At 62.4% G+C, this 56,678-nt stretch carries 51 protein-coding genes, 1 tRNA gene and 1 pseudogene (1 of these 53 running past the window's edge); 25 read left to right on the top strand and 28 right to left on the bottom strand.

The genetic code is table 11. From position 1 onward, the window contains the following. Positions 1-27 precede the first annotated feature (27 nt). Positions 28-1,464, bottom strand: a complete 1,437-nt coding sequence (locus EOA16_RS00005) for a glutamine synthetase family protein (RefSeq protein ID WP_027035719.1) — start codon at positions 1,462-1,464, stop codon at positions 28-30. A gap of 144 nt (positions 1,465-1,608) precedes the next feature. Between EOA16_RS00005 and EOA16_RS00010 the strand changes: the two genes are divergently transcribed. Beyond that, positions 1,609-2,322, top strand: a complete 714-nt coding sequence (locus EOA16_RS00010; protein WP_127254687.1) for an HAD family hydrolase — start codon at positions 1,609-1,611, stop codon at positions 2,320-2,322. A gap of 67 nt (positions 2,323-2,389) precedes the next feature. Here the strand turns inward: EOA16_RS00010 and EOA16_RS00015 are convergent, their stop codons facing one another. The 3 genes from EOA16_RS00015 to aceA form a co-directional block, all read right to left on the bottom strand. Then, positions 2,390-2,797, bottom strand: coding sequence for a response regulator (locus EOA16_RS00015; protein WP_245455831.1), 408 nt, complete (start codon positions 2,795-2,797; stop codon positions 2,390-2,392). Positions 2,798-3,071: 274 nt separating this feature from the next. Then, positions 3,072-3,314 (bottom strand): hypothetical protein, encoded by a 243-nt coding sequence (locus tag EOA16_RS00020; protein WP_127254689.1) that lies wholly within the window; start codon positions 3,312-3,314, stop codon positions 3,072-3,074. Between the two features lie 59 nt (positions 3,315-3,373). After that, positions 3,374-4,663, bottom strand: coding sequence for an isocitrate lyase (gene aceA / locus EOA16_RS00025; RefSeq protein WP_127254690.1), 1,290 nt, complete (start codon positions 4,661-4,663; stop codon positions 3,374-3,376). Positions 4,664-4,889: 226 nt separating this feature from the next. On the opposite strand from aceA, the gene EOA16_RS00030 reads away from it, so the two are divergent. The 6 genes from EOA16_RS00030 to EOA16_RS00055 all read left to right on the top strand — a co-directional run bounded on the left by EOA16_RS00030 (position 4,890) and on the right by EOA16_RS00055 (position 11,904). Then, on the top strand, positions 4,890-6,332 hold the full coding sequence (locus EOA16_RS00030) for an XRE family transcriptional regulator (protein WP_127254691.1): 1,443 nt from the start codon (positions 4,890-4,892) through the stop codon (positions 6,330-6,332). A 150-nt stretch (positions 6,333-6,482) separates the two neighbouring features. Next, on the top strand, positions 6,483-7,436 hold the full coding sequence (locus tag EOA16_RS00035; RefSeq protein ID WP_127254692.1) for a DMT family transporter: 954 nt from the start codon (positions 6,483-6,485) through the stop codon (positions 7,434-7,436). Positions 7,437-7,776: 340 nt separating this feature from the next. Continuing rightward, positions 7,777-8,874, top strand: a complete 1,098-nt coding sequence (locus EOA16_RS00040; protein WP_127254693.1) for a polyamine ABC transporter substrate-binding protein — start codon at positions 7,777-7,779, stop codon at positions 8,872-8,874. Between the two features lie 84 nt (positions 8,875-8,958). Next, on the top strand, positions 8,959-10,098 hold the full coding sequence (locus tag EOA16_RS00045) for an ABC transporter ATP-binding protein (RefSeq protein ID WP_013530249.1): 1,140 nt from the start codon (positions 8,959-8,961) through the stop codon (positions 10,096-10,098). Between the two features lie 8 nt (positions 10,099-10,106). Beyond that, complete coding sequence (locus tag EOA16_RS00050) at positions 10,107-11,081, top strand: ABC transporter permease subunit (RefSeq protein WP_127254694.1); 975 nt, start codon at positions 10,107-10,109, stop codon at positions 11,079-11,081. A 4-nt stretch (positions 11,082-11,085) separates the two neighbouring features. Then, on the top strand, positions 11,086-11,904 hold the full coding sequence (locus EOA16_RS00055) for an ABC transporter permease subunit (RefSeq protein ID WP_127254695.1): 819 nt from the start codon (positions 11,086-11,088) through the stop codon (positions 11,902-11,904). Between the two features lie 23 nt (positions 11,905-11,927). Here the strand turns inward: EOA16_RS00055 and EOA16_RS00060 are convergent, their stop codons facing one another. Continuing rightward, positions 11,928-13,781 (bottom strand): AsmA family protein, encoded by a 1,854-nt coding sequence (locus EOA16_RS00060; RefSeq protein WP_127254696.1) that lies wholly within the window; start codon positions 13,779-13,781, stop codon positions 11,928-11,930. 236 nt (positions 13,782-14,017) lie between these two features. Here EOA16_RS00060 and EOA16_RS00065 point away from each other — a divergent pair, with 236 nt between their 5' ends. Continuing rightward, the gene (locus EOA16_RS00065) at positions 14,018-15,976 is read left to right on the top strand and encodes an acetoacetate--CoA ligase (protein ID WP_127254697.1); all 1,959 of its coding nucleotides are present in this window, start codon (positions 14,018-14,020) and stop codon (positions 15,974-15,976) included. 327 nt (positions 15,977-16,303) lie between these two features. Here the strand turns inward: EOA16_RS00065 and EOA16_RS00070 are convergent, their stop codons facing one another. Continuing rightward, a complete protein-coding gene (locus tag EOA16_RS00070) occupies positions 16,304-20,080 on the bottom strand; it encodes a PAS domain S-box protein (RefSeq protein ID WP_127255288.1) in 3,777 nt (1,258 codons plus the stop codon). A 248-nt stretch (positions 20,081-20,328) separates the two neighbouring features. Here EOA16_RS00070 and EOA16_RS00075 point away from each other — a divergent pair, with 248 nt between their 5' ends. The 4 genes and pseudogenes from EOA16_RS00075 to EOA16_RS00090 all read left to right on the top strand — a co-directional run bounded on the left by EOA16_RS00075 (position 20,329) and on the right by EOA16_RS00090 (position 23,013). Beyond that, positions 20,329-20,787: a phasin gene (locus EOA16_RS00075; RefSeq protein ID WP_127254698.1), complete on the top strand. Its 459-nt coding sequence runs from the start codon at positions 20,329-20,331 to the stop codon at positions 20,785-20,787. A gap of 370 nt (positions 20,788-21,157) precedes the next feature. Further along, a tRNA-His gene (locus tag EOA16_RS00080) sits at positions 21,158-21,234 on the top strand. A 16-nt stretch (positions 21,235-21,250) separates the two neighbouring features. Then, complete coding sequence (locus EOA16_RS00085) at positions 21,251-21,433, top strand: hypothetical protein (RefSeq protein ID WP_127254699.1); 183 nt, start codon at positions 21,251-21,253, stop codon at positions 21,431-21,433. A 234-nt stretch (positions 21,434-21,667) separates the two neighbouring features. Then, positions 21,668-23,013, top strand: a pseudogene (locus tag EOA16_RS00090) (FAD-binding oxidoreductase). 57 nt (positions 23,014-23,070) lie between these two features. On the opposite strand, the gene EOA16_RS00095 reads toward EOA16_RS00090, so the two are convergent. The 6 genes from EOA16_RS00095 to EOA16_RS00120 all read right to left on the bottom strand — a co-directional run bounded on the left by EOA16_RS00095 (position 23,071) and on the right by EOA16_RS00120 (position 29,496). Then, entirely contained in the window at positions 23,071-24,339 is a 1,269-nt protein-coding gene (locus EOA16_RS00095; protein ID WP_127254700.1) for a D-tagatose-bisphosphate aldolase, class II, non-catalytic subunit, read from the bottom strand. Then, a complete protein-coding gene (locus tag EOA16_RS00100; RefSeq protein ID WP_127254701.1) occupies positions 24,339-25,325 on the bottom strand; it encodes a sugar kinase in 987 nt (328 codons plus the stop codon). Before EOA16_RS00100 ends, EOA16_RS00095 begins: the two co-directional genes overlap by 1 nt. Positions 25,326-25,486: 161 nt before the next feature. Further along, positions 25,487-26,116 (bottom strand): HAD family phosphatase, encoded by a 630-nt coding sequence (locus tag EOA16_RS00105; RefSeq protein ID WP_127255290.1) that lies wholly within the window; start codon positions 26,114-26,116, stop codon positions 25,487-25,489. Next, entirely contained in the window at positions 26,116-27,636 is a 1,521-nt protein-coding gene (locus EOA16_RS00110) for an FGGY-family carbohydrate kinase (protein WP_127254702.1), read from the bottom strand. Before EOA16_RS00110 ends, EOA16_RS00105 begins: the two co-directional genes overlap by 1 nt. Positions 27,637-27,796: 160 nt before the next feature. Beyond that, positions 27,797-28,597, bottom strand: a complete 801-nt coding sequence (locus tag EOA16_RS00115; protein ID WP_127254703.1) for a BtpA/SgcQ family protein — start codon at positions 28,595-28,597, stop codon at positions 27,797-27,799. Positions 28,598-28,635: 38 nt separating this feature from the next. Next, the gene (locus EOA16_RS00120; RefSeq protein ID WP_127254704.1) at positions 28,636-29,496 is read right to left on the bottom strand and encodes a DeoR/GlpR family DNA-binding transcription regulator; all 861 of its coding nucleotides are present in this window, start codon (positions 29,494-29,496) and stop codon (positions 28,636-28,638) included. Positions 29,497-29,660: 164 nt separating this feature from the next. Between EOA16_RS00120 and EOA16_RS00125 the strand changes: the two genes are divergently transcribed. From EOA16_RS00125 to EOA16_RS00150, 6 genes are all read left to right on the top strand, one after another. Then, on the top strand, positions 29,661-30,461 hold the full coding sequence (locus tag EOA16_RS00125) for an SDR family NAD(P)-dependent oxidoreductase (RefSeq protein ID WP_127255291.1): 801 nt from the start codon (positions 29,661-29,663) through the stop codon (positions 30,459-30,461). Between the two features lie 174 nt (positions 30,462-30,635). Next, entirely contained in the window at positions 30,636-31,811 is a 1,176-nt protein-coding gene (locus tag EOA16_RS00130) for an ATP-binding cassette domain-containing protein (RefSeq protein WP_127254705.1), read from the top strand. Further along, complete coding sequence (locus EOA16_RS00135) at positions 31,808-32,638, top strand: carbohydrate ABC transporter permease (RefSeq protein ID WP_127254706.1); 831 nt, start codon at positions 31,808-31,810, stop codon at positions 32,636-32,638. The genes EOA16_RS00130 and EOA16_RS00135 overlap by 4 nt, the downstream gene beginning before the upstream one ends. Positions 32,639-32,733: 95 nt before the next feature. Then, entirely contained in the window at positions 32,734-34,029 is a 1,296-nt protein-coding gene (locus EOA16_RS00140; protein WP_127254707.1) for a sugar ABC transporter substrate-binding protein, read from the top strand. Between the two features lie 103 nt (positions 34,030-34,132). Continuing rightward, positions 34,133-35,047 (top strand): sugar ABC transporter permease, encoded by a 915-nt coding sequence (locus EOA16_RS00145; RefSeq protein ID WP_127254708.1) that lies wholly within the window; start codon positions 34,133-34,135, stop codon positions 35,045-35,047. 60 nt (positions 35,048-35,107) lie between these two features. Next, positions 35,108-35,641 carry a hypothetical protein gene (locus tag EOA16_RS00150; RefSeq protein ID WP_127254709.1) on the top strand — a complete coding sequence of 178 codons (534 nt, stop codon included), beginning with the start codon at positions 35,108-35,110 and terminating at the stop codon, positions 35,639-35,641. Between the two features lie 37 nt (positions 35,642-35,678). Here the strand turns inward: EOA16_RS00150 and EOA16_RS00155 are convergent, their stop codons facing one another. The 10 genes from EOA16_RS00155 to EOA16_RS00200 form a co-directional block, all read right to left on the bottom strand. Then, positions 35,679-36,251 carry a hypothetical protein gene (locus tag EOA16_RS00155; protein WP_245455803.1) on the bottom strand — a complete coding sequence of 191 codons (573 nt, stop codon included), beginning with the start codon at positions 36,249-36,251 and terminating at the stop codon, positions 35,679-35,681. Between the two features lie 20 nt (positions 36,252-36,271). Beyond that, on the bottom strand, positions 36,272-36,862 hold the full coding sequence (locus tag EOA16_RS00160) for a L,D-transpeptidase (protein WP_127254711.1): 591 nt from the start codon (positions 36,860-36,862) through the stop codon (positions 36,272-36,274). After that, a complete protein-coding gene (locus EOA16_RS00165) occupies positions 36,846-38,009 on the bottom strand; it encodes an AAA family ATPase (protein ID WP_127254712.1) in 1,164 nt (387 codons plus the stop codon). Before EOA16_RS00165 ends, EOA16_RS00160 begins: the two co-directional genes overlap by 17 nt. Further along, complete coding sequence (locus EOA16_RS00170; RefSeq protein ID WP_127254713.1) at positions 38,006-38,629, bottom strand: TadE/TadG family type IV pilus assembly protein; 624 nt, start codon at positions 38,627-38,629, stop codon at positions 38,006-38,008. Before EOA16_RS00170 ends, EOA16_RS00165 begins: the two co-directional genes overlap by 4 nt. After that, positions 38,623-39,117 (bottom strand): TadE/TadG family type IV pilus assembly protein, encoded by a 495-nt coding sequence (locus EOA16_RS00175; RefSeq protein ID WP_127254714.1) that lies wholly within the window; start codon positions 39,115-39,117, stop codon positions 38,623-38,625. Before EOA16_RS00175 ends, EOA16_RS00170 begins: the two co-directional genes overlap by 7 nt. Positions 39,118-39,124: 7 nt before the next feature. Then, the gene (locus tag EOA16_RS00180; RefSeq protein WP_164754048.1) at positions 39,125-40,648 is read right to left on the bottom strand and encodes a pilus assembly protein TadG-related protein; all 1,524 of its coding nucleotides are present in this window, start codon (positions 40,646-40,648) and stop codon (positions 39,125-39,127) included. A gap of 69 nt (positions 40,649-40,717) precedes the next feature. Further along, the gene (locus tag EOA16_RS00185; protein ID WP_127254716.1) at positions 40,718-41,008 is read right to left on the bottom strand and encodes a hypothetical protein; all 291 of its coding nucleotides are present in this window, start codon (positions 41,006-41,008) and stop codon (positions 40,718-40,720) included. Further along, the gene (locus tag EOA16_RS00190; RefSeq protein WP_127254717.1) at positions 40,995-42,437 is read right to left on the bottom strand and encodes a type II and III secretion system protein family protein; all 1,443 of its coding nucleotides are present in this window, start codon (positions 42,435-42,437) and stop codon (positions 40,995-40,997) included. The genes EOA16_RS00185 and EOA16_RS00190 overlap by 14 nt, the downstream gene beginning before the upstream one ends. 54 nt (positions 42,438-42,491) lie before the next feature. Beyond that, a complete protein-coding gene (gene cpaB / locus EOA16_RS00195; protein ID WP_127254718.1) occupies positions 42,492-43,532 on the bottom strand; it encodes a Flp pilus assembly protein CpaB in 1,041 nt (346 codons plus the stop codon). A 92-nt stretch (positions 43,533-43,624) separates the two neighbouring features. Then, positions 43,625-43,843 (bottom strand): Flp family type IVb pilin, encoded by a 219-nt coding sequence (locus EOA16_RS00200; protein WP_127254719.1) that lies wholly within the window; start codon positions 43,841-43,843, stop codon positions 43,625-43,627. Between the two features lie 531 nt (positions 43,844-44,374). Here EOA16_RS00200 and EOA16_RS00205 point away from each other — a divergent pair. The 5 genes from EOA16_RS00205 to EOA16_RS00225 are packed head-to-tail and all read left to right on the top strand — an operon-like array spanning position 44,375 to position 48,839. Beyond that, on the top strand, positions 44,375-45,763 hold the full coding sequence (locus tag EOA16_RS00205; protein WP_127254720.1) for a CpaF family protein: 1,389 nt from the start codon (positions 44,375-44,377) through the stop codon (positions 45,761-45,763). After that, on the top strand, positions 45,763-46,734 hold the full coding sequence (locus EOA16_RS00210; protein WP_127254721.1) for a type II secretion system F family protein: 972 nt from the start codon (positions 45,763-45,765) through the stop codon (positions 46,732-46,734). The genes EOA16_RS00205 and EOA16_RS00210 overlap by 1 nt, the downstream gene beginning before the upstream one ends. A 19-nt stretch (positions 46,735-46,753) precedes the next feature. Next, a complete protein-coding gene (locus EOA16_RS00215) occupies positions 46,754-47,704 on the top strand; it encodes a type II secretion system F family protein (protein WP_127254722.1) in 951 nt (316 codons plus the stop codon). A gap of 54 nt (positions 47,705-47,758) precedes the next feature. Then, positions 47,759-48,298: a tetratricopeptide repeat protein gene (locus EOA16_RS00220; protein ID WP_127254723.1), complete on the top strand. Its 540-nt coding sequence runs from the start codon at positions 47,759-47,761 to the stop codon at positions 48,296-48,298. Between the two features lies 1 nt (position 48,299). Next, a complete protein-coding gene (locus EOA16_RS00225) occupies positions 48,300-48,839 on the top strand; it encodes a prepilin peptidase (protein ID WP_127254724.1) in 540 nt (179 codons plus the stop codon). Between the two features lie 211 nt (positions 48,840-49,050). Here the strand turns inward: EOA16_RS00225 and EOA16_RS00230 are convergent, their stop codons facing one another. The 6 genes from EOA16_RS00230 to EOA16_RS00255 all read right to left on the bottom strand — a co-directional run bounded on the left by EOA16_RS00230 (position 49,051) and on the right by EOA16_RS00255 (position 55,701). After that, a complete protein-coding gene (locus tag EOA16_RS00230; protein WP_164754049.1) occupies positions 49,051-49,998 on the bottom strand; it encodes a nucleoside hydrolase in 948 nt (315 codons plus the stop codon). After that, positions 49,995-51,008, bottom strand: a complete 1,014-nt coding sequence (locus tag EOA16_RS00235) for a nucleoside hydrolase (protein ID WP_127254725.1) — start codon at positions 51,006-51,008, stop codon at positions 49,995-49,997. Before EOA16_RS00235 ends, EOA16_RS00230 begins: the two co-directional genes overlap by 4 nt. An 11-nt stretch (positions 51,009-51,019) precedes the next feature. Next, the gene (locus tag EOA16_RS00240; protein WP_127254726.1) at positions 51,020-52,006 is read right to left on the bottom strand and encodes an ABC transporter permease; all 987 of its coding nucleotides are present in this window, start codon (positions 52,004-52,006) and stop codon (positions 51,020-51,022) included. Then, on the bottom strand, positions 51,994-53,034 hold the full coding sequence (locus tag EOA16_RS00245; RefSeq protein ID WP_127254727.1) for an ABC transporter permease: 1,041 nt from the start codon (positions 53,032-53,034) through the stop codon (positions 51,994-51,996). Before EOA16_RS00245 ends, EOA16_RS00240 begins: the two co-directional genes overlap by 13 nt. Beyond that, positions 53,031-54,605 (bottom strand): ABC transporter ATP-binding protein, encoded by a 1,575-nt coding sequence (locus tag EOA16_RS00250; RefSeq protein ID WP_164754051.1) that lies wholly within the window; start codon positions 54,603-54,605, stop codon positions 53,031-53,033. The genes EOA16_RS00245 and EOA16_RS00250 overlap by 4 nt, the downstream gene beginning before the upstream one ends. Before the next feature lie 91 nt (positions 54,606-54,696). Continuing rightward, on the bottom strand, positions 54,697-55,701 hold the full coding sequence (locus tag EOA16_RS00255; RefSeq protein ID WP_127254728.1) for a BMP family ABC transporter substrate-binding protein: 1,005 nt from the start codon (positions 55,699-55,701) through the stop codon (positions 54,697-54,699). 253 nt (positions 55,702-55,954) lie between these two features. Between EOA16_RS00255 and EOA16_RS00260 the strand changes: the two genes are divergently transcribed. Then, positions 55,955-56,539 (top strand): amino acid synthesis family protein, encoded by a 585-nt coding sequence (locus EOA16_RS00260; RefSeq protein WP_023809103.1) that lies wholly within the window; start codon positions 55,955-55,957, stop codon positions 56,537-56,539. Then, a protein-coding gene (locus EOA16_RS00265) for an amino acid synthesis family protein (protein ID WP_127254729.1) crosses the window boundary here: on the top strand, positions 56,536-56,678 show its 5' end (the start). The gene runs 442 nt beyond the window's last position; only the first 143 of its 585 coding nucleotides appear in the window; the start codon lies at positions 56,536-56,538; its stop codon lies off the right edge, out of view. The genes EOA16_RS00260 and EOA16_RS00265 overlap by 4 nt, the downstream gene beginning before the upstream one ends.

Below are 56,678 nucleotides of genomic sequence, written 5' to 3' on the forward strand. Positions count from 1 at the left end.
CCCCTACTCCCCTACTCCCCTACTCCCCTAAACGTTCAGCAGCAGATACTCCCGCTCCCACGGACTGATCACTTCCATGAAGGTCTCGAATTCTGCCCGCTTGATCGCCGCATAGGTCGCGGCGAAGGACTTGCCCAGATGCGCGCAGAGTTCCTCGTCGCCCTCGAACAGATCGACGGCTTCGAGCAGGCCACGCGGCAGGTCGATCTCGTCGGCGTTGGCTGTGGTCAGCACGGGAGGCTCGGCTTTGATCTTGTTGGTGATGCCGATCAGCCCGCAGGCAAGCGATGCCGCCAGCGCCAGATAGGGGTTGGCATCGGAGGACGGGATGCGGTTTTCGACGCGCCGTGCCGCCGGGTCCGAGCGTGGCACACGAAACGCCGTGGTACGGTTGTCATAGCCCCATTTGTTGTTGACCGGCGCCGATGCCGCCTGTGTCAGCCGGCGGTAGGAATTGACATAGGGCGCGAACATCACCAGCGCGTTCGGCACATGCTTCTGCATGCCGCCGATGAAGTGGAAAAAATCGTCGGTTTCCGAGCCGTCGGCGGCCGAAAAGATGTTCTGTCCAGTCTTCTTGTCGATGATCGACTGATGGATATGCATGGCGGAGCCAGGCTGCCCCTGGATCGGCTTGGCCATGAAGGTGGCATAAATCTCGTGCTTCAGCGCCGCCTCGCGAATGGTGCGCTTGAACATGAACACCTGGTCGGCCAGTTCGATCGGGTCGCCATGGCGCAGATTGATCTCCAGCTGCCCTGCTCCCTCCTCGTGGATCAGCGTGTCGATCTCCAGGCCCTGGCTTTCGGAGAAATGGTAGATGTCGTCGATCAGTTCGTCGAATTCGTTGACGCCGGCGATCGAATAGCCGGCGCCGCCGCCGATCGCGCGTCCCGAACGGCCGACAGGCGGCGTCAGCGGATAGTCCGGGTCGGGATTCTTGCGCACCAGGTAGAACTCGATCTCGGGCGCCACCACCGGCTTCAGGCCGAGCTTGTCATAGGCAGCCACCACACGCTTCAGCACATTGCGCGGCGTGAACTCGACCGAGCGTCCGTCCTGGTGGACGAGATCGCAGATGACCGCGGCCGTCGGGTCTTCTTCCCATGGCACCACCGTCAGCGTCGACAGGTCCGGCATCAGTTTGAGGTCGCCGTCGTCTTCCGGGTAATGGAAGCCGTTGCCATCTTCGGGGTAGCCACCGGAAATCGTCGTCATGAAGACTGCCGACGGCAGCGCCAGCGAGGTGTTGGAGGTGAATTTCTTCGACGGCATCATCTTGCCACGCGCGACGCCTGCCTGATCGGGCGTGATGCACTCGATGTCCTCGATTCCGCGCCATTCCAGCCAGGCGCTGACTTCCTTCCAGTTCTTGACGCCCCTTTGGTTTTTCACGAAGGCAGGCGTGCGGGCACGTCCTCCGCGGCTCGACGGACGGACTTCCTTTTTTGCAGGCGGCATCATTCACCAGATTGGGTTGCGGATTGTGGAGTATAGCCGTGCGCCTCTGTGGAAGGGAAGGGGAGCCGCGTCGGGCATTGGTTGACGCGGTTGAAAATCGCGCCAATCGGCTTAGTTTTCCCATCCCAATGCCAATCGAGACGTTCAATGCGGCACGACGGTAAACTGACGACGATCGGCTTCGACGCCGACGACACGCTTTGGCAGAACGAGCAGTTCTTCCGCCTGACGGAGAAGCGCTTTGCCGCCATGCTCGCCGATCATGGCGAAGCGGAGAACATCTCGGCACGATTGCTGGAGGCCGAAAGGCGCAATCTCGCCGTCTATGGCTTCGGCATCAAGGGATTTACCCTGTCGATGATCGAGACGGCGATCGAGGTCACGCAAGGCCGCGTACCGGCCTCGGTCATATCAGAGATTCTCGATGCCGGCCGCGAGATGCTGAGCCATCCGATCGAGGCCTTGCCGCACGCGCGCGAGACTGTTGAAAAGCTTGCCGGCGCATTCCGCCTTGTGCTGATCACCAAGGGCGACCTGTTCGACCAGGAGCGCAAGCTGGCTGGCTCTGGCCTGGGCGATCTGTTCGATGCGATCGAGATCGTCAGCGACAAGAATGCCGCCACCTATAGCAGGCTCTTCAACCGCCACGGCGATGGTCCGGCGAAAAGCATGATGGTCGGCAACTCGCTGAAGTCGGATGTGGTGCCGGCCATCGAGGCCGGCGGCTGGGGTGTCCATGTGCCGCACGAACTGACCTGGGTGCTGGAGCATGTCGAGGCGCCGGTAACCGAATCGAGGTTCCGCCAGATATCCGATCTCGGACAACTGCCCGGACTGATCGAAAGCATCATCGATCCGTGATTGCCGGGCCTTACCTGGTTTGCTCAATTCCGGACGGAAAACCGTTACACGCTTTCCCGCAATTGCCTTAGCGGCCGATGAGGCGATCGATCACCGGTTGCAACCGTTCGGGCGTGATCGGCTTGGCGACCACCACGTCGATGATGCCAGACAGGCCCAGACTTTCTGTCGTGCCATTCTTGGTTGAAAGCAGGATTACCGGTGGCTGCGATTGGCCCGAGGCCCGCCGCAATGCGGCGATGCTGGACATCAGGCTGTCGCAGTCCTTGTTGTCTACGCCGCCGTCAAGGACAACCGCGCCGGGAATGAGCGACCGCAAGATCCTTGCCGCCGTGTCGGGAGATTCCGAAATCGGCTTGAGCCCGGATCGCTCGACGATCTTTGAGATCACCACGCGATTGATTGGCGATTTGCCGACGACAAGCACCTGCGACGGATCACGGATCGCCTCGGTGGTTGAGTCGTGGGTCACCAGATTCGGATGTCTTGGAATCTCGCCTTCGCGATTCACCGGGCACACAAGTCGGCCAAGAAGCTCGCCCCTATTTCAATGCAGAGTTGAATCCGGAGCGCAATTGGCGTGAGATCGGAGCCTATGTCAAGTTGAAATAAAAGTGCCCGAAATCATCGCCGGGAGCAGTGAATTTCAAGCAACGCTACTGTACTCAACTGTCCACACGTGCTTGATGAAAAGAAAATTCACCTGCGCAGAGGCTGCGCAGGTGAAGGATCGGTTGCATGGATTTCAGTCAGCCGTGGCTATGCTGCGTGACGATCACCGGGATCAGCAGATCGCCCCAGTTGCCGTCGCCGCCGTGATGTCGTGCCGAGCGCACGAGCTCCACCGAGACGCCCGCCTCGACCGCCTTCATCACCGACTGGTTCAGGCGATGCAGGTCGTTGGCGAGCATGCGGATCGTCGCTTGCTGGTCGACGCTCATCGTCGTGGACTGTTCTTCGGCGCGTTCCTTGACACGGCTTATCGATGCCATTGGTCTTCTCCTTGTGTTCCAAGCCCTGTTGGGCGTTTCCTCTGTATTTCTGTGATCCGCTATTCCGCGGCCGGTTTGAACTGCGCGTGCTCGGTCGATTCATGCATGGCGGTGGTCGACGACTGGCCGCCGGTGATCGCCATCGACACGGCGTCGAAATAGCCGGTGCCGACCTCGCGCTGGTGCTTGGTTGCGGTGTAGCCATTGGCCTCCGCCGCGAACTCCGCCTCCTGCAACTCGGAATAAGCCGCCATCTGCCGTGCCTTGTAGCCGCGAGCCAGTTCGAACATGCCGTAGTTGAGCTGGTGGAAGCCGGCGAGCGTGATGAACTGGAACTTGTAGCCCATCGCGCCAAGCTCCTTCTGGAACCTGGCGATCGTCGCGTCGTCGAGGTTCTTCTTCCAGTTGAACGATGGCGAGCAGTTGTAAGCGAGCAGCTTGTCGGGGTGATGCTTGCGCACGCCCTCGGCAAATTTCCTGGCCTGCGCCAGATCGGGCTTCGAGGTCTCGCACCAGATCAGATCCGCGTAAGGCGCATAGGCGATGGCGCGGGCGATGCAGGGCTCGATGCCGTTCCTGACGTTGTAGAAACCTTCCACCGTGCGCCCGGCGCCGTAGTCGACGAAGGGCTGGTCGCGTTCGTCGATGTCGGAGGTGAGCAGCTTGGCGGCTTCCGCATCGGTGCGCGCGACGACCAGGGTCGGCGTGCCCATCACGTCCGCCGCTAGGCGCGCGGCGTTGAGGTTGCGGATGTGCGCTGCGGTCGGGATCAGCACCTTGCCGCCGAGATGGCCGCATTTCTTTTCCGACGCCAACTGGTCCTCATAGTGGACGCCGGCAGCGCCCGCCTCGATGAAGGCCTTCATGATCTCGAAGGCGTTGAGCGGTCCGCCGAAGCCGGCTTCCGCGTCGGCGACGATTGGCGCGAACCAGGTCTCGACCGAAAGCCCGTTGCCTTCCGACGTTTCGATCTGGTCGGCGCGCTGCAGCGTGCGGTTGATGCGCTTGACCAGTTCGGGCGCCGCATTGGCCGGATAGAGCGACTGGTCCGGATACATCGCGCCAGCCGTGTTGGCGTCGGCGGCAACCTGCCAGCCCGACAGATAGATCGCCTTCAGTCCGGCGCGCACCTGTTGCATCGCCTGGTTGCCGGACATGGCGCCGAGCGCGTTGACGAAATCCTCCTCGTGGATGAGCTTCCACAGCCGGTTGGCGCCCATTTCGGCAAGGCTCTGGCGGATCTGCACCGATCCGCGCAGACGCTTCACATCCGCCGCGGAATAGGGCCGTTCGATACCGTCGAAGCGACCTTCCGGGGCCGATGGGACGAGGTTGTAAAAATCAGTCATTGGTCACTCCGAGGACTTGCTGAGCTGTATCAAGGCGTCAATCATTGGGGGTAGTTGTGTATGACTAGATTTACATTTCTGCGCGGAATCAGCCACAAAAAACTAGGAAACTGACGGAATATAAGAGAAAACCTGTGTTGCGTTTGACAGAAGTGCGTTGTAAACTTGTCATTATTGTAAAAGGCCAAGCCCAAAAAATCGTGTAAATTCCTGTCAAGGACAGTCGATGGCTGACCAGAAGATCTTCGCCGGGCCGCGCATCCGCCGTATCCGCAACGCCAAGGGGCTGACCCAGACGGCGATGGCCGAGGGCCTTGGCATTTCGCCGTCCTATCTCAACCTGATCGAGCGCAACCAGCGGCCGCTGACGGTGCAGCTGATCCTCAAGCTGGCGTCCGTCTACAAGGTCGACCCGCACGAACTGCAGGGCGAGGCGAGGGGGTCTGTCGCCGCCTTGAAGGAGGTGTTCACCGATCCACTGCTGGTCGGCGAACTGCCGGGCGATCAGGAGCTGATCGAGCTTGCCGAGGCAGCGCCCAACGCGTCCGCGGCGGTGATAAAGCTGTTCCGCGCCTATCGCGAGCAGGCCGAGCGCCTGTCCGATCTCAACGAACTCCTGGCGCGCGAAGGTAGGGCAACGGCGCTTTCCGGTGCCCGCCTGCCGATAGACGAGGTGCACGAGATTTTCGAGCGCCGGCCGAACCATTTTGCGGCCCTCGAGGAAGAGGCCGCGGCATTCACCGCGGTGCTCGATCCCGGCGACGACCTGTTCGGCGCGCTGAAGGCCTGGCTGAAGCGCGAATACGGCATCGTGGTCAAGGTGCTGCCGGTCGCCACCATGCCGAACTGGCGCCGCCGTTACGATCGCCACTCGCAGCGCCTGTTCCTGTCCGAACGCCTGTCGCCATTCGACCAGTTGCGCGAAGTGGCGATGGAGGCGTGCCTGATCCGCATGACGGTCGCGGTCGCCGGCGAGATCCAGGCGCTCAAGCTGAGCACCGACGAGGCGCGCCGCCTGGCCCGCTTCGAACTTGGCCGTTATGCGGCGCATGCGCTGATGATGCCCTATCAGGCCTTTCACGCGGCTGCCGTGCGCGCCCGCTATGACATCGATGTCCTGCGTTCGCGCTTCGGGGTCTCCTTCGAACAGGCGGCCAACCGGCTGACCATGCTGCAGCGGCAGGGTGCCTCGGGCGTGCCGTTCTTCATGATGGAGGTCGACAATGCCGGCAACCGCTTCCGCAAGACCGGCAGCCAGGGCTTTCCTCAAAGCCGCTTTGGCGGCGGCTGTCCCAAACTGCCCGTGCATGTCGCCTTCACCCAGCCCGGCCAGGTCTTTGTCGAGGCAGTGGAGATGCCCGACGGCGCCGAGTTCCTGTGCATCGCCCGCACGCTGGAAGGGCCGCAAGGCGCATTCTCGGAACGCCCGCGCCGCACCGCCCTGCTGCTCGGTTGCGACATCGGCTTTCGTGACGAGATCGTCTATGGAGCGGCATTGCCCGGTGCGGCAATCACCGCAAAGGCCGGCAGTGTAGCGGCGACGCCGGTCGGGCCTGCCTGCCGGCTTTGTGAACGCGTCGGTTGCCTGGCGCGTGCCGAACCGCCGGTGACGCGTCCGCTCGGCCTCGACGAGATGGTGACGGGCTTGAGCGCCTTCGATTTTCAGTGACGCCAAGTTCCTCTGAATGGGGCAAGGGTGCCACAATTGTCGCCGGCCGCTGGCTCAGTTCCGGCCTGCGCCTTTGCGTTACGCGAACAGAGCATCTTTTTGTCGTCCCTTGCGCATCGTCCCGTCCACAAAAGCCCGACAGTCGCGCTCATGACCGACACCGCATCATCGCCGATCATTGTTTCATCGACCGTCCCGCAACGGGAGGAGCGGATCGGCTTCCTGCTGGTGTTCCTGTCGGCGCTGATGTGGAGTTTCGGCGGCACCATCGCCCGCTTCATCACTGTCGATGACAGCTGGACGGTCATTTTCTGGCGCTCCGTCTGGGCCGCCGCCTTCCTGGTCTGCTTCATGGTCTGGCGTGACGGCTGGCATGGCACGCTGAAGCTGTTCCGCGACATGGGTCTGCCCGGCCTTGCCGTCGGGATCTGCTTTGCCACCGCATCGACCGCCTTCGTTGTGGCGCTGGCCTACACCACCGTCGCCAACATCCTTTTGATGCAGGCAGGCGTGCCGTTGCTGGCGGCGCTGTTTGCCTGGGCGTTGTTCCGCGAAAGGGTAGGTGTCGCCACCTGGGTGGCAATCGCGGCCGTCATCACCGGCGTCGCTATCATGGTGTCGGAATCGCTTGATGGCGCCGTCTCGCCCATAGGCGATGGGCTGGCGCTGTTGATCGCGGTCATGTTCTCGATCGCCACCGTCATCACCCGGCGGTTTTCCGGCGTGCGCATGACGCCGGCGACGTGCCTCGGCACCATGCTCGCGGCCGGCTTTGCCGCCTCGCAGGCATCGACCTTCACCGTGTCGGCCAGTGACATGGGCTTTCTGTTTGCCTTTGGCGTGGTCAATCTCGGCCTCGGCCTCGCCTTCTTCGCCACCGGCGCGCGACTGATCCCGGCGGCGATCGCGGCGCTGCTCGGCACGTTCGAGCCGATCCTCGGCCCGATATGGGTCTGGCTCATCCATTCCGAGGTGCCGTCGGGGCGCACCATCATCGGTGGCGCGGTTGTGGTCACGGCGCTGCTCGTCCATATCGGGCTCGAATTCAAGCGCCAGGCACGGCCCGAACGCGCAGGGGTCACCGGGGTGCCGTCGCCTAATTGAAGCGGCCCCCAGCTTTGCCATTGACAACGTCGCTGCAGCACGGGCAGGCTGGGAATACGGCAACAACAAGACAGGCGTATCTTGCCAAGTCTCCCAGCCGGTCCGATCGAGACCGGACCATATGGTCGTATCTCTGCCCGCGCCACGGCGAAAGCCTATGACGGTATTGGCACGCCTCCCAGGCCGCCTCAGGGGCATCGAGCCATCTCATCGAACCGCCTGCATGGTCTCGGCAGTTCGCGCTTGTCGCCCCTTGGAAAGCTCAATAGTCTGAAGAAAATGCCGGTCGCGCTGATATCGCGACGAGCCGGTGAAGGAACACTCATCAAAGGAGAATAGCATGATCCGCAAAGCGCTTTGGCTTTCGGCAACCTCGGCATTCCTGACATTTTTCACCGTCGGCGGTCACGCCGAGGATCGTGTCGTCAACGTCTTCAATTGGTCGGACTACATCGACAGTTCGATCATCGACGATTTCACCAAGGAAACCGGCATCAAGGTCGTCTATGACACCTTCGATTCCAACGAAATCCTTGAGACCAAGCTGCTTGCCGGCGGCAGCGGCTATGACGTCGTCGTGCCCAGCGGCAATTTCCTTGCGCGCCAGATCCAGGCCGGCGTGTTCCAGAAGCTCGACAAGTCGAAGCTGCCCAACATTTCCAACATGTGGGACACGGTTTCGGAGCGCACCGCCAAGTACGACCCCGGCAACGAATACTCGGTCAACTACATGTGGGGCACGGTTGGCATCGGCTACAACATCAAGAAGGTGCAGGCGGCACTCGGCACCGACAAGATCGACAGCTGGGATGTCTTCTTCAATCCCGACAGCCTGGCCAAATTGAAGGACTGCGGCGTCTACGTGCTGGACTCGCCGGCCGACATCATTCCGGCCGCACTGAAATATCTCGGCCTCGATCCGAACAGCACATCGCCAGACGATATCGCCAAGGCCGAGGAGACCTTGCTCAAGGTCCGGCCCTACATCAGGAAGTTCCATTCCTCCGAATACATCAACGCGCTAGCCAACGGCGATATCTGCCTGGCCGTCGGCTGGTCGGGTGACGTGTTCCAGGCCCGCAACCGCGCCGTCGAGGCCAAGCAGGGCGTCGAAATCGGCTATTCCGTGCCGAAGGAGGGCGCCCAGATGTGGTTCGACCAGATGGCGATCCCTGCCGACGCGCCGCATGTCGCGGAGGCGCTCGAGTTCATCAACTACATGATGAAGCCGGAAGTTATCGCCAAGTCGTCGAACTACGTGCTCTACGCAAACGGCAACAAGGCTTCGCAGCAATTCGTCGACAAGGCGCTGTTGGATGATCCTTCAGTTTATCCCGATGCCGAGACCATAAAGAAGCTCTACACCGTCTCGCCATACGATCCCAAGACCCAGCGCGTCATCACGCGCACCTGGACCAAGATCGTCACTGGCCAGTAAGCAATCCGACACGGTCCCGGCAGCCACCTGCCGGGACCGTTTTTACCTGGGGCAAGAAGCAAGAAAATCAGGACGGAGTGGGACATGAAATCGCTTGGCAGCATCCGCAGGGATTTTGCACCGTGGAACGACCCGAACGCCAAGCCGTACATCCAGTTCGACAACGTCACCAAGAAGTTCGGTGACTTCACCGCCGTCAACAATCTGTCTCTGACCATCTTCGAGCGCGAGTTCTTCGCGCTGCTCGGCGCTTCCGGTTGCGGAAAGTCGACGCTGCTCAGGATGCTCGCCGGCTTCGAGGAGCCGACAGCCGGCCGCATTCTGCTCGATGGCCAGGATCTGCGCGGCATCCCGCCCTATCGGCGGCCTGTCAACATGATGTTCCAGTCCTATGCGCTGTTCCCGCATATGACGGTCGAGAACAACATCGCCTTCGGCCTCAAGCAGGACGGCATGCCGAAGCCCGAAATCGCATCGCGCGTTGCCGAGATGCTGAAGCTGGTCAAACTCGAGCAATTCGCCAAGCGCAAGCCGCATCAACTGTCCGGCGGCCAGCGCCAGCGCGTCGCGCTCGCCCGTTCGGTCGCCAAACGGCCGAAAGTGCTGCTGCTCGACGAGCCGCTCGGCGCATTGGACAAGAAGCTGCGCGAAGAGACGCAGTTCGAATTGATGGACCTCCAGCAGAACCTCGGCCTCACCTTCGTCGTCGTCACCCACGACCAGGAAGAGGCGATGACCATGGCCGATCGCATCGCCATCATCGATAAGGGCGAGGTGATGCAGGTGGCAACGCCGGCCGAAGTCTACGAGGCGCCGGGGTCGCGCTTCGTCGCCGGTTTCGTCGGCAATGTGAACATGTTCGAGGGCAAGATCGCGCGTGGCGAGGCCGGCAGCGCCAGCATCGATGCCGGCAACGGCATCACCATCCGCACCGACAATGCCGGCACCGCCGGCGCCGGGACGGCCGTCACCTTCGCCATCAGGCCGGAAAAGATCAAAGTGTCGTCGAAGAAGCCGGCAGAGGCGGTCAACGCCATAGAGGGCGAGGTCTACGACATCGCCTATCTCGGCGACATGACCGTCTATCATGTCAGGCTGGACGACGGCCAGGTGGTGCGCGCCAGCACCATGAACGCGGCCCGCATCACCGAGGATCCGTTGAGCTGGAACGACCGCGCCTGGGTTTCCTTCCGGCCCGACGCCGGCGTCGTGCTGACGCGGTAGAGGGCGACATGTCGAGCGCCGCCGTCACCACCGCATCAGCCTCTCCGGCATCCGATGCCGGCAAATCCATCCTTGCCAGGCTGGGTGCTGCCTTCGTTGGCCGACTGGTCATCATCATCCCGTATGTCTGGCTGCTGTTCTTCTTCCTCATTCCGTTCGTCATCGTCTTCAAAATCTCGCTGTCGCAAACGGCGATCGCCATTCCGCCCTATACGCCGGCGCTCGATTTCAGCGGCGGCATTTCCGGGTTTCTGGCTCAACTGAAGCAACTCAGCCTCGACAATTACACCTGGCTGACGCAGGACGCGCTCTACTTCAACGCCTATGTGACCAGCGTCATCATCGCCGCGGTCTCGACGGTCCTGACACTGCTCGTCGGCTATCCCATCGCCTACGGCATGGCGCGCGCGCCGGCGACGATCCGCCCAACCTTGCTGATGCTGGTGATCCTGCCGTTCTGGACCTCGTTCCTGATCCGCGTCTACGCCTGGATCGGCATTCTCAAGCCCGAAGGGCTGCTCAATCAGCTGCTGCTCGCCACCGGTGTCATCCACCAGCCGCTGATCATCCTCAACACCTATACGGCGATTTTCATCGGCATCGTCTATTCCTACCTGCCGTTCATGGTGTTGCCGCTCTATTCCGCTCTCGAGAAGATGGACTATTCGCTGATCGAGGCGGCCAAGGATCTCGGCTGCCCGCCGACAAGTGCTTTCTGGAAAATCACCTTCCCGCTGTCGCTGCCCGGCGTCATCGCCGGGTGCCTGCTGGTGTTCATTCCGGCTGTCGGCGAATTCGTCATTCCCGACCTGCTCGGTGGATCGCAGACGCTGATGATCGGCAAGACTTTGTGGAACGAGTTCTTCGCCAATCGCGACTGGCCGGTATCGTCGGCCGTTGCCGTCATCCTGCTGTTGCTGCTGATCGTGCCGATCATGCTCTTTCAGCGGGCTCAGGCCCGCGCTCAGGAAATGGACAGGTGACCTCATGAACGCCACCTGGAGCCGCTTCAACATCACCTCGATCGTGCTCGGCTTTGCATTTCTCTATCTGCCGATCGTGCTGCTCATCGTCTTCTCGTTCAACGAATCGAAACTGGTCACGGTCTGGGGCGGTTTCTCGACCAAATGGTACGTCTCGCTGTTCCACAACCAGGGCCTCATGGACGCGACCTGGGTGACGGCGCGTGTTGGCCTGATCTCGGCCACGGTTGCGACGGTGCTGGGCACCCTGGCGGCACTCACCTTGACCCGCTACACGCGCTTCAAGGGCAGGGTGCTGTTCTCCGGCATGGTCTTTGCGCCGCTGGTCATGCCGGAAGTCATCACCGGCCTGTCGCTGCTGCTGCTCTTCGTCGCGGTAGGCCTCGACCGCGGCTTCCTCACCGTGACGCTCGCCCACATCACGCTGACCATGTGCTTCGTCGCCGTGGTCGTGCAGTCGCGCCTCATCACCTTCGACCGTTCGCTGGAAGAAGCCGCGATGGATCTGGGCGCAACGCCGGTGAAGACCTTCTTCCAGATCACATTGCCGGTCATCATGCCGGCGATCGTCTCCGGCTGGATGCTGGCTTTCACGCTTTCGCTCGACGATCTTGTCATCGCCAGCTTCACCTCCGGGCCGGGCGCGACGACGTTGCCGATGAAGATCTACAGCCAGGTCCGCCTCGGCGTGACGCCGGAGATCAACGCTGCCTGCACGATCCTGATTGCCGTCGTGGCGATTGGCGTCGTCATCGCCTCGCTTGCCAACAAACGGCGTGAGGTGCAGCGCCAACTCGACGAGCAGGCCGCGCAGCGCGGGTGAAAGATAGGAGGCGCGGTGGCGGCCTATTCCCCCGAAACGCCGCGGCTGATCGGGGAAATGAACGGCGTGCTCCAGGTTCCGCCGACGAAGAACGACGACTGGTTGGGACCTTGCTGGCCATTGGCCTGCGTTGCCGCCTTGTCCGGCTGAATGACGCCGCCGGACAAGGCCAGTCCGCGCCCGGCATAGGACGCGATGCCGGACAGCCAGATCTTGTACTTCGCTGAATTGGCCTCGGCCTTGTCGATCCGTGCCACGCCCTTCGAAATGGTGGCCTTGATCTCGGCACCGTCGATCGGCAATGTTCCATCGGAGACGTCGTCGAGCGCGAAGAAGCCGCCCTGTTCGGTATGTTTGAGGAAGGCCGGCAGGTTGAGCTTGCTCAACGCACCCGGCCCGAAGGTCGCCGAGACCGAGCCGTCGGCATTGTCGAAGATGGAATCCCAGGTTCTGCCCGGCCCCTTGAGGATCACCGAGACGGTGCCTGTGCCGACTGGCACCAGCCGCGTCATCCCTGCCGCCGTACCGAACGCACCGCCGTCGATGTCGGACGCCAGAAGGCGGATTTCGACCTGCGAGCCTTCCGGCTTGCGATCGAAGCGAAGGCTGGTCTGGATGTTGCCGCCGAAGGCCGAGGCATCGGAGATGTCGAAGACGGACAGACCATCCTTGACCTGGGCGGTGGCGGCGACATCGGCGAGTTGGATAGGCCCCGCCGTGGCGTGCGCCGCCGACAGCCTGAGATCGAGATTGATCTTGTCGGCGAAACTTGTGTCGATTTCGCCGGGTCCCGCCCCTCCGGTCGGCACCAGCGGGGTGAAGGCCGACAGAAACGATCTGAGGTCGAGCGTGTCGAAGGCGAGCGTACCGGAGATCACCGGTTGTGATTCACCAAAAGAGAGGTCTAGCGCACCCATTCCCGGATTGTTGTCGAGCGCAATCGCCGTGTTGTCGAACTTGACGCGCCCGCCGGTCGCGGTGATCTTGCTCGAAATGCTGACCGAGCCGATCGCTGCAACCGGAGCGATGCCGGCCTGCGACCATTCCAGGACACGCCGCAAAGAGGGCGCCGAGAACTTCGCCTGACCGTCGAAATAGGTATTTTCAGACATGCTGGCCGTGCCGTCGAACGAGAAGGTGGCGGGTGCCGCCTTGAAGGACAGCGTCAGCGGCGCCGTACCGCCGGCAAACAGCACAAGCGGTTTGGCCGAGGCGACGTCCAGAGCGACGCTTTCGCCCCGCCAGATCCCTGTTGCCGACAGCGTCGCATTGCTGTTCATCGCCGCCCAATTCGCCTGACCGTTCAAACTGCTCAGGATCTCGACGTCCTTGCCGCCGATGGAGGCTACCATTCGGCCGTCGCGAAACTCGACCGTGCCGAAGGTGTCGGTTGGCAGCTTGTCGAGGTCCGGCTTGGCGGGGTCGGCATTGACCACGCCGCGCGCCGTGTCGATGGAGCGCGTGATGCGCCCGCCGGTCGGGACAGCAGGCAGGAAAACGCCGACAGGCGTGCGCTGAACCCGGATCGTCGGCCGCACCAGCCGCGCCGTCGAAAACACCACGTCGCCGCGTAGCGCCGCCATGGCGGAAAGGTCGACCTCGACCCGTTCTGCCTCGACCACCGGCGGCGCCTCGGTGTCGGTCCATTGCGAAAGCGTCACATCGGTCAGGATCGCGCGGAATGTCGGCCAGACCTCGATGCGAGGCGAGCCCTCGATGGCGACCCGGAAGCCGCTCCACGCACTCATTTCCCAGGCGATGCGGTCGCGCACGATACGGGTGGAGGCGATCAGCGGCAGGGCGGCAACGACCAGCGCGACGACGATCACGGCAGCGCCGATCGCCCATATTCCGCGCCGGATCATAGATGATGGCATATGGCCCCGTATGCTTCCATTCCGACAAATCGCCCGACGGGTGTAACCCCAGTCGTGACCACGACTTCCGGCCGCCACTACGACTTCAAGTTGTCACTACGACTTAGGGCTGAGGCATTTCAAGTCTTTATGGCCCGGCGATGGCATTTGCGCACACCTGGTCGCATCAGCCGAACAAAATCTTGCTCTGCTGCGCTGCGATATGCATAAGCGATGGCGACCGTGGAGGAACGATCATGGCTGCCGGACAACCGCTCTGGACCCCGACGCAAGACCAGATTGACGCAGCACCCTTGACCGCCTTCACCAAGGCCGCCGGAGTGAAAGCCGGCGTAGCGTTTTCCTCATATTCGCAGCTTCATGCCTGGTCGGTCGAGGACCGTGAAGGGTTCTGGAGCCTGATCTGGGATTTCTGCGGCATCGTCGGCGACAAGGGCGATAACCTGCTCGTCGACGGCGGCAAGATGCCCGGCGCTTCTTTCTTTCCCGATGCGACACTGAATTTCGCCGAGAATCTGCTGAAGAAGACCGGCCCAGGCGACGCAATCGTGTTTCGCGGCGAAGACAAGGTCGAGCGCCGGCTGTCCTGGAACGAGTTGCACGCGCTGACCTCTCGGCTGCAGCAGCTTTTCCTGTCGCTCAAGGTGAAGAAGGGCGACCGCATTGCCGCCATGATGCCCAACATGCCGGAGACGGTCGCCGCCATGCTGGCCGCCGCATCGATCGGTGCCGTCTGGTCGTCCTGCTCTCCCGATTTCGGCGAGCAGGGCGTACTCGACAGGTTCGGCCAGATCGAGCCCGTCGTCTTCATCGCGCCGGACGGCTATTGGTACAACGGCAAGGCGATCGAAGTCGCCGACAAGATCGCCGCGGTCGCGGCCAAGCTCGGCACTGTCCGCCAGATACTGGTCGTCGACTATCTTGGCACATCGAGCGATGTCGCCGGGACCATCGACGGGGCGGTGGCGCTGGAAGAGGCGCTGTCACCGTTCGCCGGCAAGCCTGTTACTTTCGAGCCGCTGTCGTTTTCGCATCCGCTCTACATCCTGTTTTCGTCGGGAACGACCGGCATTCCCAAATGCATCGTCCATTCGGCCGGCGGCACGCTGATCCAGCATGTCAAGGAACACCGGCTGCATGCCGGTCTCACCGACGGCGATCGCTTCTTCTACTTCACCACCTGCGGCTGGATGATGTGGAACTGGCTGGTGTCGGGGCTCGCTTCGGGTGCGACGCTGCTGCTCTATGACGGTTCGCCCTTCTACCCCGACGGCAATGTGCTGTTCGATTTCGCCGATGCCGAGAAGATGACTTTCTTCGGCACCTCGGCCAAGTTCATCGATTCCGTGCGCAAGGCTGGCCTCAAGCCGATCCGCACGCATGATCTGGCCACTGTGCGGGCAATCTCCTCCACCGGCTCGCCGCTGTCGCCGGAAGATTTCCGCTTCGTCTATGAAGGCATCAAGAAGGACGTGCATCTGGCTTCGGTCTCCGGCGGCACCGACATCGTCTCCTGCTTCGTGCTCGGCGTGCCGACGCAGCCGGTCTGGACCGGCGAGATCCAGGGACCCGGCCTCGGCCTGGCCGTCGATGTCTGGGACGACGACGGCAGGCCAGTCCGACAGGAAAAGGGTGAGCTGGTCTGCGCAAAAGCCTTTCCGGCGATGCCGATCGGCTTCTGGAACGACCCCGATGGCAAGAAGTACCGGGCGGCCTATTTCGAGCGCTTCGACAATGTCTGGTGTCATGGCGATTTCGCCGAATGGACCGAGCATGGCGGCCTCATCATCCATGGCCGCTCCGACGCCACGCTCAACCCGGGCGGGGTGAGGATCGGCACGGCGGAGATCTACAACCAGGTCGAGCAGATGCCCGAGATCCTGGAAGCATTGTGCATCGGACAGGACTTCGACAACGACGTGCGCGTTATCCTGTTCGTGCGGCTGGCCGCCGGCGTGCAACTCGACGAGGATCTGGAAAAACGCATAAGGGCAAAAATCCGTAGCGGCGCGAGCCCGCGTCATGTGCCGGCAAGGATCGTCGCCGTCACCGACATCCCACGCACCAAGTCGGGCAAGATCACCGAGCTTGCGGTGCGCGACGTCGTGCACGGCCGCGCCATCAAGAACAAGGAGGCGCTCGCCAATCCAGAGGCGCTTGAGCTGTTCAAGAACCTGCCGCAATTGGCCGAGTAGCTGCTACTGCATGTCGCTCAAAAATGGCCCAGGTTTGAGACAACGACATGCATGAAAAGAGGCTTTCCGGCATGGTTAACAAAATATCTCGCTAGAATTTACCTAGATTTCATGAGTGGTACACATTCGTAAATTTTCCGGCGCCCCGGTAAGGAGTTGTTAAGGTCCGGCGTCGATAGTCGCAGGTAACTTGAGGGAGAAATCCCGTTCCTCAGCCCCGAGGATCCGAATTCGCTCAAGCCCCCGTTGTGACAGCAATCCCATCTTTTAAGGCGTCCTTTGGGCGCCTTTTCTTTTTATCGGGACCGAACCGCTGAGAGGGCTGAGCTATTCCGCGAGCACACGGGTCGACGGAAAAGCGACCTCGACCAGGGTGCCTTCGCCAGGTGTCGAATTGATGGTGAACCGGGCACGGTTGGCTTCCACCATCGCTTTGGTCAACGGCAGTCCAAGCCCGGTCCCGTCGCCGCGTCCGCGCTTCAGGGCGTTGATCTGCTTGAACGGCTTCAGCGCCTGCTCGATCTCGGCATGGCTCATGCCGATGCCGGTGTCGCGCACCCGCATGACGACGTCGCCCGACGTCTCATAGGCGGTCGAGACGATCACCTGGCCGCCGGCCTGGGTGTAGCGGATGGCATTGGACAGGATGTTGAGCGCGATCTGGCGCACGCTGCGCAGGTCCGCCACCACTTCCGGCAGCCGCGAAGCGAAGCTGGAGCGGATGATGACCCGTTCGCGGTTGGCCTGCGGCTGCATCATCGCCACCGTCTCGGCCAGCGTGTCGTTGAGCGACACCGCCTCATAGGCCATCTCCTGCTGGCCAGCCTCGATCTTGGAGATGTCGAGCAGGTCGTTGACCAGGTCGAGCACATGATTGCCCGAGCGGTTGATGTCGCGCAGGTAGTCGCGGTAGCGGTCGTTGGCGACAGGTCCGAACTTCTCGTCGACCATCAGTTCGGAAAAGCCGATGATGGCATTGAGCGGCGTGCGGATCTCATGGCTGATGCGGGCGAGGAAATCGGTCTTCTGCGAGGACGCGCGCTCGGCCACCGCACGTGCCTGCGTCAAGTCCTCTTCGGCCCGTTTCCACTGCGTGATATCGCGAACGACGGCGCAGAAGCCGCTGTCGTTGGGCAGCCGGCCGATGGTCATGAACAGCGGAATGAAGCGTCCTTGCGATTCGCGCCCGATCACCTCGCGGCCGTCATTCATGACACTCGCCACGCCGGGCTCGGACAGCCCATTGAGATAGTCGCGTGCCGCGCGCTGGCTTTCGATGGCAAACAGCGAGGCGAACGGCTTGCCGGTCACATCGTCGCTGTCGAAGCCGAACAGTGCTTCGGCCGGCCGGCTGATCGATCGGATGGTGCCGTCACGGCCGATCAGCACGACGCCGTCGGTGGCGGTGTCGATGATGGTGCGCATCTCGGCGATGCGCGCCTTGAGCTCGGAAATATCCGGCTGCGTCTGCTCGTCGCCAACCGCATGCAGGCTCGCCGGCGCATCATCCTCGCCGGAGCGTCGCACGACCAGCATCAGCGCCTTGCCGTCGCGCCAGGGGACAGAGCGCAAAATGGCCTCGATCGGGAATTCCTGTCCATCACGCGTCTTCAGCCGCAGCGCGCGATCGGTGCCGTCGGAAACGCCGTCGTCGGCATAGGGGTCGGCAAACAACGCGCCGAGGCCGCCCGCATCCGCCAGATCCTCGAGCGCCTCGTAGCCGGTCAGGCTGAGGAATTCCTCGTTCGCATAGTGCAACTGGTCCCCGGAATGGATGAGCAGCGGCACGGGCAGCTTGCCGAGCAGCGACGTGTCCGGAGCCTTGTGCTCATCTCCGGCGGAAAACGCCGACGGCACGAACCCTTCGGCCTTGAGCGGCGGAACCTGCAGGCGAGGGCGCTCGACGCGTATTTCCGCAGCGTCGCCCGCATTGACGGTTTCCTCGGTAACCGCCTGCTCGTCGGGCGACGCGGCTTCCTCGTCGGACTGCGCCCAATCCTCACTGTCTTCGGCATCGCGAAAATCTGCTGACGTCATGCTGTCGTCATCGAGGACGTCATGTGTCGCGCCAGCGGCTTCAGGCTCTTCGCCGGGCGAAACGGCAGGCGTGTTCTCTGGTTCCGCCGCCACCGGGCCACGTTCGTCATCTTGGCCGGCATAGTCGAGCAACGAGCCCGGCACATTCATTCCCGGGGAGGCTTCACGAGCCGCTTCGTCCGGGTGACCGTCAAGCCGTGCCAGATCCTGCTCGTCTTCGGCATCGGCATCGAATGGCTCGACCGGTTCGTTCTCTGGCCCTGACGCAGGGATGCCGTCGGTGCGAAACGGGTCGTCGGACGCCCTGACCGGAGCCTCGGCCTCCGCTGGCGACGCCTCCGCAGTCTCAGTCTCTGGCGGCTCGACCGGAGCACTATCCTTCTTCAGCCGCTCGCCGATTTCGCGGAACGCGCTACGTTCCAGGGTGGACAGGCCCTTGTCGTTGGCTGGCTGGCGATGTTCGGCGAGCCGGATCACCTTGTCGGCAAAGCGCCGCTCCTGTTTCGGCACGATGGTCAGCGCCGGCACCTCGCCCTTGAACGGATCCGATGCCTGAGGACCCTCGGCCTTGGCATCCTCGGCGTTCGGCTGTTCGGGCGCGGGTTGGATGGCTTGCGGGTCCGGCGTTGCCGGCGCCTGGCTATTGGGCACCAGCGCCATGCCGATGGCCTCCGGATCGACGACCGCGTCGCTGGCGCGGGCGACGCCGAAGCCGCGGAAACCCTCGAAGGCGCGGCTGCGGCCGTAAACAGGCAGCGCCGCCAGGTCGACCGGTATCCTGAGATCGGTGCCGACGACCGGCCACAGCACGGAGCGCCCGGACCAGGTATCGCGCCGTTCCAGGAGCCCCGATATCTCGCCGGAGGGGTCGAGGCCGAATGCAGCGGCGACATCCCTGAAGCGTCGGCCGATCACGTCGGCCGCCGGCCTGCCGACGATATCGGCGAATTCCGGCGACAGCGCGCTGAACTTGCCTTCGGCATCGGTGCGCCAGACGAAGCGCACCGGCGCCGCTGCGCGGTCTATCGCCGAGACGGTCGTTGGCGTGGCCGCGGAGGTGGCCTGGACTTCCAGGGCGGCCGGCTCTCGAGGCGCTTCAGGTTCGGATGCGGCAGGTCGCGGCGCCTGTTGCCCTCCGTCCTCGCCGGCGTTGAAGTACCAATGGTCGTGCTGCGCGGGCGTGCGCTCTGCTGCCGGCTGATCGCTGTTGGCAGCCGTCGGCGTCTGCCCGATCGCGGCGGCGATCTCATGCGGCTGCGATGCGGCGATGTCGTCGACCGGCTGCGAGGCGCCTGGTTCGTCGGTCGGTGTCTCGCGACCCTGTTCCGGCTGGGAAGCCGCGTCGCCAGCAGGCGCCGCCTCGGCAATGGTTTGCGTAGGATGTTCGCCCGCAGGCGCTGTGTCGTCGAGCTGGTCCTCGTCGATCACCACGAGCAGATGCCGCTCCTCGGTCAATCTTGCCAGCCCCGCCGGGTAGGAGGCCGTGCCGCCGGGGACAAGGCGCTTGATGATGCGGTCGCTCTCGGCTGCGACGTCGGCAACCAGTGCCGCCAGCGTCTCCGGCAGGATACCCAGTGCCGAAAATCCTTCCGAGGCCGCCTCGACGTTGCCCGCGGCATCGACAAAGGCGATAAAATGACCATCCTCGGTGAAGCCGCTAATGGCGCGCGCGGCGATTTCGCCGGCACTACGTGACCCTGTCTGAGCCGCCGGCACTGCCAGCATGATCGCCTTTTCGGCGTCCGGCATGGTCACCGCACTGGCCAGGAAGCCGACTGCGCGGCTGGTCATGCCGGTCGCCAGCCGCACCATGATGGCGCGGTCACTGCCAATCTCGGGAAATCCGTGGGTCGCCATGATCTGGCGCCTGGCGATCACGGGCAACTGCGCCGAGGCGCCGATGATCGCCTCGATGTCGGGATAACCGAACATCGCGGCTCCTGGCCCATTGGCCCAGATCACCTGCTCCAGATCCGCCGACAGGATCGCGATCGCGTCACCTGCGGCAAAGCGCTGGCGGACCGCGTCGAGCACGGCGACATCGAGGAAGGAATATTCGGACGGCATGCGCTTGGCGGACCTCACGGAGCGGCGATTTTGCAGTTAACGCTTTGTTAATAAAAGCCGGAGGCGCGAAGGTCCACAAGCCAGAACGTGCAAAGGCTGGAATCTGGGCTCGTGGTTAACGGCCCAAAAGAAATTTATGGTGCACTGCAACAAAGATATTGCAATGCACAAAATTTGCCTTTATATTGCCATCATACATGAACGAGACGGCTTTCTGTCAAAGCCGCTGCCGCTGAAAAGGATGGAAAATGTCCAGGACCAAGACCGCCGAGACGATCGAAAACGTTGAATTCCCGAGCTTCGACGCTTCCAAGGCCACTGACCAGATCCGCGCTTTCGCCGAAAAGGGCGTTGAGCAGTCGAAAGAGGCCTATGCCAAGCTGAAGACCGGCGCCGAGGAGACCCAGAAGGCTCTGGAGTCGACCTACGAGACCGCCAAGTCCGTTTCCAGCGACCTGTCGCTCAAGACCATCTCCGCTTTGCGTGCCAATGCCGAGGCCGGTTTTTCCCACCTCGAAGCCCTGATCGGCGCCAAGTCGCTGTCGGAAGTCGTCGAGTTGCAGACCGCCTTCCTGCGCAAGCGCGTCGAATCGACCGTCGAGCAGGCCAAGGACTTCCAGGCCGTTGCCTCCAAGGCGGCCGAGGACGTCTCCAAGCCGATCAAGACCGCCTTCGAGAAGGCGATGAAGGAAATCAAGGTTGCCTAACATTTGCGCATGATCTGAAGATGCAACAAAAGGTCGCATTTTCCTAAAAACGATCATGTGTATGATGGCAGCCATCAAGAAATGCCCGGTGAGTAGAACCTCCTCCCTCTGCTCTCCGGGGTGACCAGCCAGCACCTCCTCCCGCTGGCTCGTAACAGGAAAAGGCCGGCACCTCCTCCCGCCGGCCTTTTTCTTTGTCCGTCGCCCGGTCCTTGCCTGCGCTCTTGCTGGGCAAATGCCGCGCCGATGTGGGGAAGTGCCCTTTGCTTTCCAAAAGCCTTGAATTAGAATCCATAAGCCCGTAAGGACGCATCGCCGAACGACAGAGCGGTCGGGACGAGCTTTCTGTTTCGATCCGCTCAGGCAACGTGCCGTTGTAGCTCAGATGGTTAGAGCGCCGGATTGTGGATCCGGAGGTCGCTGGTTCGATCCCAGCCAACGGTACCATAAATAGAAATCATGGATGATGGCACCCGTCTTTGCGCACGCCTCGCGCGCGGATGCCTGCTTCGTGCGGGAGCAGGTCGGCAAGGTCGAGGATCGGACAGTATTTCCGGCCAACAGGATCAGACTGCAGCCGGGATATGTCTCAACCAGCCGCATGGCCGTCGCCAGGCCGACGATGCCGCCGCCGATGACGCAATAGTAGGCGCACGGCTTGCACAGTCGCCAGCCTTTTGGCCGGCAGTTTCAGAACTCATTGTCCAGAGGGGCTTCCAGGCCCGCGATCTGTCGCCGTCGTTCCTGGCAAGCAGTAGCTGACGATCAATCTCCTCGCGTGGTATCGACATTCCACGGCGGCCAGATATCGCTGCCCCGATATCGCTCCCAAGTGCGTAGACCGGACGCCGCCACGGCATACCGAGAAGGATAGTGCTCTTTGACAATCTTCCCCTTCACTGAGGCGACCCCGATCCAGTTCCAACAGCCCCTGCCGAAGACGTCGGACGTCGTGATCATCGGCGGCGGGGTCATTGGCGTGACCACGGCACTCTTCCTAGCGCGACGGAACATCTCGGTGACGCTGCTGGAAAAGGGCCGCATCGCCGCCGAGCAATCCTCGCGCAATTGGGGCTGGATCCGGCAGCAGGGCCGCGATGCCGACGAACTGCCGATCGTCATCGAAGCGCAGCGCCTCTGGCGGCAACTGGCCGAGGAATGTGGCGAGGACATAGGACTGAAGCAGACGGGCGTTACCTATCTTGCGCGAACAGACAAGGAGATGGCCGGTTTCGCGAAATTCCTGAAGATCGCCCAGGCTCATGGCGTCGACACGCGTCTCCTCGACCAAGGTGAGTTGGCAAGCCTGATCCCGGCCATGGCGCTACCGTTCAAAGGCGCAATGACCACCCCATCGGACATGCGCGCCGAGCCTTGGGTCGCCGTGCCCGCGCTTGCCCGCCTGGCGGCCCGCGAAGGCGTGACGATCATCGAGGATTGCGCGGCACGTATGCTCGACATCTCAGCGGGACGCATCAGTGGCGTCTGGACCGAGAAAGGGCTCATCGCGACCTCGAGCGTCCTCGTCGCCAGCGGCGCGTGGACGTCGCTCTTCCTGCGCGCCCACGGCATATCGATTCCGCAGCTCAGCGTCAGGGCGACCGTCGCTGCGACAGCGCCGATGACGGAAATCCACGCCGGTGCCGCCGCGGACGAACGCATCCTTTCCGGCGCAGGCAGGATGGCGGGTACACGCTCGCATCGGGAGGCAGCAACCAACTCTACATAGGGCCGGACGCTTTTCGCCATGCAGGCAAATATGCCAGCGCCCTGATGGCCAATCCCTTCGGCACACGCTACCTGCCGGCCGCTCCGCGAGGCTACCCGGACAGCTGGTCGACCCCGCGCAGATGGAACGCGGATGAAGAAAGCCCTTTCGAACGGATGCGCGTCCTCAATCCAGCTCCCGAGACGTCGGCGCTCCGCGCCATCGACCGCGGGTTCAGGGAGCTTTTCCCTCAGTTCGCGACTGTACCGCTCAAGGCGAGCTGGGCGGGCATGATCGATGCGATGCCTGATGTCGTGCCCATCGTCGATCGCGCCGCTGCGATCCCAGGCCTCGTTGTCGCGACCGGGATGAGTGGCCATGGCTTCGGCATAGGACCCGGAATGGGCCGCATCCTGTCCGATTTGATCCAGGGCAACGAGACCGGGCACAATCTCCACAGGTTCCGTCAATCCCGTTTCAGCGACGGCAGCCCGATCCGATTGGGACCATCGCTGTAAGCATTTCTGCCGCCCGTCAGCCCATCCGCTCTGGCCTTGAAGAACCGGACGAGGGGTTCAGGTGCCGCATGCCCGGGCGTAGACCTCGATGCTTCGCTGGACGTGATCGATCGCGATCTCCTCGCCGTCGCAGGCGCGGTCGGCCCAAGCGAGCGCCGAAGGCAGGTGCTGGAGAAACAGCGTCACCGGCACCTTGCGGCCCTTCAGCGTATCGAAGAGCCGGTCGCAGGCGGCGCGGGCTTGCGGGGTCGCCCAATAATATCGGATGCGATCGGAATAGGAGTAGTGGCGCAGCGTCCGCTTGTCGGCATCGCTGCCGTGATAGTGGCTTGCCCAGTTCCTGGGGGCATCGAGCATCAACTCTTCCATGGCGTGGTAAAGCGGCCGCTCGCCATAAAAGGGCACCAGGTCGGAAGCGATCAGGTCGAGCGCGTACAGCGCCTCACGCAGTTTGAAGGTCAGCTCTGGGCCGACCTTGAGGATGGCGAAGCCGTCCTCGACGAGTTCACGCAGCGGCCTCTCGCCCTGATAGTCTGTCGAATGGGCTTCGAAAACGAGCGATGGCAATCCGTTTAGAGTTGCCGCCAGATCGCGTGCCTTGGTCCGATCGTAGAAAATTACATTCTGGTTGCCGAACTCCACGCCCGGCTGCACGACAAGGCCGATGACGCGGTAAAACGCGCTTTCAAGCCCGGCTGTGTGGAATGCTTGGGCGTGAATGGCATGTGTCTGGCTAGCGGCCTCCGGACTGGTCGGGATGATCGCATCCAATGCGTGATCGGCGCCGCCGGGCGGCGGCACTTCCGTCCCGATGATGTAGACCGGGCTTGCCCCGCCGCTCTGCGCTGCCGCCTGTTCCGCGACGCCCGCCAGCCTGGCCGCACGCTCGGCCACCGTGCGGTCGTCGAGCGCCGCCGGCTCACCCGCGCAGCCCATAGAAGCATCGAGGTGGATCTTGCGGAAGCCGGCGCGGACATAAGCATCGACCATGGTCCCGGCCTGCGCCATCGCCTCCTCGGCAGGCCGGTCTTTCCAGGGGTTGGGGCCGAGATGATCCCCGCCAAGCACGATCAGCTCCTTTGGACAACGCTCGGCCGCCGCGAGCGCATCCACCATCGCCGCGAAATCGGCCGGCGTCATGCCCGTATAACCGCCCAGATGATTGACCTGATTGCACGTCGCCTCGATCAGGACGGTGGTGCCGGTGTCCCGGCCGTGGCGCAGTGCGGCTTTCAGCACCAACGGGTGCGCTGAACACACCGAGGCCACCCCGAGCTTCTTGCCTTTCCTCTGCAGGGAAGGCAAATCTTCGATCGCCACGCGCATCAGCTTCTTCCCGCCGTTCTTGCCATGAAATCTTCCAGTTCGGCGCGCGTGCCGGCTCCCTCCATGGGGCCGAGGCGTGTGACGTTGCGCGCCCCCGCCGCATTGGCGAATTCAAGCGAAGTCTGCAGCGGCATGCCAAGCCGCCGGCATGCGACATAGGCTCCCCCGAAACAGTCGCCGGCACCGGTGGGGTCCGTTTCCTCGACGATGAGGCCGGGACAATCGGCGCTGGCGCCCGCGCTTTGACGGGCTGACGCGCCATGTTCACCACGCTTCACGGCGATCTCCTTGACCCCTCGTTTGAACAGCGCCTCGATTGCGCGTTCCTCGCCATCCAGGCCGGCGGCCAGGAACAATTCATTGCCCGACGGCAGCAGCAGCTCTGCTTCGTCCACCAGACCGGCGAATTTCTCCTCGGTCTGGCCGTGCGCCAGCAATTCCTTGCGCAGGTTCGGATCGAGCGACATCGTGCCGCCGCGCGCCTTGATCAAGGGGATCGCGCGCTCGGTAATCGCCCAGGCGGCGGGGCTTGCGAACACCGTTCCCATGACGTGGATATGCCCGCAACGCGCGATCAGCGCCTCGACCTGTGGGGTCCATTCCAGCCGAGCGGCGGCGGATTTGGCGATGTTGTAGACGAAATCGCGACTTCCGTCCGTACGGTAGCGAACAAAGGCGCTGCCGGTCGGATAATCCGCGGAAACAGCGATGGCGGAAGTGTCTACGCCGTCTCGCTTCAGGCGCTCCATGTTGACGACGCCGAAATCGTCGTCGCCCACCACGCCCACCATCGCCGCCGCTCCGCCCATACGCGCGCATTGATCGATGAAGATGGCGGGCGCGCCGCTAGGAAAGGGACCAATGAGGTCGATAGCTTCCCGGAAGCCGATGCCTGTCTGCCTCGCGACGATCTCTACCAGGATTTCTCCAATCGTCACGGTTGGTCCGAGTGAGTCCGGTGCAAGCGTTTGGCTGAGGTCGTTCATCAAGCGTCCAATCCTGGGTGTGGTGTCGTTTGCGGTTTCACGACGCCGAGGCGCAAGGGGATTCTTACCGGATCGATGCGAATCGACCAGACGCCATCACGCCACGATCCTCTACCGGCATGGCCAAGCGCACACTTGGGAGGTCGCGTCGCGCCAAACCCTCAGCCGGGAAACAGATCCAGGATCGACGACAGACGGTTGGTACTGAGATCGACGTCGCCGAGCAGGCCGCCGCTGGGGAGATAGCCAACCACGAACAGACCGGCGGCTCGTGCGGCCTTAGTACCGGTGCGGCTGTCTTCCACGGCCACTACGGACCCTGGAGCTATGGCGAGCTGCCGGCAGGCCTCGCGATAGGGCGTTGGGTCGGGTTTGCCGACCGAAACATCGTCGAGGCTGATTGTGAGACTCATATGGTCGAGCACGCCGAGCGCAGCGAGATTGGCATTGACGACTTGCCGGCCTGAATTTGACACGCAGACCTGCGGGACGCCGCGGTCAGCCAGGGTCCGGATCGTGTCGACCGCCTCAGGGATCGGCACGGCGTCCGCCCGGTTGGCGACGTAGTGGGCATTGATGGCGGCGAGCCACTTCGCCTGGTCGAGCCCGACTGGGAGGCGCGGACGCAGCATTGTCCAGACGTCGCCCATATGGATGCCGCGAAAGGCCTGGTCGGGCAGGTCGTCAAGATCGACGTTCCAGTTGCGGCAGCCGGCGAGGAGAGATTGATGATGCAACGGCTCGCTGTCGATCAACGTTCCGTCGATGTCCCAGGCGACGGCGCGATACATCACGATGACGATCCCGCTTTGGTTGCGCCAGGAGCCGACAGGCGCCCATAAAGATCGCGATAGCGGCGATAGCCGTCGCGGTAGATATCGGCCTTGCGGGGGTCGGGATCCAGGCGGTCGGCGAAGCTGACGAAACCGGAAACGCCCGACCAGTCGTCGGTCAGGCCGACGCCGATCGCCGCCGTCCAGGCAGCGCCGATGCAAGAGCCGGGGTGCCCGGTCAGGCGTTGGACCGGCTTTTGCAAGACATCCGCGACAATCTGCATCCACACCTTGCTGCTTGAGCCGCCGTCGGAGGCGAGATAGCGCTCGGTCCGGTGGCCCATGTCGTTGAGCACCTCGACATGATGCGCGATGGCAAAGGCATAGGCCTCGAGCAAAGCGCGCCAGACATGGCCGATATCGTGCGACAGCGTCAGCCCATCGATCACGCCACGGGCCGCAGGATCATGGATCGGCGTCTTCTCGCCGAGGAAATAGGGCAGGATGATGAGGCCGTCGGCACCGGCGGGGCGCTCTGCCGCCAGCGCATCGAGCCGCTGGTGTACCGAAATACCCTCGGCCTGTGCCGCGGCCGTCTCGCCGCCGGCGAAATTGCGTACGAACCAGTTGAGGCCCGAGCCGCCGGTCGACATGCAGCCATTGGGCATGAACAGGCCCGGCACCAGATGATAATCGAGATACATGCGCGGATCGGGCTTGATCTGATCGGTAGCGATCAGGATATCGACCGAGCCGCCGAATTTCAGGAGGACGTCGCCTGGCTTGGCGACGCCGGCGCCGAGCGCGGAGGCGATCATGTCGGCCGCACCACCGACGACAGGTGTTCCCGCCATCAGGCCGGTCTCATCCGCGGCCTTCGCCGAGACGGAACCGAGGATCTCATGCGAGGCGATTTTTCGGGGCACGACCGAGCGCGGTATGTGCGCGAGCGCCACCAGATCGTCGTCGATCCGGTGCGTCGAAACATCGACGAAGCCGGCTTCCAGCGCCCAGTTCTGCTCGACCGCACGTTCGCCGGTGAGGCGCCAGTTGATGTAATCATAGGAGCCGAAAACGGTGGCGATGCGGCTGAACACCTTCGGCTCGTGACGTTCTATCCAGCGCAGCTTTGCGGTGACGAGCTGTTGGTTGATCCCGTTGCCGGCCTTGGCGATGAAAGCCGTCTCATCGCATTCGGTCCGCAGTTCGGCCACTTCGGCGCCACAGCGGCCGTCGCTCTGCTGGATGCTCGGCCGCAGCACCTCGCCCTGGTCGTCCAGAAGAACGACCGCCGGCAGCATGCCGGTGGTGCCGACCGCCACGATCTCCTCGGCCTTGATGCCGCTGGTCCTGAGCAACTCCTGCACGATGTCGCGGACATTGGTCCACCATTGCGCGGGATCTTCCTCGGCCCAGCCCGCATGCTCGGAATGCAGCGTGACGGGGCGCGAGGCGAGGCCCTGCACCTGATCCGGAAGCCGGATCAGAATGCCGATCGTCGAGGTAGTGCCGATATCGAGACCGAGAACGAACGCCATGTCGAATCCGTTGAAGTGCTGGGAAGGGCAGGCGGGCGAACCTGTCTGCCTCGTTGTGTCCCGCTGCTCGATACCAGTCGATCATTCCGGACCGGACCGCAACGATCGATATGATCACCGCGAGCCGGCGCGGTGGCCGGCATCGCCGTGGAAGCCGTCCTCAGCGCAAAGTGGCGACAACGTCCATGAAGCGCTTGACCCGATCGCCGTCGACGGCGTTCCAGGTATTGCCATCGATCTTGAAATGGGTTCCGATCACGACGCCGCTCGCCAGCGAAAGGACATCGCGGACATTGTCGATGTTCACGCCGGTGTTGGCGAAGACCGGCACGTCGTTGATCGTCTCGCAGACGCTGCGCAGGTGGGACTGGTCGGCCGGCTGGCCAGTGATCGGACCGGAAACGAGGATCGCGTCTGCCATCGACGAGAACACCGCGCTCTTGGCGCGCAATTCAATCGGGCGCTGGTCGAGCGAGTGTGCGAACTCGGCATTGATGTTGAAGAGAAGCTTCATGTCGTCGCGACCAAGGTTGTGCCGCAGGCGCGAGGCGGCGGCGCAATCGGGCTCCCACAAGCCCATGTCGGAAGCGAACAGGCCGGTGAAGATCTCGCGCACGAAACGGGCTCCGGTGGCAGCCCCGATCGCGACGCTGGCGGTCGGATCCCAGAGATAATTGACGCCAAACGGTACTTTCAGCTCAGGCTTCACCGCCTGGACGATCGCAGTCATGGCGGCAATGCCTTCGGGCGGCGCCTTGAAGACATAGGGGCGGTCGTTCTCGTTGCCGAACATGATGGCATCGACGCCGCCGCTCTGCAGCTTGCGGATGTCGGAGAGTACGCCATCGATCAGCTTGTCGAGGCCGCCATCGGCATCATAGAGGGGCGTTCCCGGCAGGGCACCGATATGTGCCATCGAGATGACAGCCTTCTTCTTGTCGCCGAAAAATTCAAATACCATCGAGTCTTCTCCTTGGGATAAAGTGAAAATGTTGCGCCTCAGTCGCGCGTCAGTGGCGGCGCGATGCGCAGGTCGACCTTGGCCGCGGCGAGCGCCGCGGCGATCTTGGCCGGCGGCTCGGCATCGGTGATGAGGATGTCTATGTCCGACAGTGGCGCTATCCGCACCAGCGACATGCGCAGGAATTTGGCGGAATCGCACAGGACGATCTTGGTGCCCGACCGTCTCAGATAGGCGCGCTTCATATCGGTATCATCGAAGGAATAGTCGAAGAGGCCGTCCGCCGTGATGCCGGACACGCCGATGACGGCGACGTCGAACCACAGCGCCTCGAACTGGGCGATGGCCGCGGGCCCGCCGGTCGACATCTCGTCGGCCCGTACGCGACCGCCGGCAACATAGACTTCGGGCACGCCGCCGTTCAGCAACGCCGCGATCCTGAGGCTGTTGGTGAACACCTTGGCGTGCGGAAGGTCCCTGAGGTGCTCGGCCATCAGATAGGTGGTGGTGCCGACATCCATCGCGATCGTGCGGTATCCCGAGACCAGCGCGGCCGCGGCCGCGGCAATCGCCGCCTTCGGGTCTCGGCGCTGGCGCAAGCGCGAATCGAAACTCGGCTCCTCACTGTCCATGGCGACCAGCGGCGGGGTGTCGGCCTCGATCGCGCCGCCATGGATTCGCACCAGCCTGCCCTCGCGTTCCAGTTCGACGAGATCGCGGCGGATCGTCATGTCGGAAACGGCAAGTTCGGCAGCGGCCGCAGCGACAGTGAGCGACCCCGTCCGGCGCAGGAAAGCCAGGATGCGTGCCTGTCGATCGTGCGCGAGAAGGCGCTGACGATCGGCATCACGCGGTGCGCCGTGCGTGGACGATAGAGGAGGGGCGGTGTCGTCTGCCATCGATGTATCCGGTGGGTAAGCTGCTGACGAAGCGGTCAGCGGTTTTGACTCTACCGCATGATCAAACATTTTCAAACAAAAATATGTTTGCAGTGTTCGAATTTATTGGTATGCATCTCAAATCAACAGAGCGCATTCCGCCATCAAGCAGAGAGAATACGACCATGCCGGCTGTCTCCGTCACGCCTCCAGTGCTTGCCGAACTTGCGGGCAAACGCGCCTTCGTGACAGGCGGCGGCGCGGGGATCGGTCGCGCGATCGCGACCGCCCTGATGCGGCAGGGTGTCGCCGTGGCGATCGGTGATCTGGATCCCGACGCGGCACGCAAGGCGGCCGAGGAGATTGGCGGCGGTGCCACGCCTGTCATGGTTGATGTTCGCCGTCGCGATTCCGTCGAGGCTGCCTTTGCAACTGTACTGGAAGCGCTTGGCGGCTGCGACATCTTGATCGCCAATGCCGGCGTGTCCACCATGCAGCATGCGCTCGATCTGACCGACGAGGAGTGGGACTTCAACTTCTCGGTCAATGCACGCGGTGTATTCCTGGCAAATCAGATCGCTGGACGGCATTTTGTCAAGCAGGGCACGGGTTGCATCGTCAACACCGCCTCGCTTGCCGCGAAGGTCGGTGCGCCGCTCCTGGCGCACTATTCGGCATCCAAGTTCGCCGTGCTCGGCTGGACGCAGGCCTTTGCCCGCGAGCTCGCGCCGAAGGGGATACGCGTCAATGCCGTCTGCCCGGGGTTCGTCAAGACCGGCATGCAATCGCGCGAAGTCGAGTGGGAGGCGCATCTGCGGCAAGTCACGCCCGAACGGGTGGTCGCCGACTATATCGCGCAGACGCCGCTCGGCCGGCTCGAGCTGCCGGAGGATGTCGCCGACGTCGTCGTGTTCCTCTGCTCGGATCAAGCCCGCTTCATGACTGGCCAGGGGGTCAACGTGACCGGCGGCGTCTACATGACCTGACGGCCTTTGGCGGCTTGAGCCGGATCCTGACGCAGGCGCGCTCCATCCAAAAAAGTGAACACATATGATCAGAAGGTAGGCTTTTAATGTTGTATTTTGTTCTCTAAGATGACCGTTCGCTCGACTTCGGCCTTCGGCGTTCAGCCGGGTCAGACGGGTTCATGAGGAAAGTCTATGGCGTCTATCGAGCTCGATCGCGTTTCCAAGCTCTACGGCAATGGCAATTACGGGGTGCATGAGGTCGATCTCACCATTCCCGATGGTGAATTCGTGATCTTTCTCGGACCGTCGGGATGCGGCAAGTCGACGACGCTGCGGATGATTGCCGGCCTGGAGAGTATTTCCTCCGGCGATCTTCGCATCGGTGGCAAGAGCGTCGCCAATGTCGCGCCGCGCGACCGCAACGTCGCGGTGGTGTTCCAGAGCTACGCGCTCTATCCGCATATGTCGGTGCGGCAGAATATGGCCTTCGGGCTGAAGATGCGCGGCACCGACGCAGCGGTCATCGATGCCAAGATTGCGGACGCCGCTAACCTGCTCGGTCTGCAGAGCCTTCTCGGCCGCAAGCCGGCAGCGCTTTCGGGCGGCCAGCGGCAGCGTGTCGCGCTCGGCCGGGCGATCGTTCGCGAACCGGCGGCCTTCCTGCTTGACGAGCCGCTCTCCAACCTCGACGCGCAGCTGCGTGCCGAAATGCGGCTCGAACTCGTCAAGCTGCACCGGCGCCTTGGCCGCACCATCGTCCATGTCACGCACGACCAGGTCGAGGCCATGACCATGGGCGATCGCATATGCATCATGCGCGATGGTCGCCTGGTCCAGGCCGGCCGGCCGCTTGAAGTCTATGCCGACCCGGTCAACACCTTCGTCGCGCGCTTCCTGGCGACGCCGCCGATGAACCTCATTCCGGCCACGCTTCAGGCCGCACCTGGCGAAGGGCTCTCCGTCCTGACCGACAGTGGTGCCGTGCTTGCCGTCCCCGCCCGCCACCGCAACGCCTATGGCGAGCGTGTCGGGCGCCGCGTCATTCTGGGCGTGCGGGCCGAGGATTTCCACGAAAGCCCCGACAAGCCGGACTGGCAGAAGATTGCCGTACGGGTCGTGGCCGTCGAGGCTCTCGGCGCCGAGAACGTCCTGATCGGCCAGATCGCGGGTCAGCCCACCGGCAAGGATGATGCGCGCCCGACCGGCGATGATAAGCCGTTGGAGATCGCCGCCCGCCTCAGCCGTTATTTCACGGCGCCCGTCGGCTCGACCGTCGAACTCTACATCGACCCGCTGCCGATGCACCTCTTCGATCCCGAGACCGAACTGGTCATCGCGCGGCCGAGCCTCATGGGGGCCACTCGATGACCAGCATGGACAGAAACGAGCGGCCTGCCTTTCGTCGCCGCTTCGGCCTGCATTTCGGGCTGATTGTCGTTTGCGCCATCGTGCTGCTGCCGCCGCTCTGGGTGCTCCGGACGAGCTTCGTGCCCGAGCAGCTATCCTACAGCAACGAGCTGATGCCAGCCTTTACGACGGACAATTATTCGGCGCTGCTGTCAGGTCGCTTCGGTCAGTCCTACCTCAACAGCTTGATCGTCGCGCTCGGCTCGGTTCTGCTCGCTTTGCCTTTTGCCGCCACCACCGGCTATGCCTTCGCCCGCTTCCGTACGGGCGGTCGTTGGGCGCGGTTTGCCGTTCTGGCGACGCAAATGCTGCCGCCCGTGGCGCTGGTGCTGCCGACCTTCACGCTGTTCCGAAGCCTTGAGCTCAGCAATTCGCTGACCGGGCTGATAATCGTCTATGCCGCGCTCAACCTGCCTTTCCTGACCTGGATCCTGATGGGCTTCTTCGAAGGCATTCCAGTCGATCTGGAGTGGGCGGCGATGACCGACGGCGCGACCGCCTGGGGTGCCTTCTGGCGCATTGTGCTGCCGGTGTCGATGCCCGGTATCGCGGCCGCCGGCGTGCTCGGCTTCATCCTGGCGTGGAATGAGTTTTTGTTTGCCCTGGTTTTGAGCGGGCCCAAGACGGCGACCATACCGGTTGCGCTCGCCGCGTTGCAGACCTCGAACGGCGTCCAGATCGCCAAGGTTTCTGCCGGCGTCGTCCTAGCCATCCTGCCGCTGGTCGTGGCTTCCCGCTTCATCCAGCGTTTCATCGTCCAGGGCTTGACGTTCGGCAGCGTGAAATAGGCCGGCCGCTCCGAGAGCCGACATGGCTCGCTAGCCGGTTATGAAATCGTGGCGGGATCACCGCCGCGTCCAGAGGGAAAGAGGAGTAGAGAGTTATGACTTGGAACAAGCAGACCTTGATCAAAATGCTGATGACGGCCGTGAGCGGGGCAGCTGTTGTCAGCGCATCGCTTCCGGCCAGGGCGGCTGAGCCCATCACCTTGCACGCCTTGATGGAGGACGTGCCGGAAACCAAGATCATTGAAGCGCTGTTGCCCGAATTCGAGAAGCAGACCGGCATCAAGGTCGAGTTCGAGAAGATCGGCTATCCCGACATGCACGACAAGCTGGTGTCGCAGCTGACCGCGTCGCAGAGCTACTACAATGTGCTCGAGGTCGACTTCTTGTGGGCAGGCGAATTTCCGGCGGCCGGCTGGCTCGCCGACCTGAAACCCTTCGTCGAGAAATCCAAATACGATCTGAGCCCCTTCATTCCCTCGACGCTTGACCTGCTCGGCCGAACCAAGGACCAGCTGTTCCTGGTGCCCATGTACAACTACTCGATGGGCCTCCTCTACCGGACCGACCTGATCGGCGACGAGAAGCTCAAGGCCGCCTACAAGACGGCAACCGGCAAGGAGCTCGCTTTGCCGACGACGCTCGAAGATTATGTGGCGATTTCCAAATTCATGAAGGCCAATGCCGGCGTCGCCGGAGCCGCGATGCAGGGCCAGCGCGGCGATCCCAACAGCATGGAATTCTCCAATTACCTGTTCTCCGCCGGCGGCAGCTATCTCAATGCCGACGGCAAGGCGAGCCTCGACACGGCAGAGGCCAAGAAGGCGCTCGATCTCTATGTCGACAACATCCAGCATGGCGCCCAGCAGGGTGCCGTGTCGGCGACGCTCGATGACACCATGCGCCTGATGTGCAGCGGTTCCGCCTTCAGCATGGTCACCTATTGGTGGATGCTGCCGCAGATGGACGATGCCGTGAAGTGTCCGACGGTCGCCGGCAAGGTCGGTCTGTCGGTGATGCCGGGTGGCCATGGCGAAAGCGGCGGTTGGGGCTGGGGCATTCCCAAGAACACGTCACCGGAAGAGCAGGAAGCCGCCTGGACCTTCATCCAGTGGGTGCAGAGCAAGGAGGTTTCGGTGAAGCGCGCGCTCGAAGGCCACGCGCCCGTGCGCAGCGATGTCTATGCCGATGCGGCGGTGCTGGCGAAATATCCTTTCTACAAGACCGCCGAGGATGTGGTGGCGACCGGCAAGTCGTTCCCGATCTTCACCTATTCGGCGCAATACGAGGATCTGCTCGGTACCCAGCTCTCGCTGGCGGCTGGCGGCCAGGCGACTTCGGACGCGGCGCTGAAGGCGGCTTCCGACGGCCTGCAGGGGCTCCTCGACAAATAGCGCTCTGGCTCGGCAAGGAGATCCGGCGCGGCGGTGTCAGCCGCGCCGGATCTTGACCTCTTGACGAGATCAGCAACGCCACCCCGACCAAGGCTCGGCTACGATGCACAATGCGATCAAAAAAGGATGGGCTGCCCGTGGCCGCGAGTGGCGAACCGGCTGGGCCTTTGCCTTGCCCGGCCTGTTGCTGCTGGCGGTCGTGATGGGCTTTCCGCTGGCCTATGCCTGCATCCTCTCGATCTCCTCGATGACCCTGATCAAGCCGCAGCTTCTGCCGCTTGTCGGGTTCAAGAATTTCGCCTCGATGATCGGCGATGAGCTGTTCTGGAACGCGCTCTGGCTCACCGTGCGCTATTCGGCGGTGACGGTGGTCGGCGAGTTCGTGATCGGGCTCGGCATTGCCCTGATGCTCAACCGGACGGTCCGGATGAAGCCGGTCTATTTCGCGGTTCTGACCATTCCCATGGCGATGTCGCCGATCAGCGTCGCCTTGATCTGGCGCATGCTGCTCCAGCCCAATCTCGGCATCGCCAATCATCTCATGGAGACATCAGGCCTGCCGCGCCTCGACTGGCTCGGCACGCCAGGCATGGCGCTCTGGACGATGGCGGCGATCGACATCTGGCAGCAAATGTCCTTCGTCGTGCTGATCCTTGCCGCGGGGCTCGCCGCTTTGCCGCGCGATCCCTATGAGGCGGCTGAAGTGGATGGCGCGCGCGGCTGGCAGCAATTCGTCTACATCACGCTGCCGATGCTTCGGCCGGTCGCGGCGATCACCGTCATCATTCAGCTGATCAACGAGTTCCGGACCTACGATCTGCCCTATGTCCTGACCAAGGGCGGACCGGGCAACGCGACCGAAGTGCTGAGCTTCTTTGCCTACCGTCGTGCCTTTCTCGGCCTTTCGCTCAACGAAGGCGCGGCAGCCGCGTTCGTGCTGCTGCTGATCGTCCTTCTGCTCACCGTGATCTTCTTCGCCGTCCTCGAGCGCTCGCAATCGGCAGAGGGCCGGAAGTAGGGCTGTTAAGCCTTGAGCAATCTATGCGGCCTATCCTGGCTTGCAGATTGTCGAGGGAACATGAAACGCAAGCCGCTCCTGCTTTTCGCCTTTCCGTTTCTCATTCTGGCGGTCCTGGCAGGGGAGCGCATGGCGACCTTGTTGCTGGGCACCTATCCAGCCAGCCCCACCGCATGGTGGCTATGGCTTGAACTGCGCCCCTTGTCGGCGATGTTCTGGCAGCAGGTGGATGTCTGGCTGGGCGGCTCCATGGCTCTCGACGCTGTCATCCTTGCCGCCGCATCGATCGTCTGCTGGATAGCGTGTCACGCCAAGCGGTCGGCTTTCGTCTTCCTCGCCAACCATGTCGCCCTGATTTTTGCCGGGCTGATGATCGCCGTCGGCAGCCATTCGGAAACGGCGAGCACGATCGCCGCATTCACCTCGCCCAGCGGTTTTCCATTCACGCTGGCTGTTGATTTCACCTTGAAGAACAGCCTGGTGCTGCTTTTTGGCATCGTGGCCTGTGCCTACTGCCACATCGCCTTCCTCACCGAGGCGCGGGAGCGGTCCGTCCGGACCATCCGTATCCTGGCGCTGCAGCGCGATCTCTGAACCGCTCGCATCCTGCCCGGATGCAGCGCCGTCAGGCCTAGTTGTTGATCCGGCGGTAATAGACCTTGCCGTCGGGCTGCTGGATGCGCTGGTAGTTGGAGCTTGGGGCAGGCGGCGAGGCCGACGCGATTCTCCTCCTGGGTGCGGGCGCTTCGATGACGCCGGGTTCGCTCGCGCTCTCGCCGTCGAGGGCTTCGGGCGCCTGCGCCAGCGTGCTGGTGGCGATCTCGGACGGTTCTTCCGCACCCGGCATGGCCGCGCCGCCGGCGACCGGCATAGGCTGCCCCAACCGGGCAATGCTGGCATCGATCTCGTTGAAGCTGCCTTGCAACTGGCTGTCCAGTTTCTCGAACCGGCTCTGGAAGCCGTTGTTGACCGTGTCGAGCCGGGCCGCGATCCGCTGCTCGAACGCGCCGAGCTGCTCCAGTCGCGCTTCGACGAAACGCAGGTCGCTCATGCCCCGATAGAGATAGACCGCGGCCGCCATGTTGATCGCGGTGATCAGAAGCGCGCCACCGGCGACGATGACGCCGATCGTCTTTGCCTTGCTGGGCTTCTCGGTGGCAGCCGGTTCGCGCTGTTCCTGGTTTCCGATATCGATCGCCGGCATGTCCGGTTCGCTGATCATCGTCATTGGACCACCACCTTTGCGCCGACCGCGACGCGTTTGAAAAGATCGATCACATCCGTGTTGGTGAGACGAAAACAGCCCGATGTCCCGTCGAAGCCGACACCCGACGGGTCGTTGGTGCCGTGTATGCGGTAGAGCGTGTCGCGGCCGTCCCGCGACAGGTAGAGCGCCCTTGCGCCGAGCGGATTGTAGGGGCCGGCGGGCACCATTTTCGGCAGCTCCGGCTGGCGGGCGCGCATTTCCTGCGGCGGGCGCCACTCCGGCCATTCGGTCTTCGCCCCGACCTTGACGGTGCCGGTCCAGCCGAACCCGTCGCGCCCGACGCTGATCTGGTAGCGCAGCGCCTGGCCCTGGCGGGTCACCAGGTAAAGCGCCTTCTCGTCCTTGCGGATGATGATCGTTCCCGGCTGCTCGGCGGTTGCGAAGGCAACGGCCTTGCGCAGGCTGGGTCCCATCGCCGGCAGCGGCGGCCGCTCCGAAAGCGCCGATCGCGCCTCGGCGAAATCGTGGACGGACAGCGCCAGCGCCACGCCGAGCACGCAGGCGCCGGCGAGCTTTGGGGCGATCCGATATCTATCGGGCAGCGTCATCGAGCCGCTCTTTGAACATCCGCTTCAGATCCTTGTTGAAGCGCGCCCGCCCATCCACTTCCGATGGCGGGATGGCCCTGTTCAGCGCATCGGTCAGAAGCGCGTTGTCCAGCGCGACCGACTTGATGTGCGGCGCCTTGAAGATCTTTTCGAGCTCGCTGCGCGAAAAATGGTTCCCGAACCATTTGCGCTTGTGCTTGTTGGCGACCAGCGTGATCGACACCGCATTGCCGCGCAGCTCGCGGATCTTCTTGTAGAGCCGCTTGCCTTGCCGCAGCGACGCGACGTTGAGCTCGAAGACGATGAAGATCTCGTCGCTCGTCGACAGCACGGAATTGTGCCAGGGCGTTTCGAGATTGGGCAGGTCGATGACGATGTCGTCGAAGCGGTAGGCGACCAGGTCGAGCAGCCGGAAGACGAAATCGCTGCCATGCGGCTCGAACGGCAGTTGCGGCCGCTCGAACGCGTAGAGCGTGAGGCCGGACGGGCGCGACAGCTTGATGACGTCCATCAACTCGACATCGAGCCGCTCCGGCTGGCCGATGATGCCGGCAAGGTCGAACTGGTTGAACAGATTGAGATAGGCGCCGCAATTGGCGCTCTGAAAATCCAGGTCGACGAGACAGGTGGACGCCGCGCGTTCAGCCGATTTCGACGCCAGGAATTCGGCCGCCGACAGCGCCAGCGTCGTGGCGCCCGCGCCGCCGCTGGCGCTGATGAAGGTGATGATCCGGCTCTTCGTTCCCTGGCTGCCGGTGTCGTGGAAGGTCACCGCGTTGAGCAGCTCCTTGCCGTCGAGCGGCTTGTGCAGCCAGTCCGAGGCGTTCATGCGCACCAAAACGCGCGTCTGTTCCGAGGTCAGCTCGTCGGAAACCGCGATCAGCGGCACGGCAGCCCACAGTGCGCGCGCCTCGACGATGCCCGGCCTGCCGAGCAACTCGCCATTGCCGAGATCGAGGATGACGATGCCGGGCCGCGTCTCGGCGGGCGGACCTTTCAGAAAGTCGCTCGTCTCGGAAACCCTGACGTCATAGATCGCCAGCGCATCGAGCCGCGTCGCCACATCGCGCTTGAAATTCGGATCCGACGAAAACAGCGCCACCTGCTTTCGCTTGGTCGGCGTAACCTTGGTGTTGATGGCGTTCATGGCCAGGTGCTTTTCATGTCTTCGCCCGTGACCGTGCTCAGCATGGAGGGCATTGTGATATTTGCGAATCCGAGAAAGAAGAACTGGAAGGGATGATTGGTGATGCTGACGGTGACTGTCGGTACTGGCCCGCTGGGACGCGTCCAGTAGCCGAGGCCGGATGCCTGGTATTGTATCCGCACTTCGGACTTCGCCAGCATTGGCAGGAAAGTCTGCATTCCGGCCCGGCTGCTGTTGCCGCTGAAAATGAAATCAAAAGCGGCTTGGCTTACATTGAGGTTCTGACACGTAGCGCCCACGCCACAAGTGCAAGTGACGCTTCCAGCAATATTGGCAGTGCAGATATAGTTGTAGGTGTTTGCAGCCACCGCGGTGCCGACTTTGGTTATATCGCTCTGCGTTATCGTCTCCACCAGAAGCCCGCTGGCGACAGGTGTAGAAATCTGCGCCAGCCTTGCGCCGGCTTGCACCGCTTTATTCCCAGCATTCCATTGGTAAAAGGCGTAGCCGAAATCGACGAAGCCAAGCAGAAGCGTCAACAGCAGCGGCATCACTATGGCCATTTCGACCATAGTCGCTCCGGACTGGTTGGCCCAAAACTTGATGCGCTCCGTCACCATCCAATGACTCGTTCCTGATGGGACACCCTCAGCGTGAGAGCACCAAAGCCGAGATACGACCAGAAGCCGACGTCCGGATAAGAATAGGAGGTACTGACGTCCACGACATCGACATTGGTCGTGCTGCTAAGATAAAGCTGCGTGCCCGTGGCCACATCGACCGCGGGCGTGGACAAACTCTTGGTGATCTCAACTGTCGGTGGAAGCCATCCAGCCACTCTGGCGCTGCCGCCGGTGACCGCCCCCGAGGCAGCAAGGTTTTGAGCCCGCCCCTTGCAGGTCTCCCAGTCACTGCTGCATCGTGCCATGTAGCGACCCGCATCTTCAACGCCGGCTTCGAGAAGCAGGCGCGTGTTCAGGATGTTGGAAAACTCAAACACACCAGCCGATAACAGAAATACCAGTGGTATGGTGATCGCGGCTTCCACCAAAGCGGCGCCATTTTCGTCGCCTTGGAACCGCCTAATGATGTTGCCGAACCTGGTCATGTCGATCCTACCGATACAGTTGGGCTTCGTTGCGAAATGCTTTGTCTAAAAGGGTGTTGTTGGCAAACCCCCCATCTACATCGACGATCTCCAGGCTGATAGGCTTCTCCCCGGCCGTGGTGTCCTCGTCGTCCTTGCTGTTATCCTGCTTCTGGATCGGGCTATTTATAAAGACACTGGCATAGCCATCAGGCTTGAGCTGGACATGGCCATTGATCTTGGCTTGGTTGGCGATGCAGTTGACGATCGCCATGTTAAGCAGACGGCGATCGGGATCCGAGGTCGGCGTTGTGCCTTTGAAACAGGCCGGAACGCCGCTTTCCTTTGTCGGCGCGAGGGACTTGTCCCCGACGAGCCCGTTCGCAATCTCGTATTTGTAGACGTCATATCTGGAAGCCGGCACAGAGGCGCCGGTCGGGTTGGTGGTGCTAGGGACGGTGGGATATGCGGCACCATGGTTAATCTGCCAATAGTTGGTGCGATCCCATGTCGAATTCGTCATCCCCGTTGCGGAATCAAAGCCATCGCCTGGCGGCAGCGCCATCGCCGTTCCGTCTGTGTTGGGCTTGTATTTGTTGCAGTTCGCGGTCTTGTCCACGCCCTTGCGCACATTGCTCGCCGGCCGATATTGCCAATCGGTGTCATGGCTCTTCAGCGAAGTGCTGTAGATGTCGAAGCGTACATTGAGGCCAGCGTTGACCTGGCCCAGGGTGACGCCGGTCTTAGTGGTGAGCTTATCGCGTTGATAGCAGGTGCCGGCGGTTCCGACAGCGAGCGCGTCCCGCAGCGACGCGAGACTGTTGTCGATCAGTCCGAAATTGCCTGGGCCGGGGTTGCTGTCGACCTTGAGGACGCGGAGTTCGCGGCTGTATGTGAGCCCGGCTGCAAAGGCCTGCTGGATCGTTTTGCTGGTCGACGGGTCGGTCGTCTCGAACGGATTGCACATGAAGATTGGCACCGTTTCGCATATCGACTGGACAAATCCGGCCACAGCCTGTGGCCTTAAATCCATGGTGTCGCTGCCGCCTAGAAAGCTTGCCGGGAATATCGTCGCGAAGGCGCCTGCGCCATCCGCCAAGCCGGAAGCGTTTACCGTCACCAGAGAGAATGTCACAGCTTTGGGATCGGTACTTGACCAGTCATGACCGGTAGAATCGACGCCGGCGGCGCTCAAAGTGGTGCTGTCGTCGGCGGGTATTCCCGTCAAATATCTGACGGTCACGTCGGCCACCGCGAGCGTGTGATCGTGAGAAGTGGGATCGTCAGAGGTAGAAAACTTGGTTTTGTTGGTGAGTAGGGTCGTCATCGCCCGGTTCGCTCGGTCGATTGAATCCGCTCTGCCATCCAGTTCAGCAGCGGTCGCAAGCGCGAGCGCATCAACACCCTTCTGCAGATCATTATGCAGTCCGCTGGCCCGGCTCATATCGATGGCCAGCAGAGCAAAGCCGACAAGCACGGGCAGCATGATCGCCACAAGGATCATCGCGACGCCGCGTTGATCGTTCCAGATGGCACGAATGGTCCCCAACATGACCTTACTCTCTGCTTTCCTGCGCCAAGGCCCTCGCATGCCGGCGCCTTCCGCATCCTTCCATTCAGTTCACTGTGTCACACCCGACCCGCCGACATTGACCGTGATCGCCGGCGGTGGCGGCGGCGGCGGTGGATATTTGTAGGCCTGGGCTACGGCAGCGGCGCGCGCGCCGTCACCTTCGATCCTGGTATTCCTTGCGTTAGGATTGAGCGGGTCCACCGTCTGCAGCATCGAATTGAATTTCTGCGTGTCGCCGGCGGCTAGCGTCACCGAATCATAGTGGTTCAGGTAGTCGGCGGCGCAGCCTGACAGCGCACCGGCGCAGAGAATGAGGATCAAGGCGCTATTTCTTGACATAGAGCATCTTGTCCTTCGATTTGAAGTCGAGCATGTGGCCATAGGGGCCGGTGACGCCTTCGCCGAGTTCATATTTGCGGACCATGTCCTTGGTCACTTCAAGCTGGCCGAGCACGAAGAATTCCGGATCGTTGGCGGGCCGCGTCTTGTCGAACGGCGTCGCCAACTGCTCGCCGGGCTTCACCGGCCGCACGATGTGCGGCGTGACGATGACGACCAGCTCGGTTTCTTCCTTCTGGTTGCTCGAACTGCGAAACAGCGTGCCGATAACCGGCACCTGGCCGAGCCAAGGCACCTGGTCCTGGAGCTTGGTCGTCTTGCTCGAAAGAAGCCCGCCGACCGCGAAGCTCTGGCCGTCGCGCAACTCGACGACGGTCGACAGTTTGCGATTGGTGAAGATCGGGTCGCCGGCGGTGGTGAAGCCGGTCAGGTCGCTCACCTCCGGCGCCAGCTGCATATGGATCTTGCCGTCGTCGAGTACGACCGGCGTGAACAGCAGATTGACGCCGAATTGCTTGTAGACGATGCTTATCTCGCCGTCTTTGTCGAGAGTGCGGATAGGCACTTCCCCGCCGGCATTGAAGCTGGCCTGTTCGCCGGAAAGCGTGGTGAGGTTGGGGTTCGCGAGCATGCGCACCGCGCCTTTGGACTCGAGCGCCTCAATGATCAGATCGACCTTGATGTTGCTGTCGATGACGCGCGTGATCAGCGCTCCGAAGGGAGCCGAGTTGGACAGCAGGCCGCTGAGCAGACCGCCCGGTCCGAGCACGACACCGTCTTCGTCGACGGCAGCAACACCGGTACCGGTACGGGTTGTGCCATCGCCGTTCCTGCTCTTGATCGACACGCCGAGATCGCGTCCGGCATTGCGCTTGGCTTCGAGCACCCGCACTTCGAGATTGACCTGCTGGCTGTCGTCGACGATGACCGAGTTGATGACAGCGTCCGGGCCATATTGCTGCGCAACCGCCAGGATCGAGGCCAGCGTGGCGCCGTCCTTGACGTGGCCACCAAGCCTGACCTTGCCGTTGATCGAGCCGATTTCAATGCGCGACTTCGGCGCCACCTGGCGGATCGCCTGCGCCATGTCGCTGACGTCGACGCCGACTTCGATCTGGAGGGCGCCGAGCGAGCGCTTGTCGGTAGAAAACAGATTGACCGTGGTGGTGCCGGCGCCCTTGCCGATGACGTAAAGCGTGCGGTCGGTCATCGGCTGCGCATCGGCAATCTTCTCATCGCCGACGACGATATCGCCCAGATTGGCACTCACCTGGACCGTCACCGATTGCGACATCGGCAGGAAAATCCGGTGCACGCTGGGGGTCGACACGTCGATGAAGCGGTCTGCAGCGTGAACCGCGAAGCTCAACGACAGCAACGCACAGAAAAAGGCCAGAACGGCGGTCAGTGATCCCCGAAAAACGCGCATTAACGCTACCCCCTCGCCGGCTGATTCGCACTCCACATATCTGATATGCCGGTGTTATTTTTGTCGCGGCACATCATATGTTTCAAGCTTTATACCCCGAAAGACACCGACTGTCGCCCGCGCCGGTGCTTCCGGCTGCACATATTTGACCACTTCCTTGACAACTTCTTTCACCTGCGGCGCAGATGCCACAGCCGGCGCCGGCTTGACCTTGCTCAACTGGTCGAGACGGTTTCCCACTTGCTCCACGGCCTGGGTCAACCCGGCTAGCTTGTCTTCGGCGCGCTTGCGCTCCTCCGCAGCCGCGGCTTCCGCTGCTGCCTTCCTGTCGAGTTCCGCCTGCCTTGCGGCGACGTCTGCCGGCGTCTCGCCGGTCAGGTCGGAAAGCGTCACCCGTTCGGTCGTCTCGCCCTTGCTGGCTGCGGCCTGGCGCAGCGCCAGCGACAACTGCCCGGCGCCTGCCGCCAGCGTCAGCTTTTGCGCGTCCCTGGTGCTGGCCTCGAGCGTCACGGACTTCACCACCGTCGGGCTGTCCTTGCTTTCGTCGGCCACCTGGTCGATGGCGAGCACCTTCATGCTCTGCAGCAGCACGTCGACGAAACTCTTATCCGTGCCATCATCGCCGCGCGCCGTGCGGGTCAGTAGAATATCGACTCGATCGCCTGGGAAAACGAAGCCGGCGACGCCGAGCACATCATTGACGCGGATCGAAACGGCCTTCATGCCTTCGCCAAGCACTGCCGATAGTGTGGCGCGTTGGCCGGGGCCAGTAATCTTGGTAGCAAGAATCGGCTCATTGACACCGATCGCCTGCAATGCCTGCTTGGTACCGTCGCCAGCCAACAGGTCTTTTGTTGACTTGAATGCCCCGGCTGGAACCGCCCCCGCCGGCCATGCGACTTCGCGCAGTTTATCTGCGCTTAGAGCGTCACCGAACTTCAGCGGCATTGCCGCAACCACGACGGTGCTGCCTTGTACGACGCCCGTTTGCGCCATGGCGCTTCGCTGTCCTGCAAGCCAGATGTTGACCAGGACAACGGCCAGGACGCCGAACACCCCGGCGAGCACGATCATGATAAGTGTGTTGGCGCGCATGTCCCAAGCCCCAAGCCCCAATGCGGGATTCGCCCGCTGCGATCGGATTCAGGCCCGGCTCGAACGATCCGGGCCTGAGTGTAGTCAGGCGATCAGGAACCAACGCCCGTAGCTGCGGTGCAGACGCCAGACGGGTGCGCGTCGAGGGCGGTGCAGAGCGCCGTGAAACGACCGTTCACCCATCCGCCGATCGCGAGGACAGTCATAATCGATGCAACGGCGATAATGCCGATAAGGATGGAATACTCGACCATGGCAGCGCCGTTTTCATCGTCGCGGAACTGCCGGGTCATCGTCATGAGCTTGTTCATGTCAATTTCTCCCTTTGGAGGTTGTAACCCGACGAGACAGAGCACGGGATGAAATCCAAACCCAAGCATCCCCCGTCATCTCGATCCTAGGTCCCGAGAAAACGCAGAGTCAAACGAGATTAAGGGTTCCTTAACTTTCATATACGTGATTCGGCAAGAAGATTGCAAAGTCAAAGCTTATCAAGGGATTGATTCTTTTCATTTTTCGGACGTCCTTAACCATTCGTTCACAATTTGGCCGCTCATGTGGCGAAACTAGGGAAGCATTAGCTATGATGCATATTCCTTTATATCTAAGGACTTAAGCGGCAGTTTTGCTCATTTTTGCGGCGCGGTCGGATGAGTGTGAGGGCCGCAGATAAATTGGGAGAACCCCGCATGCCCTCTGCATAAAATAAACAAGGGATTTGTGGGCTTTGATCTTAACTATGCCGAAAGTAATGGCTGTGCGCTGGGCATCCAGGCGCTTGTGCGCTCGTTGGTTAACGTTTAGTTTCCGCTAATGCGTGTCCGAGGGGAGTATAAGCAATTATGCTGGGGCGGTTCATAAAGGGTCCAGGAGAACAGCAGGGAGTGACAAAGGTCGAGCCGCCGACGGTTTCGCCTGTTGCCCAGCCCCTTTCGGCCGTCGCTGATATTGAATCGCATGGCGATGATTTTCTGACGCTCAAGGTCGAGATTCATCGCCATCTTATCGATCGGTTCAATCTGACCGCCCTTGAAAGTGCTTCCAAGGATGAGATCCTGAACGAGATCCGTCCGATTGTTCGCGAGTTCGTTCGTAATCGAAACGTGCCGCTGAACGCACGCGAACTCGATCAATTGACCAGTGACACCGCCGACGAGATGCTGGGTCTCGGGCCGATCGAACCGCTGCTCAAGGACGATTCGATCACCGACATCATGATCAACACCCACAAGCGCGTTTTCATAGAGCGGCGTGGCATCGTCGAAGAAACGCCAATCCGGTTTCGGGATGAGGCGCATTTGCTGCGCGTCATCAACAAGATCGTTTCGGCTATCGGCAGGCGTGTGGATGAATCGTCGCCGATGGTCGATGCGCGGCTGGAAGACGGTTCGCGTGTCAACATCGCGGTGCGGCCGGTCTCGGTCGACGGCCCGCTGGTGTCGATCCGCAAGTTCTCGAAGAACCCCTATTCGCTTGAGCGTTTGATGGCGTTCAATTCCATCCGTCCGCCGATGATCGAGCTGCTGCGGATCGCGGTCCAGGCGCGCAAATCGATCCTGGTTTCTGGCGGCACCGGCAGCGGCAAGACGACGTTGCTCAATGCCTTGTCGAGCTACATACCCTCCAAAGAGCGGCTGATCACCATCGAGGATGCGGCCGAATTGCAATTGCAGCAGCCGCATGTCGGCCGGCTGGAGACGCGCCCGCCCAATGTCGAGGGCAAGGGCGAGGTGCGCCAACGTGAGTTGCTGAAGAACGCGTTGCGCATGCGGCCGGACCGCATCATCGTCGGCGAGGTGCGCGGCGAGGAAGCCTTCGACATGCTGCAGGCGATGAACACCGGGCATGAAGGCTCGATGACCACCATCCATGCCAACACGCCGCGCGACGCGATCTCGCGGCTCGAACAGATGGTCGGTATGGCCGGCATGCCGATGACGCATGATTCGATCCGGGCGCAGATTGCGTCGGCCATCGACATCATCGTGCAAACACAGCGTCTTTCCGACGGCGGCCGGCGCGTCACCTCCATATCGGAGCTGACCGGCATGGAAGGCAATGTCGTGCAGCTCCAGGAAATCTATCATTTCGTCCGCCGTGAAGTCACAGCCGAAGGCAAAGTCATCGGTGATTTTCGTGCAACCGGTGTCCGTCCGCGCTTCGCTCCGGAGGCCGCGACACTTGGCCATCATTTTGCCAAGGACGCCTTCAACCCGCAGGTTGCCCTCTGATGCCGACGGGTCAAGCTCTGCTGTATTTCATCTACATGCTGGCGGCGGCCTCGGTCATTCTCGCCGGCGAAGCCCTTTATCTTTCCTTTGCCGGCCGCCGCTCCCGGTCTCTAGCAGTTAATCGCCGATTGAAGCGGCTCGCTGGCGACGTCCCGGCCGAACAAACGTTACAGGGATTGCTGCGCGAGCGCGGGCTCACGGACTCGGGCGATTTTCTTTTCGGTATGGTCTGGTTGAACAGGCTCTATACCCAGTCCGGCATTACTGGAAACCCCCTGACGTTCGCTGCGACGTTCCTGCTTGCGGGTCTGGCGATGGCGTTGCTGCTGGCGATCCTCATCAATGTGTCGACCTTGGCGTCGCTTCTTATCTTTCTGGTCGTAGGGCTCGTCTTGCCGCTTCTGGTCCTCCGGCGCGCCCGCAACAAGCGAATCCGGAAATTTGCCAAACAGCTGCCGGATGCGCTCGACATGATTGTCCGTTCGCTGCGCGCCGGACATCCCGCTTCGGTCGCGATCGGTCTTGTGGGGCGCGAGATGCCGGATCCGCTCGGTACCGAGTTCGGCATCGTCTCCGACGAGATCACCTTTGGCCTCAGCATCGAGCAGGCCGTGCGAAAGCTTTCGCAGCGTGTCGGCTTCGAGGGCCTTCAGCTGCTGTCGGTATCGCTGTCGATCCAGGCCAAGACGGGCGGCAATTTGACCGAAATTCTAGCCAATCTTTCCTCGGTTCTGCGTGAACGGCAGAAATTGCGAATGAAAATCAGGGCGCTTTCGGCCGAAGGTCGCGTCTCCGCGTGGATCATCTCCTTGTTTCCTATTGTGATGTTCTTCACACTTCAAATCCTTTCCCCAGCCTATTACGGGGCGGTCTGGGGCAACCCGCTCATCTTCCCGACATTCCTGCTTTTTGGCTTGTGGGCGCTGCTTGGCGACTTCATCATGTACCGGATGGTCACTTTCGATTTTTGACTGGGGGCGACGAAAGAAATTGTTTTCGAACATTCAGGACCTGGGCTTCTTGGTGTCTATTGCCGTCTTTGTGGCGGCTGTGTCCTTCTTCCTTTTCGGTGCGCTTGTCTTCTTGCCGGCTCTGCAGACACGAAAGCTCGTCGCGCAGAGCCTGATGGGCGAAGGAATTACAGACCGCCGGTCGATGCTCGGACAAGACCAGCTTGCCAAGCTTGCGGCGCAACGGCCGGTCGATGCCTACTTCAAGTCGATCGAGAAGGAGCGCGATGAGCCAAATGCCCTGGAGGCGAAGCTGTTTCGCGCCGGCTTTTATCAATCAAGCGCACCACTGATTTATACGCTAAGTCGCCTGGCCGCCGTCTGCGTCGGCTTTCTGGCAATGTATGCACTCCTGTCGCGCGCTCTGCCGCCGCACCTGCCAGGTTTCATCACCTTTGCCGGTTCTGCCCTGTTCGGCCTAGCCTGCATCGTGCTTCCTTCCATTCTGCTCGACCGTTTCGAGAACAGCCAGAAACAGATCTATCGCCGGGCTTTCCCCGACTTCATGGACATGATGATCACCTGCGCCGATGCCGGCATGAGCCTGGAGGGGGCAGTCGAACGCGTCAGCCACGAAATGGCTGCCACCCACAAATGGCTGGGAATACAGCTGTCGATCATGAATTTGCAGTTGCGTGCTGGCAAGCCGTTGCGGGAAGCGCTACGCGAACTCTCGGATCGCATCGGACTGGACGAGGCGCGGGCACTGGCTGTCCTCTTTAGGCAGTCGGAAGAACTCGGCACCAGCCTCACCGACGCATTGCGTGTTTATAGCGCCGAGATGCGTGGCCAGAGAATCCTGAGTGCAGAGGAACGTGCCAACTCTTTGCCTGTGAAAATGATGATTCCGTTGGGGCTTTGTATCTTCCCTGTGGTTATGATGGTTATCATGCTACCGGTGATCATCCGTATGAGGGGCATTATCTTCTAATTGCGTGTATGATGTGATTCTAATATGAGGTCCGAGACCCTTGGGGGAACCTGTATGAAGAGGGCTATCGCGGCGGCGTGCTGCCTGTTGACGGTTATGCTTGCCGGCTGCCAGACGGACGCCACCGACGGGGTCGTGCGCACCAACGAACCGTCGAAAGGCGACGTGACGTCTTTTGGCGATGCTTTCGACGGGCTGAAGACGGTCAGCGATGTCGAATACTATGCCTCGGACCAGGCTGTCGCCGAAGCCAAGAACCAGTTCCGTGCCGAGAACTACGGCAATGCCGGCGCGCTGTTCTTCAAGGCGACGCAACTGGCGCCCAATGATGGTAACGCCTGGATGGGGCTGGCCGCCTGCACCGACCGCATCCACCGCTTCGACCTGTCCGACCGCGCCTATGCCAGGGCCTTCAAGCTGGTCGGCGCGACGCCCGAATATTACAACAATGTCGGCTATTCCTACCTGCTGCGCGGCAAGCTGCAGGATGCCCGCTCGAATTTCCTCAAGGCTTATGAGCTGGCGCCCAACGATCCGACCGTCGCCAACAATCTGAAGCTTTTGTCGTCAAGCGTGCAGAACGTCGAGCGCTAGCATGTTGCTCGTCGAAGCACTGCTGCTGAAGGCGCTCGCCATCCCTCTGCTGGCGTGGATTGCCTGGGTCGACTTCACCACCCAGAGGATTTCCAATCGCGACGTGCTGCTGCTGCTCTGCCTGGGGGCTGGGGGCCTGCTGTTGCTGTCGCTGCAGTCCGGCTCGTGGTGGGACATGGGACTGAGTGCCGGTGCGGGGCTTCTGTTGTTCGTCGCGTTCTTGCCCTTCTGGGTCCTGCGCAAGATCGGCGCCGGCGATGTCAAGCTGATCGCGGTCGTGCCATTCCTGATCAGCGGCGGCGCTCTCGCGGTGTTTTCAGTGCTGCTCCTGGTTTTCGCCTTGGCCACCGCCGCGATCGTGAAAAACCCCTTCCTGCTGCCCGCGGGCGCTTTTCGGCTCATTGTCCAGCATCTGGACCGCAAGGGCGTGGTGCCGTTCGGCGTGCCGATCTCCCTGGCCGCGATCTGTACGCTAGCGTTCCTGATCTACAAAAGCCTGGTGCTGGCGAGCAGTTCCGGGATTCTCAATCAGCTCAACTGACCCTGACATCTCACGCGGCTGAACGCACTGCGTTTCGACGCTCGTTCGGAGCCTTCGCCGGGGCGTTGGCTGACGGAGCAAACGAAAAACCCGCCTGTGCGGCGGGTCACTGGCGCAAATCAGCACCATGGGCAAATATGTACCATAGCTGAGGGCAGGCAGTCAAGAAAAAATTCCTATCGAAAAGCTACCGGCGCCGCTCGCGCTCCGTTCAGTCCCGCAGCAGATCGAACATCAGCTTGAAGAAGCGGTCCGCGTCGACCTCAAAGGCGATGCGGGCATTGTCCTTTTCGCCGCGCTCGCCCCAGTAATCGGCGATGGTCGCGCCGAAGGCGTAGGTGCCGGACAGATCGACGCCGATATGGGCAGGGCGCGTGCGCACCAATGTCGGGTCGATGGCCAGCGCCAGCGCGAGCGGATCGTGCATGGCGCCGCCGACGCCCATCGAGTTGCGGTGCAGCTTCTCGTAGAACAGCAGCCAGTCGTTGACGAGCCGGCCGAGCGGCGTGTCGATGGTGGCCAGTTCGGCATATTGCGGCGCCTCGATCAGCACCTGCATGGTGACGTCGAGGCCGACCATCAGGATCGGCACGCCGCTGTCCAGAACGATCTTCAGCGCCTCGGGGTCGCAGAACGCGTTGAACTCGGTCGGCGTGATGATCTCGCTCTTGCGGTAGAACACGCCGCCCATCCAGATCAGCTCCTTGATCTTGGGCAGCACGTCGCGATGCTTGAGGATCATCAGGCCGATATTGCTGAGCGGGCCGGTGGCGACGACCAGGATCGGTTCGGGCGCGGCGCGGAGCTTGTCGGCCAGGAAATCGACGGCATGCCGGTCGACCGGCTTGATCGTCGCCTGCGGCAGGTAGGGCGAGCCCTCGAGCCCGCTCGGGCCATCGGCGGTGCCGAGCACCAGCGGGCGCGCCAACGGACGGTGGCAGCCCTGCGCGACAGGCACGTCGCCGGCGCCGATATACTCCAGGATGCGCAAGGCATTGGCGGTCGTCTTCTCGACCTCCGCATTGCCGCAGGTCGTGGTGACGCCGAGTAGCTCGATGGCCGGCGAGCGATGCGCCATGACCAGCGCGATGGCGTCGTCGTGGCCGGGGTCGCAGTCGAACAGGATAGGAGTTGGCTTGGTCATCATGTCGTCTTTCACGCCGCCCGCTCGTAGCGCGCTATGGTTTTCTTGAAGCCGTCGAGGAAGCGCCGGCCGTCGAGGCCGGTGCAGATGCGGGTGGTTTTGGGCCCGCCGCCGGGCAGCAATTGCCGGCCGCGATAGGCCACGGTCTGGCCGCGCGCCAGCCTGCCGTCGAGCACGACGTCGGCGAACAGCGGCTCGGTCATCGTCGCCAGGCCGGGATCGAAAGCCAGCGCCACGGTGATCACGTCGTCCATCGGGAAGCCGACGAGGTCGAAGAATTCGCGCCAGATGTCGATGTAGATCGGGAAGCTGTCGGCGATCATCTCTAGGACGGGATTGTCCCTCGCGACGGCCTGCATGTCGGCGATGTCGTCGCGGGTCAGCATCGAATCGGCGACGCGGTTGTCCTCGCAGATGTCGAGCGGCACGAGGATCTTCTCGACATCGGCGTTGAGCACGATGCGCGAAGCCTCCGGATCGGCCCAGATGTTGTATTCCGACAGGGGCGTGATGTTGCCCGGCGTCTGGAAATTGCCGCCGAGCACGATCAGCCGCTTCAGTGCACCGGTCAATCCCGGCTCCTGCAACAGCGCCATCGCCGCGTTGGTCAGCGGGCCGGTCGTCACCAGCGTGATCTCGCCCGGATTGGCCGTGACCGTCTCGATGATGAAATCGACCGCATGTCCCGACGTGGCCTGCCGCACGGGCGTCGGCGCCGGCGGGTTGAACTTCTTCAGGCGATCGCCGAAACGGGCGACAAGCCGTTTTTCGAAATGCACCGGCGCCTCCATGTCGGCCTTGGCGTTGCCGACGATCGGCCGCCACGCGCCGGCGTGAACCGGGATGTCGTCACGCCCGGCGAGCGTCAGCGTGTTGAGGACGACGTTGGTGACCTGTTCGATCGGGCCGGCCGCACCGGTCACGGTGGTCACGCCCTCGAGCCGCAGCTTCGGATTGACCGCTGCAAACAGCACGGCGAGAATATCGTCGCCGGCCGAATCCACGTCGAGGATTATGCGTTCCATAGAGGCTTCCTTCACTGGGGATTTTTACCGCCGGGCTCGGTGTTCTTGTCTACCGACAGCAGTTTGCGCATCGTTACCAGCGTCTCCGCGATGACCCTTGGACGCGCCCGGTAGGACAGCGCGAACAGTGCGATCAGCGCGACGACATAGGGGACGGTGAGAACCAGGTAGGACGGATAGCCGAACGTCTGCAGGCGCAGCGAAAAGGCATCGGCGAAGCCGAACAGCAGGCAGCCGGCCAGCACCTTCAGCGGATCGCCGTTGGAAAAGATCAGGATCGCCACCGCCATGAAACCACGGCCCGACGACATGTTTTCGGTGAACATGGTGATGTAGCCGAGTGACAGATGAGCGCCGGCGAGGCCCGCCAGCAATCCGCACAGCAGCGACGCGATGTAGCGGACGCGGGTGATCGAGATGCCAAGCGCCTCGGCGGCTTCCGGTTTTTCGCCGACGACACGGATATAGAGGCCGAGCCGCGTCCGGTTGTAGCAGACGACCAGCAGCGGCACGGCGATGAAGGCGGCATAGACGAGCGGCGTGAAGCCGGAGATCAGCGGCGCCCACGAGCCGAGAAGGTCGCGCGCGCCGGGCAGCTGGACTTTCGGCAGGCCGACGATGCCGTGACCGACGATCGAACCGCGCGTGCCGAAGATCGCTTTCATCAGCGAGATCGTCATGCCGCCGGCCAGGATGTTGAGCGCCAGCCCGACGACCACTTCATTGGCCTTGAAGCTCACCACCAGGACAGCAAAGACCAGGGCGAAGACGAGCGCCGCCGCGACGCCGCAGGCGACGCCCGCGAGCGCGGAACCGGTCCAGATCGAACCAAGGACGGCGAAGAAGGCGCCGACCAGCATCTGCCCCTCGAGGCCGATGTTGAAGATGCCGGCCTTGGTGGTGAACGAGCCGCCAAGCGCGACCAGAAGGATGGGCGCGGTGGTGCGAAGCGTCGCCGCGATCAGCGCGACGTTGATGAGCTTGTCTAGAATTTCCATCGCCGCTCCCCTGCCTGGCTGTCGCCGCGCTTTCTCACCAGCACCTGGGCCGACACGCTGAGGATGATCAGCGCCTGGATCACGGTGATGATCTCGCGCGACGCGCTGGTATCGACCTCGAGCAGCAGCGATCCGTTGCGCAGAGCGCCGAAGAACAGTGCGGTGAAGATGGTGGCGACCGGCGAGCCATTGGCGAGCAGGGCGGCGATCAGCCCGTCGAAGCCGAAACCGGGAGCAAAGCCTTCCATGAAGCGGTGATGGACGCCGAGCGTCTCGACGCCGCCGGCCAGCCCGCCGACGGCGCCCGAAAGCAGCAGGACCAGGAAACCCTGCCGTTTCACGTTGACGCCGCCATATTCGGCGAATTTCGGCGCCGAACCGACCATCGTGACGCCGTAACCCCATTTGGTGTAGCGGAAGACAAGGGCTGCGCCGACCGCCAGCACCAGGCCAATGACCAGGCCCCAGTTCAACCGCGAGAAGCTGAATATCTCCGGCAGATAGGATGTCGCCAGGATCGGCGGCGTCTCCGACCAGCCACCCGGCCGCTTGAACAGGAAGATGGTGAAATAGGAGGTGAGCAGCACCGCCACGTAGTTCGACAGGATCGTCGAGACGACCTCGTTGGTGTTGTAGCGGGCGCGGAAGTAGGCGGGGATGGCGACCCAGGCCGCGCCTGCCACGACCGCCAGCGCCAGTGCTGCCAGCGTGTGAATGCCCGCGGGCAGGGGCATGGCAAAGCCGACCCAGGCGGCGGCGAAGCCGCCGAGGAACAGCTGGCCCTCGATGCCGACGTTGAACATGCCGCCGCGCAAGCCGATGCAGGCGGCGACACCGCAGATCAGGATCGGCGTCGTCTGCAGCAAGGTCCCGGCGATCTTCTCCTGATCGCCGAAGGCGCCGCGCAACAGTGTCATGAACACCCGCGCCGGGCTTTCGCCAACCATGAGGATGATGATCGCGCCCATCAGCAGCGCCACGCCGATGGCGATGACCTGGCCGGAAAGGGCACGCAAATGGTCTCTCATGATGCGGTCTCCGCGGCGAATTCCGGCGCGGCCACGCCTGCCATCATCATGCCGATGCGCTCCTCGTCGGCATCATCGCCGGCGACCTCACCCATGATCCGCCCGTTGAACATCACCAGGATGCGGTCGGCAAGGGCGGCCAGTTCGTCGAGTTGCACGGAAATCAGCAGGATCGCGCGGCCAGCGGCGCGCTGGCGCATGATCTCGTCATGAATGGCCTCCTGGGCGCCGATGTCGACGCCGCGCGTCGGCTGGTCGATCAGCAGGAAATCGGCGCCATTGGTGAATTCGCGTGCCAGAACGACCTTCTGGATGTTTCCGCCCGAAAGCCGCTTGACCGCATCGCTCGGTCCCCGCGCGCGAATATCGAAGCTCTTGATCAGCGTTTCGGCGTTTTGATTTATGGCATTCCAGTTGAGCATGCCGCCGCGGCTCCATGGTGCGCGATGCTGGCGGCCCATCAGGGTGTTGGCCGCTATCGAAGCGTTGCGATCGACCCCGCGTACCATGCGGTCGCCTGGAACATGGGCGAGGCCTGCCTGGCGGATCGCGGCGGGGGAGAGAGCGGTGAGATTCTGGCCCTTCAGCCACGCCCCGCCATGGCTTGCCGGCCGCAAGCCCGAAAGCACTTCCGCCAGCTCCGTCTGTCCATTGCCGGCCACACCCGCGATCCCCACCACCTCGCCGGAGCGGACCGTGAAACTGGCATCGCGAAGGGCCGGCAGCAGGCGATCGTCGCGCGCCCACAGATCTTTCACTTCGAGGACCACGTCGCCGTGTAGCGACGCGCGCGGCCGCCGGTCGAAGCTGACCTCTCGGCCGACCATCATGTGCACCAACTCGTCCTTGCTGAGCTCGGCCGTCGGCCGGGTCGCCACCTTCTTGCCGTTGCGCAGCACCGTCACCGTGTCGGACACTTCCATCACTTCTTCCAGGTGATGCGAAATGAAGATCACCGTCATGCCTTCGGCCACGAAGCTGCGCAGCGTCTGGAACAGCTCACGGCTCTCCTGCGGCGTCAGCACCGCGGTCGGTTCATCGAGGATGATGGTGCGCGCGCCGCGCACCAGGACCTTCAGGATTTCGATGCGTTGTTCTATGCCGACCGAGAGCAGCCCGACGCGCTCGGTCGGATCGACTTGCAGGCCGAAGCGCTTCGACAGGTCACGCGTGCGCGTAATTTGTGCGGCGTGGTCGATCAGCCCATGGCGACGGATTTCCATACCGAGAAAGACGTTGTCGGCAACCGAGAGCGAGGGAACCAGCTTGAAATGCTGGTGAACCATGCCGAGGCCGGCCTTTATCGCCACGGACGGGTCGGCGATCACGATCTCTTCACCGTTCAGCCGGATCGAGCCTTCGTCCGGTTGCAAGAGGCCGAACAGGATGTTCATCAGCGTCGTCTTGCCGGCACCGTTCTCGCCGATGATGGCGTGGATCTCGCCGCGGTGGACCGCAAGGTCGATGCCGTCATTGGCGACGAATGCGCCAAAACGCTTGGTGATGCCAGTCAACTCGACGGCCATCGCGGCATTGCTGTGGAGGGTCGGCGACCCCGGCGTGTTCGACAACGTGGCTCTCGCAGATTGGACACTGATCCGCCGCGGCAAGCCGCGGCGGATCAGTGTAGCGCTTTCTTGGGAGGGAGGCGCTGTTGTTGGCTTACTTCGCCTTGGCGATCACGATCTTGCCGTCGACGATGCCTTTTTTGATCTCATCGAGCTTGGCGGTCATCTCTGCCGGGATCTTGGCGGCGACGTCATCGCAGACCTTGACCTCGACACCGCCCGAGGCGAGGTCGAAAGTGCGGGTGCCGGCGGTGATCTTGCGGCCCTCGACCTCGTCCTTGATCAGCGTATAGACGGCGATGTCGCCGCGCTTCAGCATGCTGGCGAGCACATTTCCCGGCGCCGAGCCGCACATGTCGATGTCGACGCCGATCGAATATTTGTCGACCGCGGCACTTGCCTGCATCACGCCTTCACCCGTCGGGCCGGCGACGTTATAGACAATGTCGGAGCCTTGGCCGTAAAGCGCCTGGGCAAGCTCGCTGCCCTTGGCCGGGTCGTCGAAGGTGCCGGCGAAGACGGAGTTCACCTTGACGTCGGGCGCGGCATATTTGGCGCCTTGCTCGTAGCCGCCCAGGAAGTTGCGGATCACCGGGATATCGCGGCCGCCGACAAAGCCGATGGCCTTGCCGTCGCCGATCTTGTCGAAGGCGGTGCCCTTGGCCTCGATCATGCCGGCAAGCGCGCCGGCGACGAAGGATCCCTGCTCCTCGGCGAAATTGGCGTAGATCATCTTGGGGTTGTCGAGGACGCCATCGATGAACACGAAGCGCTGGTCAGGATATTCGGCGCTGACCTTTTGCAGCGAGTCCACCAGTTCCCAGCCCATCACGAAGATGAGGTCGTACTGTTTGCCCTTGGCAAGATTCTCGAACTGCTGCTGGTAGTCGAGCGCGCGATTGCCGGTGTCGACCAGCTTGAGGTCGATGCCGAAATCGGTCTTGGCCTTGTTGAGGCCGTTGACGATCGAAACGCCAAAACCCTGTGCAAAATATCCCGAGATGGCGGCCACGGAAACCTTGGCCTGTGCGGCGGCCGGTCCGAACGAAATGGCAAGCATCGTGCCGGCCAGAAATAAACTCTTGAGCGCCCTTTTCATGTCATTCCCCTTCAGCTTTTTTCAGCTTTTGAAGCCACGCTTTGACCATCCCCACGTATCGCCGGGACAACGGCAAGTTCGTTGATGGTCATATGAGTTTAGGAGCGGCTTAACAGGCTGTCAATCGTCATCCGATGCAGTTTTCTTGGCCCTTCGCCCACTTGCTCGACGTCCGCGCTTGACAAATGTCGATGAGCGTAATTGTTGATACTCTAACGAGTTTTTATGAGCGACGGGATGAAGGAGGCGAACAATGCCAGCTGTGGTGGTCAGGAAATTTCTGGTTCAGGTCGAAGAGATATTCCATGAGGGCGGACCCCACGCGGCGCGCCCGCTCAAGCGAGGCGCGGTCGTCGCGGTCATCGCCAACCCTTTTGCCGGACGCTATGTCGAAGAGATCACCGGCTTCATGGAAGATCTGAAGCCGCTAGGTCTCGATATGGCTCGGCGCCTGATCGACGCCATTGGTGAAGGCGGCCAGGCCATCGAAGGCTATGGCAAGGGTGCCATAGTCGGCGCCGCCGGCGAGCTTGAACATGGCGCGCTCTGGCACAATCCGGGCGGCTACGCGATGCGCGAACTGCTCGGCAATGCCAAGGCGATCGTGCCCTCGACCAAGAAGGTCGGCGGCCCCGGAACGCGCATCGATATCCCGATCACGCACATAAACGCCTCCTATGTGCGCAGCCATTTCGATGCGATCGAGATCGGCATTGCCGATGCGCCGCGCGGCGACGAAATGGCAGTCATTCTGGCGATGACCACCGGCGCACGCGTCCATGCACGGGTCGGCGGCCTGGCCGCCGCCGACATCAAGGGCGAGGACGGATTGCGATGAACCCGGAAATCCGCCGTATCATCACCATCGTCGAGGAAACCCGGATCGAAGGCGGGCGCCCCGTCGATCCGCCGACGCGGCGTGCCGCAGCCGTCGCGGTGATCCGCAATCGCCATGCGGGCACTTACGCAGAGGACCT

The organism is Mesorhizobium sp. M7A.F.Ca.US.008.03.1.1 (genome assembly GCF_003997495.1).
Lineage (GTDB): Bacteria > Pseudomonadota > Alphaproteobacteria > Rhizobiales > Rhizobiaceae > Mesorhizobium.

Coding starts and splice junctions, on each gene's coding strand:
- EOA16_RS00005 (WP_027035719.1), bottom strand. CDS start 1,464: ATGATGCCGCCTGCAAAAAAGGAAGTCCGTCCGTCGAGCCGCGGAGGA.
- EOA16_RS00010 (WP_127254687.1), top strand. CDS start 1,609: ATGCGGCACGACGGTAAACTGACGACGATCGGCTTCGACGCCGACGAC.
- EOA16_RS00020 (WP_127254689.1), bottom strand. CDS start 3,314: ATGGCATCGATAAGCCGTGTCAAGGAACGCGCCGAAGAACAGTCCACG.
- aceA (WP_127254690.1), bottom strand. CDS start 4,663: ATGACTGATTTTTACAACCTCGTCCCATCGGCCCCGGAAGGTCGCTTC.
- EOA16_RS00030 (WP_127254691.1), top strand. CDS start 4,890: ATGGCTGACCAGAAGATCTTCGCCGGGCCGCGCATCCGCCGTATCCGC.
- EOA16_RS00035 (WP_127254692.1), top strand. CDS start 6,483: ATGACCGACACCGCATCATCGCCGATCATTGTTTCATCGACCGTCCCG.
- EOA16_RS00040 (WP_127254693.1), top strand. CDS start 7,777: ATGATCCGCAAAGCGCTTTGGCTTTCGGCAACCTCGGCATTCCTGACA.
- EOA16_RS00045 (WP_013530249.1), top strand. CDS start 8,959: ATGAAATCGCTTGGCAGCATCCGCAGGGATTTTGCACCGTGGAACGAC.
- EOA16_RS00050 (WP_127254694.1), top strand. CDS start 10,107: ATGTCGAGCGCCGCCGTCACCACCGCATCAGCCTCTCCGGCATCCGAT.
- EOA16_RS00055 (WP_127254695.1), top strand. CDS start 11,086: ATGAACGCCACCTGGAGCCGCTTCAACATCACCTCGATCGTGCTCGGC.
- EOA16_RS00060 (WP_127254696.1), bottom strand. CDS start 13,781: ATGCCATCATCTATGATCCGGCGCGGAATATGGGCGATCGGCGCTGCC.
- EOA16_RS00065 (WP_127254697.1), top strand. CDS start 14,018: ATGGCTGCCGGACAACCGCTCTGGACCCCGACGCAAGACCAGATTGAC.
- EOA16_RS00070 (WP_127255288.1), bottom strand. CDS start 20,080: ATGCCGTCCGAATATTCCTTCCTCGATGTCGCCGTGCTCGACGCGGTC.
- EOA16_RS00075 (WP_127254698.1), top strand. CDS start 20,329: ATGTCCAGGACCAAGACCGCCGAGACGATCGAAAACGTTGAATTCCCG.
- EOA16_RS00085 (WP_127254699.1), top strand. CDS start 21,251: ATGATGGCACCCGTCTTTGCGCACGCCTCGCGCGCGGATGCCTGCTTC.
- EOA16_RS00095 (WP_127254700.1), bottom strand. CDS start 24,339: ATGCGCGTGGCGATCGAAGATTTGCCTTCCCTGCAGAGGAAAGGCAAG.
- EOA16_RS00100 (WP_127254701.1), bottom strand. CDS start 25,325: ATGAACGACCTCAGCCAAACGCTTGCACCGGACTCACTCGGACCAACC.
- EOA16_RS00105 (WP_127255290.1), bottom strand. CDS start 26,116: ATGTATCGCGCCGTCGCCTGGGACATCGACGGAACGTTGATCGACAGC.
- EOA16_RS00110 (WP_127254702.1), bottom strand. CDS start 27,636: ATGGCGTTCGTTCTCGGTCTCGATATCGGCACTACCTCGACGATCGGC.
- EOA16_RS00115 (WP_127254703.1), bottom strand. CDS start 28,597: ATGGTATTTGAATTTTTCGGCGACAAGAAGAAGGCTGTCATCTCGATG.
- EOA16_RS00120 (WP_127254704.1), bottom strand. CDS start 29,496: ATGGCAGACGACACCGCCCCTCCTCTATCGTCCACGCACGGCGCACCG.
- EOA16_RS00125 (WP_127255291.1), top strand. CDS start 29,661: ATGCCGGCTGTCTCCGTCACGCCTCCAGTGCTTGCCGAACTTGCGGGC.
- EOA16_RS00130 (WP_127254705.1), top strand. CDS start 30,636: ATGGCGTCTATCGAGCTCGATCGCGTTTCCAAGCTCTACGGCAATGGC.
- EOA16_RS00135 (WP_127254706.1), top strand. CDS start 31,808: ATGACCAGCATGGACAGAAACGAGCGGCCTGCCTTTCGTCGCCGCTTC.
- EOA16_RS00140 (WP_127254707.1), top strand. CDS start 32,734: ATGACTTGGAACAAGCAGACCTTGATCAAAATGCTGATGACGGCCGTG.
- EOA16_RS00145 (WP_127254708.1), top strand. CDS start 34,133: ATGCACAATGCGATCAAAAAAGGATGGGCTGCCCGTGGCCGCGAGTGG.
- EOA16_RS00150 (WP_127254709.1), top strand. CDS start 35,108: ATGAAACGCAAGCCGCTCCTGCTTTTCGCCTTTCCGTTTCTCATTCTG.
- EOA16_RS00155 (WP_245455803.1), bottom strand. CDS start 36,251: ATGCCGGCGATCGATATCGGAAACCAGGAACAGCGCGAACCGGCTGCC.
- EOA16_RS00160 (WP_127254711.1), bottom strand. CDS start 36,862: ATGACGCTGCCCGATAGATATCGGATCGCCCCAAAGCTCGCCGGCGCC.
- EOA16_RS00165 (WP_127254712.1), bottom strand. CDS start 38,009: ATGAACGCCATCAACACCAAGGTTACGCCGACCAAGCGAAAGCAGGTG.
- EOA16_RS00170 (WP_127254713.1), bottom strand. CDS start 38,629: ATGGTGACGGAGCGCATCAAGTTTTGGGCCAACCAGTCCGGAGCGACT.
- EOA16_RS00175 (WP_127254714.1), bottom strand. CDS start 39,117: ATGACCAGGTTCGGCAACATCATTAGGCGGTTCCAAGGCGACGAAAAT.
- EOA16_RS00180 (WP_164754048.1), bottom strand. CDS start 40,648: ATGTTGGGGACCATTCGTGCCATCTGGAACGATCAACGCGGCGTCGCG.
- EOA16_RS00185 (WP_127254716.1), bottom strand. CDS start 41,008: ATGTCAAGAAATAGCGCCTTGATCCTCATTCTCTGCGCCGGTGCGCTG.
- EOA16_RS00190 (WP_127254717.1), bottom strand. CDS start 42,437: ATGCGCGTTTTTCGGGGATCACTGACCGCCGTTCTGGCCTTTTTCTGT.
- cpaB (WP_127254718.1), bottom strand. CDS start 43,532: ATGCGCGCCAACACACTTATCATGATCGTGCTCGCCGGGGTGTTCGGC.
- EOA16_RS00200 (WP_127254719.1), bottom strand. CDS start 43,843: ATGAACAAGCTCATGACGATGACCCGGCAGTTCCGCGACGATGAAAAC.
- EOA16_RS00205 (WP_127254720.1), top strand. CDS start 44,375: ATGCTGGGGCGGTTCATAAAGGGTCCAGGAGAACAGCAGGGAGTGACA.
- EOA16_RS00210 (WP_127254721.1), top strand. CDS start 45,763: ATGCCGACGGGTCAAGCTCTGCTGTATTTCATCTACATGCTGGCGGCG.
- EOA16_RS00220 (WP_127254723.1), top strand. CDS start 47,759: ATGAAGAGGGCTATCGCGGCGGCGTGCTGCCTGTTGACGGTTATGCTT.
- EOA16_RS00225 (WP_127254724.1), top strand. CDS start 48,300: ATGTTGCTCGTCGAAGCACTGCTGCTGAAGGCGCTCGCCATCCCTCTG.
- EOA16_RS00235 (WP_127254725.1), bottom strand. CDS start 51,008: ATGGAACGCATAATCCTCGACGTGGATTCGGCCGGCGACGATATTCTC.
- EOA16_RS00240 (WP_127254726.1), bottom strand. CDS start 52,006: ATGGAAATTCTAGACAAGCTCATCAACGTCGCGCTGATCGCGGCGACG.
- EOA16_RS00245 (WP_127254727.1), bottom strand. CDS start 53,034: ATGAGAGACCATTTGCGTGCCCTTTCCGGCCAGGTCATCGCCATCGGC.
- EOA16_RS00255 (WP_127254728.1), bottom strand. CDS start 55,701: ATGAAAAGGGCGCTCAAGAGTTTATTTCTGGCCGGCACGATGCTTGCC.
- EOA16_RS00260 (WP_023809103.1), top strand. CDS start 55,955: ATGCCAGCTGTGGTGGTCAGGAAATTTCTGGTTCAGGTCGAAGAGATA.